The organism is Pseudomonas sp. GW460-LB5, assembly GCF_059423245.1.
In genome coordinates this window covers 56,416-109,909 of the sequence record NZ_JBWKXT010000011.1, presented here as the reverse complement: position 1 = coordinate 109,909, position 53,494 = coordinate 56,416, and the positions used below count along the sequence as shown (strand labels likewise).

The following is a 53,494-nucleotide window of genomic DNA, read 5'->3' as shown; positions in this document are numbered from 1 at the left end:
TCACCACGCCCTGTTCGTTGGTCATCAGCGCGTAGCGGGTGCGGCCGACAGGCAGCTTGGCAAAGCCGAAGGTGTAGACGCGCTCCAGCAGTTCTGCGGCGTCTGGGCCGCGCACGTCCAGGCCGCCCAAGGTAGACACGTCGATCAGGCCGACTTTTTCGCGCACATGGCGGGCTTCTTCCTGCATGCAGCGCTCACGTTCCTCGGGCTTGCCGTAGTAGGCCGGGCGTTGCCAGGTGCCGGCAGGCATCATTTTCGCCCCGGCTTGCAAGTGGCGGCGGTGCATTGGCGTTTGCCGGTAAGGGTCGAAGGCACGGCCGGCGACATGCGCCAGCTTTTCTGCCTGGAACGGTGGGCGGGCAGTAGTCACCCCGGTCTCGCTGATGCTGCGGCCGGTCGCCTGCGCTACCAGGCGTGCGGTGGGCAGCGCCGAGTGGCGGCCTTGGGACGGGCCCATGCCGACCGTGGAAAAGCGCTTGACCAACTGCACGTCGCGATAGCCGCTGCGGGTGGCGTTGACGATGTCGCGCACCTGCAGGTCTTCGTCGAAGTCGACGAAATCCTTGCCCTTGGGGTGCGCAAAGATTGGCCAGGGGAAATTGACCTTGGCTTCGGCGCTGAACACCGATTGTGGTGGCGCTTGCAGGCCCAGCGCTGCCACTGCATCGGCAGCCCCGCGCGTGGCATCGGCCAGCACGTTGGTCAGCGCGTGACGGCCGTTCACCGAGCCGGCGATGCCCAACCCGGCTGGCAGGTCGCTGATGGTGAACTCGTCGCGGTTGACGTCATAGGCCAACTTGCCACCGGCCTGGCACAGCAGTTGGTATACCGGCATGTAGCCCGCCGACATGCACAGCAGGTCGCAAGCCAGGCGCAGGCCATGAGGGCCGACCTTGCCCTGGCCGGTGATCGGGCGAATGTCCACGCCGTTGACATGACGCATACCCGCTTCGTGCAGTGCTTCGTACACCGTGCTGCCCAGGTACACGGGGATATCGCGGCGCTTCAGTTCGGCGGCCAGTGCGGCATCGGCCGGCGCAGCGCGCATATCGACCACTGCGGCCACGGCCACGCCTTGCTCCTGCAAGTCGAGGGCGGCCAGATAGCCGTCATCGTGGCCGGTGAGGATCACCGCGCGCTGGCCGGGCTTGACCGCATACAGCTTCATCAGCCGCTGGGCAGCGCTGGTCAGCATCACGCCCGGCAGGTCGTTATTGCGAAACACCACCGGCTGGTCGAACGAACCGGCTGCCACCAGGCAACGGCTGGCACGCACCTTGTACAAGCGTGCGTGCTGGATCACTGGCAAGTAGTTGTCGGTGAACCAGCCGTTGCAGGTGGCATCCAGCAGTACCTGGATGTTCGGGTGGACCTCGATGGCGGCCAACAGCTCCTGGCGCAGGCTGGCGGCGCGGGTGCCGGCGATGTCGAAGCGGGCGTAGGTGAGCGAGCCGCCCAGTACCGGCTGTTGTTCGATGAGCAGCACCTTGGCCCCGGCATTGGCCGCGTCCAGCGCGGCGCGCAGGCCGGCGGGGCCGCCGCCGATGACCGCCACATCGACGAACAGATAGGCTTTGTCGTAGTACTGCGGCTTGAAGCCAAGGTCGAGCACGCCCAGGCCGGCCTTTTTGCGAATCAGCGGTTCCCACACTTTCCACATGCCCTTGGGCTTGTAGAACGAGCGGTAGTAGAAGCCCACCGGCATGAAGCGTGAAAACTTGCCCAGACAGGCGTCGCGGTCATGCTCCAGGCTGCCGTTGAAGTTCTGCCCTGTGACCACCTGGCCCTCGCATGCGGCCTCCAGGTCGGCCAGCACGTTGGGTTCGTCAGGCAACTGCACCAGGGTGTTGGCATCCTGCCCGGCCATGCTCAGCGGGCCGCGTGGGCGATGGTATTTGAACGAACGCGACAGCAGCCAGCGGCCGTTACCGAGCAGGGCGCTGGCAATGGTGTCACCGGCAAAGCCCTGGCAGGCCTGGCCATCGAACTGGAAGCGCAGGGGCCGCTCGCGGTCGATCAGCAGGCCCATGGGCGCAGGGAGGCGGGTGTGGCTGTTCATCCGGCGATCTCCGGTGTGGCAACGGGGGTGAAATCGACACGGCGGTCGAACAGTGCTTTCGGGTCGAAGGTGCGCAGCACCTGGTCACTCACCGTGTGGCGCTCGGCCAGAAACCAGTAGCTGGAGGCGTTGTGCAGCCACCACTCGGTCACCACCCCGGCCAGGTTGTCGCTGTTGAACACGTAGTCTGCCCACTCGGCATCGCTGCAGCGGGCCGGGTCGGGCATGTGCTTGAATTCGCCGCCGTAGGTGAACTCGCTGATGTTGCGCGGGCCGTTCAAGGGGCAGGTCAGGATCTTCATTGTCGTTGCTCCTAGTGGCTGGCCGCAGTGGCGCCCATTTCGTTGACTTGCTGGAAGCGGCTGAAGCGCTCCAGGGCGAAGGGGGCGATCATTTCGGGCACTTTGCCGCCGCTGGCCACCAGCTCGGCCATGGTCTTTCCGCAAATTGGCGTGGCCTTGAAGCCCCAGGTGCCCCAGCCGGCGTCCAGGTAGTAGTTGTGCACCGGCGACAGGCCCATGATCGGGCTGTAGTCCGGGGTCATGTCGGTCATCCCGGCCCACTGGCGCATCAGCTTGGCGTTGGCCATGAACGGGAACATCTCGATGGCGTGGGCCAGCAGGCTTTCCTTGAGATCCAGTGTGGAGCGCGTGTTGTACAGCGGGTAGGGGTCGGAGCCGCCGCCAAAGACGATCTCGCCACGGCTGGTCTGCTGCACATAACAGTGCAGTGCCGACGAACTGACCAGCGGATCGAGGAACGGCTTGAACGGCTGCGTGACCATGGCCTGGAGCGGGTAGGTGTGAATCGGCGCACGTATGCCAGCCTTGGCCATCAGCAGCGAACTGGCGCCGGCCACGGCCTGGACCACGCAGCCGCACTGTACGGTGCCACGGTTGGTCTTGACCGCTTCGATGCGGCCATTGCGAATCAGCAGGTCCTGCACTTCGGTCAGCGGGTGGATTTCCACGCCACGCTTGGCTGCCTGCTTGGCGTAGCCCCAGGCGACTGCGTCATGGCGCGCGGTGGCGCCGTCGATGTGCCAAAGGCCAGCGAGCACCGGCAGGTGGCCGGGGTCGAGGTTAAGGCTGGGCACCAGTTCACGAATCTGCTGGCGGTCGATCATTTCGGTGCGCCCGCCGAAGTGCTTGTTGACTTCGGCCCGCTGGCGGAAGGCGCGCACGGTGGCATCGGTGTGCGCCAGGGTGAGCTGGCCGCGCTCGGAATACATGATGTTGAAGTCGAACTCGTTCGACAGGTTCTGGAACATGCGCACCGATTCTGCGTAAAAGCGCACACCTTCGCTGGTGAGGTAGTTGGAGCGGATAACCGCGGTGTTGCGTGCGGTATTGCCACCGCCCAGGTAGGCCTTTTCCAGCACAGCGACGTTGGTCACGCCATGGTACCTGGCGAGGTAGTAGGCGATGGCCAGGCCATGGCCGCCGGCGCCAATGATCACCACGTCATAGCGTGGCTTGAGTTCGCACGGTGGCGGCAGGTCGACCTCCACCGGGTAGTCGGCACTCAGGCCGTATTTCAGCAGGGCGAAAGGCATCAGGTGCGCTCCTGGTGGGCGGCCTGTTGTTGCAGGTCGAGGGCGAGCAGGGTGTTTTTCATCAGGTAGGCGATGGTCATCGGGCCGACGCCGCCGGGCACCGGAGTAATGCCGGCGACCTGGGGCAGGGCAGCGGCGAAGTCGACATCACCGACCAGGCGGCTGTGGCCGCCGTCATCGACGCGGTTGATGCCGACGTCGATCACCACCGCGCCGGGCTTGAGCCAGTCGGCACCGATCAGCCGTGGCTGGCCCACTGCCGCCACCAGGATGTCGGCCTGGCGGCAAAGCGCTGGCAGGTCGCGGCTGTGCGAGTGCACCACGGTCACCGTACAGTCGGCCTGCAGCAGCAGGGCAGCCATGGGTTTGCCGACAATGTTCGAGCGGCCGACCACCACCGCATGCTTGCCGCGCAGCTCGCCACAGGCGTCGCGCAGCAGGCGCATGCAAGCGCTGGGGGTGCACGGGGTGAGCACATCGCGGCCTTGGGCCAGGCCACCAACGTTCTCGCTGTGGAAGCCGTCCACGTCCTTGAACGGGCTGATGGCTTGCAATACACGGTGCTCGTCGATGTGCCCGGGCAACGGCAGTTGCACGAGGATGCCGTTTACCTCCGGGTCGCGGTTCAGGCGGTCGATCAAGGTCAGCAGGTGGGCCTGGGTGGTGTCGGCGTGCAGGCGATGTTCCAGCGAGCGGATGCCCACCTCTTCGGCGCGCAGCACTTTGTTGCGTACGTACACGTGGCTGGCGGCATCGGCGCCCACCAGCACCACGGCCAGGCCGGGTTGCACGCCGCCCTGGCGCAGTTCCAGCACCTGCTCGCGCACTTCGGCCAGCACCCGCGCGGCGGTGGCCTTGCCGTCGATCAGCTTGACGCTGAGAAGGGCGCTCATTTGAAGATCACCGTGCGGTCGTGGTTAAGGAACACCCGGTGTTCCAGGTGGTATTTCACGGCGCGGGACAGGGCGATGGTCTCGGTGTCGCGGCCGATGGCCACCAGATCGTCCGGTGCGTAGGCGTGGTCCACGCGCTGCACTTCCTGCTCGATGATCGGGCCCTCGTCCAGGTCGCTGGTCACGTAGTGGGCGGTGGCGCCGATCAGTTTGACCCCGCGCTGATAGGCCTGGTGGTAGGGCTTGGCACCTTTGAAACCGGGCAGGAACGAGTGATGGATGTTGATCGCCCGCCCCGACAGCTGCCGGCACAGGTCATCGGAGAGGATTTGCATGTAGCGCGCCAGCACCACCAGTTCGGTGCCAGTGTCCTCGACGATGCGCAGCAGCGCGGCTTCCTGTTCGGCCTTGGTGTCTTTGGTCACCGGCAGGTAGACGAAGCGGATACCCTGGCGCTCGGCCATCGGGCGCAGGTCCAGGTGGTTGGAGACCACAGCGGTAATGTGCATGTCCAGCTCGCCCTTGGCGTGGCGGTACAGCAGGTCGGACAGGCAGTGGTCGAACTTGCTCACCATCAGCAGCACGCGCATCGGCCGGGCGCTACTGTGCAGGCTCCACTGCATGCCGAAGCGCTGGGCCACGTCGGTAAAGCCTGCCTCCAGTTGCGGCGTATCACCACGGATACCGGTGTTGAAGCGAAACACCGCGCGCATGAAGAAGCGCCCATTGTCCTCGTCGTCGAACTGCGCCATCTCGCTGATGTAGCAACCGTGCTCGGCCAGGTAGGTGGTCACTGCGGCGACGATGCCGGACACGGCCGGGCAACTGACGCGCAGGATGAAGTGATCGGGAGCGGGGTGCATGTCGGGTAGGCCTCGTGATGGAGTGGGGCAGGTCGGGCACAAGGGCAAAAAAAGCTTCGCAAGGGGCAAAGTGGTGTTTCTTCGTGGGAATATAAATTTCCTTTTGGCGATTTATAGGCGAAATGAGGGCTAGCGGTCTAGCGGTTTGTGAAATTTTTTATCCTGACAGGAAAGTTTTTTCGAGGCCTTTGCCGGGCTATGCTTGCTCCATGACACCACCCCCTCTGCGCCAACCTTGCCCTCCTGGTGCCTGCGACTGCGGCCGTGAACACTTGGTCGATCACCCGCAGGCGGCCCAGCGCATCCTCCTGCTGACCCGACAGGAAGAAAAGCGCCTGCTTGAACGCCTGGAAAACCTCAAGGACTTCGAGGACCTGCAACGCCTGCAGCAACGCCTGTACGAAAACCTCGGCATCCGCGTGCACATTGCCCCCGGCTACAACGAAGTGCGGACCATGCGCGGTATCGTCATTGAACTGGATGACCAGCCGGGTCTGTGCCGCAAGACCCGGCAGTCGATCCCGGCGGCAATTCGCCGCGGGCTGGAGCGCAACCCGCAGGTAGCCTTCCGTCTGCTCGATACCCACGACCTGCTGCGTGATGCCTGACCTTTGATTTGTGCACCGCTCCCACATGGGGCGCGCCAGTTGCTCTAATTTTTTCACCGCGTGCTACGTCTACTTGAAAGCCCCCTGCACCAGGCGTGCAGCGGCACTCATCATTCAAGGAGACAGGCAATGACTTCCGTTTTCGACCGCGACGATATCCAGTTCCAGGTAGTGGTCAACCACGAAGAGCAATACTCGATCTGGCCAGATTACAAAGCCATCCCCAACGGCTGGCGTGCCGTCGGCAAGAGCGGCTTGAAGAAGGAATGCCTGGCCTACATCGACGAGGTGTGGACCGACATGCGCCCGCTGAGCCTGCGTCAGAAAATGGCCGAAGCCGCCCAGTGACCGCGCTGAACCTGCTGTGCCTGCCGTACTCCGGGGCCAGCGCCATGGTCTACAACCGCTGGCGGCGCAAACTGCCCGCCTGGTTGCAAGTGCGCCCGGTGGAGCTGCCCGGGCGCGGCGCACGCATGGCCGAGCCGCTGCACACCGACATGCAAGTGCTGGCCCGGCAACTGGCCAGCGAGCAGCGCCTGGCGACGAGCGCCCCTTATGCGTTGCTCGGCCACAGCCTGGGTGCATTGCTGGCCTTCGAGCTGGCGCATGAGCTGCAGGCGCTGGGCTGCCCCGCGCCATTGGCCCTGTTTGCCTGCGGTACGGCGGCACCCTCCCGGCGCGAAGACTACGACGGCAAGAACTGGCGCGAGCCCAAGAGCGACGCCGAGCTGATCCGCGAGTTGCGTGAACTCCAGGGTACCCCTGAGGAAGTGCTGGCCAACGCCGAGTTGATGAGCCTGACCCTGCCTACCCTGCGCGCCGATTTTCTGCTTTGCGGCACTTACGCCTACCGCCAGCGGGCGGCGTTGCAGTGCCCGCTGCACGTGCTGGGCGGGGCGGATGACCGGGCCAGCGACGAGCAATTGCAGGCCTGGCGCCAGGAAACCCAAGCCGAGTTCTCGCTGCAGATGTTTCCCGGTGGCCACTTCTTCATCCATGAGCAGGAGGACCACGTGCTTGGCGCGCTCACGGCTTCACTGGAACCGCTTCGGCTTTCTGCCTGATTGACGTCACCGCTTGCCTGGGGGAGGCTAGGCCTTTTCCCAGGCAAGGGGCGGACAATGCTGATCGATCCACACAAGGCCACGCTGCTGGTCGTCGACATCCAGGAAAAACTCATCGACGCCATGAGCGACCCTGAGGGTACTCGGGCACGGGCACGCTGGTTGTTGGCGGCGACCGCCGAGCTGGAGCTTCCGACGGTGATTTCCGAACAGTATCCCAAGGGCCTGGGGCATACCTTGGCGCCACTGCTGGCCGCAGCACCGGCAGCCGAAGTGGTGGAGAAAAGCCATTTTTCCTGTGTGGCTGCCGGTTGCCTGCCGGCGAGCCTGATGGCGCGTGAGCAGGTGATCGTGTGTGGTATGGAAACCCATGTCTGCGTGCTGCAGACGGTGCTTGGCCTGCTGGCCTTGGGCAAGCAAGTGTTCGTGGTCGAGGATGCCTGCGACAGCCGTACCGCTGCCAGCAAGGCGGCGGGCCTGGCGCGCATGCGTGAGGCCGGGGCGCAGGTGGTGACCCGCGAGATGGTGTTGTTCGAATTGATGGGCAGCGCCGGCCACCCGCTGTTTCGCCACATCAGCAAAACCTACCTGGTCGGTGAACAGCCCTGAACGGCCGGTTACTGGCTGCCGGGTTGATGGCGCTGGCGCTGCTGCAAGGCTGTGCCGGGCGCCGTGAAGAAGCGCCCGAGGCGGACCCGGCCAAAGTCCGCGCCCAGCTGTTGCGGTTGCTGCCTGCGCAGGCCAAGGACCGCGAAGGCTGGGCCAAGGACATCCAAGTGGCGTTCGAGGCCCAGCGTATTACGCCGAGCAAAAGCAATTTGTGCGCTGTATTGGCGGTGACCGAGCAGGAATCCACGTTCACTGCCGACCCGCAGGTGCCCAACCTGGGGCGTATCGCCCGCGAGGAAATCGACCGCCGTGCCGGGCGCTTGCATATCCCCAGGCTACTGGTTGACGGTGCGCTCAAGGCGCCCTCCGGTAACGGCCAGAGCTACCAGCAGCGTTTGCAGGCGGTGCGCAGCGAGAAGCAACTGAGCGAGCTTTACGACGAGGTCATCGCCCGTGTACCGCTGGGCAAGACCTTGCTGGACGGGCTGAACCCGGTGCGCACCGGCGGGCCGATGCAGGTCAGCATCGACTTCGCCGAAAAGCATGCGCAGGCGTATCCCTACAGCCATGACGGCACGATTCGCCAGGAGGTGTTCACGCGGCGCGGCGGCATGTACTTCGGCATCGCCCACCTGTTGGGCTACCCCGCCAGTTACGAACGCCAGCTCTACCGTTTTGCCGATTTCAACGCGGGCTGGTACGCCAGCCGCAACGCGGCGTTCCAGGCCGCATTGGGCAAGGCGACCGGCGTGCCGCTTGCCTTGGACGGCGACCTGATTGCACCGGGGGCGATCATGCCAGGTGCCACCGAGCAAGCCGCAAGAAAGCTGGGGGCGAAGCTGGGGCTGCGTAACCCGCAGATTCGCAGCCAGCTGGAAGAGGGCGACAGCCTGGCGTTCGAGGACAGCAAGTTGTACAGCGGGGTGTTTGCCCTGGCAGATGCCAAGGCCGGTAAACCTGTGCCGCGGGCGGTATTGCCGGGGATCGAACTGAAGAGCCCCAAGATCACCCGCAAGTTGACCACGGCGTGGTTTGCCGGGCGGGTGGACGAGCGCTATCAGCGGTGCATGAAGCGTTAACTTTTCAGCTGACGCGATCCATTGTGGGAGCGACCTTGCGTCGCGAAAGGGCCGCATAGCGGCCCCAGGGTTTCTGCGTTGATACAAAAATTGCGGGGCTGCTGTGCAGCCCTTTCGCGACGCAAGGCCGCTCCCACATTGACCACATCGGCCTGCTCGATCAGCTTTCGCCCAATGCCCCAACCACCTGGTCGACACTGGTCTTGAGCCCTGCAAACGCATCGTCAGGGTCACTCTCCACCACCACCAGCTTCGCCCCGGCGGCCTTGATCGCTTCGGCTACTGCGGCCTCCGGCTGGCGGTGGTCCAGCACCAGTGCTACATCCTGCGCTTTGAGGTTCTCCTCCAGCGCCTTGAGCGCGGCAGCATCCCATTCGGTCGGCAGCGGTTGCTCCACCACATCCAGGTTCAACCCGCTGGCCAGGTAACCCAACCGCTCGGACAGGCTCACCACCGTCAGGTTGTCGACCTTGGCCAGGCGTGTCTGGCTGCTGGCAGAAAGCTCCAGCAGCTGGCGCTTGAGCCCCGCCAGGTTGCCCTGGATCTTCGCTTTGTCACCCGGGGCCAGGCGCTCCAGGTCATTGGCCACCACATCGGCCATACGCCCGAGGTTGGTCGGGTTGAGCCAAGGGTAGGCGCCATAGGCATCATCACCGGAGACTGCAATCCCTGGCAGCGCACCATCCACCGGCCGTGCGGCATCGATTTCGACGATGCGGATGTTGCTGCGCCGGGCCATCGGGTACAGCGGGTCGTCACGCCAGATCGAACGCACACCGATTACCGCGTCGGCCTGTTGTGCGGCTTTTTCCAGGCTGGCGCCACCGCGCCCGCTGAAGTACGACGGCTGCCGGCTGGCCGGCAGGTTGGCCGGCGCCGCACGTTTTAGCTGTACCGCAGTGCCGTCGAGCAGGGCGCTGGCCAGGCTGTGGGTGACGGGCAGGGTGGTCAGCACTTGTGTGGCAAAAGACAGCGACGGCAGGCCGGCCAGGGCCAGCGCCAGGGTCAGGCGTTTCAGGTTCATGCCGGGTTTCCTTGCAGGCGAGGGACAAGGGCGCGGGCCAGGGCGGCCAGGGCAAAGCAGATGCCCGCGACCAGGATAATGGCGGCGCCTGACGGTACTGGCAGGTCGAACACGATCGGAAGCAGGATGCCAAACAGGGTGCTGACAGTGGCAATCACCACCGACAGGAAGAAAAAGCCCTTGAGCGACTGGCTGACAAGGCGAGCGGCGGCAGCGGGAATGACCAGCAGCGCGCCGACCAGGATGGCCCCGATCACCTTCACGGCGGCCACGGTCACCAAAGTCACCAGCACCACGAACAGGTAGTCCAGGGTTTTCACCGCTACCCCGCGCACAGCTGCCAGCTGTGGGTTGAAGCTGGCCAGCATGATGCGGTTGTACAGCGGCAGCGCCAAAGCCAGCACCAGGACCGCGACGATGCCCAACACCACCAGGTCCTGGCCGCTGACGGTCAGCACCGAGCCGAACAGCACGTTCTCGAGGATGTGCACGTTGATCTTGCCCGCCAGCATCAACAGCAGGCTGGCGCCCAGCGCCAGCGACACCGACAGGAACACGCCAATCAGGGTGTCCGGCGACAGCCCGGTACGGTTGCGCAGGAAATTGAGCAGGATGCCGAACAGCAGGCAGTAGCCGAACAGGCTGCCGTAAGGGCCGGTGTAGGGCTCGCCCAGCAGGATACCGATGGCCACCCCGGTCAGCGCGGCATGGCCCACTGCCTCGGAGAAGAAAGCGAAGCGCTTGACCACCACCAGGGTGCCCAGGCCGCCCAGCACCGGGCCGATCATCAGGCCGGCCAACAGGGCGTTGACCACGAAACCGTAGGCCAGCGCCTCGGGCAGGTAACCAGCGGTGGCCCAGTCCTGGACCAGTTGGCGAAATGCTTCAAAACTCATGGGGCAAGGCTCTCGCTACGCGGGTGAACAGAGAACAGGCCGAGCAGGCGCTCCGGGGTCAGGGCCTGGGCGGGGGGGGCGTCGAACAGCACCTTGCGGCTCAGGCCGGTTACCCGGTCAGCAAGGCGCAGCACCGCTTCCAGGTCGTGCTCGATCCACAGCACGGTGGTGCCCGCCTGGCGCCAGCCCTTGAGCAACTGCTCGAACACCTGGATACCGGCTTCATCGAGTGCCGACATGGGTTCGTCCAGCACCAGCAACTGCGGCTCGGGGATCAAGCCCTGGGCCAGCAGCACGCGCTGGCGCTCGCCCCCGGACAGCGCACCCATGCGCCGCTTGCGTTTGTCTAGCATGCCGACCTGCGCCAAGGCGGCGTCTATGGCCGGTTGCACCCGCCGCGACAGGCCGAGAAAGGCGGGGCGGCGCTGGCACATGGCCGCCATGAAGTCGTCCACGGTCATCGGCAGGCCGCGGTCGAACTCCAGGGCCTGCGGCACATAGCCGATCACCTCGCGTGCGCTTGGCCAATGCAGGGTCAACTGGCCCTGATGCGGCATCTGCCCGAGCAGGGTCTTGATCAGCGAGCTCTTGCCGCCGCCATTGGGGCCGACGATGGCATGCACGCTGCCGGCAGCCACAGTGAAAGCGACCTGTTCAAGGATGCGTGTGCGGCCTAGCGTCAGGTCGATGCCAGCGAACTCGATGCGTGGCCCGCAGGCCGTCACCAGGTTGGCGGCGGCGGTCATGCGCGGTTCTCCTGAATGGCGCGGACCACGGTGTCGAGGTTGCGCTTCATTTCCACTTCGTACTTGTCCTTGGTGTATTCGCCATAAGAGATGTGCGTCAGCGGGTACAGGCGCACACCAGATTCACGCTGGATGGTTTCGACATAGGCCGACGGGAAGTCCATTTCCGAGAAGATCACCTTCACGTCCAGGGCTTTGAGCTGGTCGATGGTCTTTTTCAACTGGGCCGGGCTGGGTTCGATGCCGTGGGCCGGTTCGACCACGGCGGTCACCTCCAGGCCGAAGTCGCGGACCAGGTAATCGTAGGCGGCGTGGATGGTGGCCACCCGGAAGGTGGCGCTGGGGGCCTCGGTGACCTTGGCCAGGGCATCGGCACGCAGGGCGCGCAGGCGCTTGGCGTAGGCGCGGGCGTTTTGCGTGTAGAGCTTGGCGTTGTCCGGGTCGAGCTTGCCCAGTTCGCGGGCGATGTTGTTGACCTGGGCGATGGTGGTGCTGATCGACAGGAAGGTGTGTGGGTTGACCACCTTGCCGGCGCCGCGGGCGGCAATACCGGTGGCCGCCAGCAACGGAACGTTCTGGTTGGCCTCGATGGTATTGATGCCGGGCTTTTCGCTGGCGGCGATCATGCGGTCGGCGAAGTCGTCGTGGCCCACGCCGTTGAGCACCACCACGTCCAGGGTGCCGATGCGCCTGATGTCCTCGGCCCGTGGCTCGTAGGCGTGGGGGTTGAAGCCCGCTGGAATCAGCGGCACCACTTCGGCCTTGTCGCCGACGATGTTGGTCACGTAGCTGTAGTAGGGGTGCAGGGTGATGCCGATGCGCAGCGGCTTGCCGTTATCGGCCAGGGCCGTTGCCGGCAGGGCAAGCGCCAGGAGCAGGGCGAGGGCGGAGCGGAACATGGGGAAGTCCTTGGGTTCAGTGACGGTGTTCGCGGGTAACCCCGGCGTCGTAGTGGCTGACCACCTGCTGCCAGCCAGCGGCAATCAGTGCCGCCTGGCCGAGGTCGTCCGGGGGCGTGGCGGCGCTGTCGCGGCGCAGCCAGACATCGGCCTGGCCAGTGCTCTCGGCCGGCAGGATCAGCAGCAGGCTGCCGGCGATTTCAGGGGCCTGGCTGCGGCCCAGGTAGGCGCCGGGCTCCAGCCATGACCAGTGGTGGCCGCCACGGCTCTGGCTGCCTGCGTCGACCACGAAGGGCGGCAGGCCTTCTTCGGCCAGGGCCTGCACGCTAGGCACGGCAGCGTTTTCTTCACGCAGCAGCTGGATCTCGTCGAAGGCCACCCGCAGGTCGGTGTACAGGCCTTGCTCGGCGGCGGTGAGGTCGCGACGGGCGTCGATCTGGTGGCTGGCGATGGTCTGTTCGTCTTCGCGCTCGCCACGCAGCAGCACCACGCTGGCGGCGAGCAGCACGATCAGCAGGCTGATCAGCAGCACGTACAGGGTTTCGTGCCCGGCGCCGGCCGGGCGAATCACTTGGGCGCGGCTCATGGCTGGCCAATATCGGCGTAGTCGACTTCCACGACATGCCCTGGGCCGGCATCAAACAGCACGTAGAACTCGCCGTCCGGGCGCTTGAAGGTGAGTGTCGAGTCGTCGCCAAGCTTGCCGCCGACCAGCACCTGTTCGTCATAACCGATCACATCCAGGGTCACCCCGGGGGCACCGCTACCGTCCGAAAAACCGCCGGTGCACTTGACCTGGCCGCCGGCCGTTTCTTCGCATTCGCACATCGGGTTATGCGCCAGGGCGGGGCCGGCGGCCAGTACCAGCAAGGGCAGGGCGAGGGTTCGCATCAGCTGTTTCATTTCTTGCCTCCTTGTTTTTCGAGCCAGGCCACGGTGGCTGGCGATGCTTTGGCCAGGGGGACCGACGCCTGGTGCATGCTGCCGTCCCAGCCTTCCAGGGTGATCCAGATCTGTGCGTCAGGCTTGGTGCGGGGCGGGATGGGCAGGTTGGTGCCCATGCGATAAGGCGCACCAAAGAAGATCGTGCCGGCGGCACGCAGGCTGCGCGGTTTGCCAATGCGCAGGTAAACGGCCTTGACGTCATTGATGCAGGCCTTGCACAGCGCTGCGTTGAAGGATTTGAAATCGCCAGCGGGGCCGTCCGGGCGTGGTGCTTCGTCACGCAGTTCAGCCAAATCCAGGGTGTAGGGGCCTGCCTGGATACCGGTGATCACGTTGGCACCCAGCCCGGCGTCGCCACGGAACAGCTTTGCGTCGTTGAAATACTTGGGCATGAAGCCCAGCGGTACCAGGATCAGCAGGATGTTCAGGTGAAAACGCCACTTCAGCCACCACTGCTTCAGTGGGCTGGCGGGTACGGCCTGGGCGTGGCTCATGATTGGGTCTCCAGGGAGGTCTGGGCGCGTTCGGTACGGGGTGCGCGTTCGCTGCGCTTGAGGGCGGCGGCGGTGGCCTGCGCGGTGCGCTTGGTCCAGATCAGCAAACCGCTGAACACCATCAGGGTGAGTATCAGCCCGAAGAAGAACCAGATCAGCTTGATCGGCAGGCCGCCGAAGTCGCCGGTGTGCAAGGGGCGCATGGACTCGGTGACGAACTCCAGCGTGGAGCGGTCGCTGAGCAGGAACTGGCTGTCGACTTTGCGCGTGTAAGGATTGACTTCGGCGCTTTGGAACATCAGCGGATACCAGCCGCGCCCGCCCATTGAAACATGGCTGTAAGCGGTAGACGGCAACGAAACGAAGGTGATATCCAGGCCGGGAATGGCCAGGCCGGCGATGCGTGCCGCCTCATCGAGGTCAATGCGCGGGGCAGGGCTGCCATCTGGTGTTTGCGGCACTTCTTCGCGGGCGATCACCGGCACGATGGGCCGGCTGGAAATGGTGATGTGGTTGTCGAACAGGATTGCCTGGATCAGGAACCAGGTACCGGTGATGGAAATGACCGCGATGAACCAGATCGACCAGACGCCCGCCAGGCGATGCAGGTCGCCCCAGAAGATGCGCGAACCATGCCCCGTGCGTACCGGTTTGAAGAAGCCCTTCCAGAACTTCTTGTACACCACCAGCCCGGTTACCAGCGATGCCAGCATGGGCAAGCCAAGGATCGACACCAGGTACCAGCCCCAGCTGAAGCCGTTGGTGAACGGCACCAGCCACCAGCCGTGCAGGGCGCGGGTGAAGGCTTCGAAGTTGAAGTCGGGGGACTTGCCCTGGATGGCACCGGTGTACGGGTTGACGTACAGCGTCGGGCTGGTGCCGTCGGGGAAGGTGACATCGGCCGTGAGGGCAAAGTGCGAGCCGTCGGGCTGTATGAGCGAGTCCACGACCATGTCCGGTTCGGCTTTGTGCAGGGCGTCCAGCACTTGCTGGAAGCTAAGGCGCTCGGCGTCGGCATCGGGTTTGCTGGCGCGCACATCGGGGTTGGCGAGCCAGACGATTTCCTGGCTGACCACGGCGAGCATGCCGGTAAAGCAGACAATCAGCACAAAGAACCAGATCGGCAGGGCGAGCCAGCTATGGACCAGGAACCACAGCCTGGATTTGGATTTTTTCGGTGATTTGGCCATCAGACGGTCTTCTGCATTGGGTGGTCGAGCGTGTGCCCAACCAAAGAGGGCTGTACTGATAAGGACGAATGAGAATTGAAAACCTGCCGTTTTAAATGCAAGCAAATGTTTCTAAGCGCAAAGCCGGCCTGTGCGCGAGGCGTCAGGCCGGCTTTGAAGGCATGCAGCAGCGGGGTCAGGCGTGGGTCATGGCCACGGCCGGTTGCGGTTTGCCGTGCAACTGCGCCAGGTCCTGGTACAGCGCCCGGCCAATTTCCGCAGCGCGGGCCGGCAGCACCGAGAGCAGGGTGTCGCTCAGGCCGTGGCTGTTCTCGCAGAACCCTTGCAAGTAAACCGACGCCTGCAGGTCGGGGCTTGCCAGTACGCGGTAGTTGCGGTCAACACTGAAATCGTCCAGGTAACCGGCAAGCGGTGCCAGCAGGTCACGGTGCGAGCGGCGCTCGTAGCCGGTGGCGAGGATCACGGCGTCGTAGCGGTGGGTTTGCTGCTGGCCGGTGGCAAGGTCGCGCAGGGTCAGTTCCAGGCCGTCGCGGGTGGCCACCACGGCTTCGACCTGGCGGCGGCACAGCACGTTGTGACGGTGCTGGTGGGCGACCTTCTGCCGGTACAGGATGCCGTAGATGCGCTCGATCAGGTTAAGGTCGACCACCGAGTAGTTGGTGTTGTGGTATTCGCCCAGCAGTTTGCTGCGCTGGTCGGCCGGTTCGTTGTAGACCAGGTCGGTGTAGTCCGGTGAGAAGATTTCGTTGACGAACGGGCTGTCGTCGGCGGGTTTGAGGGCCGACCCACGCAGGATCATGTCGACCTTGACCGACGGGTAGCTGTCGTTCAGATCAATGAACGCCTCGGCGGCGCTTTGCCCCGACCCGATCACCGCGATGCGCATGGGTTTGCCGGCGGTGCACGGCAGCTTGTTGAGGCTGCTCAGGTATTGGGAGTGATGGAAAACCCGCGGGTCGTCCTTGAAGGCACCAAACTTTTCCGGGATTTTTGGCGTGCCGCCGCTGCCGACCACCACCGAGCGGGTGCGGCGGCTGTATTCGCGGCCTTGGGCGTCGCGCGAGACCAGGCGCAGGTGCTCGACCCGGCCGGCATTCACCTCTGGTTCGATGCGCAGCACTTCCTGGCCATATACCGCCTGGGTGGCGAAATGGTCGGCGGCCCAGCGCAGGTAGTCGTTGTACTCCAGGCGGCAGGGGTAGAAGGTGCCGAGGTTGATGAAGTCGGCCAGGCGCTGCTTCTGGTGCAGGTAGTTGACGAAGCTGTAGGGGCTGGTGGGGTTGCGCAACGACACCAGGTCCTTGAGGAACGAAATCTGCAGCTCGCTCTGGGTGGCAAGGGTTTCGCCGTGCCAGCGGTAGTCCTGCTGCTTGTCGATGAACAGCGCGTCGAGGGCATGGCCCTGGGACTCGGCGAGTTCTTCCAGGGCAATGGCCAAGGCCAGGTTGGAAGGGCCGAAGCCCACGCCGATCAGATCTTTGATGGTTTCCTGCTGTGAGGACTGGCTCATGGCTGCGATTCCCTGAATGGTCGAAATTGGACGCCCGCCGGCGCTCCGGCTCCTGCGCAAGTACATGTGTTGGAACGAGCCAGTCGCGGGGGAATTTAAGCGGGCTAAAGAACTGCCAGGGATGGCCGATAGGGTGGTTACGGCAAGGACCTATCTTTCAGCCAGGGAATCGAGATGAGCGCAATTACGGCTAGCAACCTCATGATCAATGGCGTTTCAGCGCAGACGCTGAGCGCCAACGCAGCCAACGAACGCGAACAGGCAAAGCAGGCCGGTGAGGCGCTGGGCCCCTTGAGCATCAGTAGCGACAGCATGAAAGTTTCAGCGGGTAGCCAGGCGCAACCTGCGGACAGTGAAGACAGTGGTGAGTCAGAGGCCGTCTCCGAGCTGCGTCAGCTGATCAAGGATCTGCAGAAGCAACTGGTCGAGGAGCAGAAGCAGTTGGCTGCGCTGCAGAACAGCAAGATGGATGAAGCGGCCAAGGCCGCTGCGGTGGGCGCCAAGCAGGCAAGCATTGCCACTATCAACGGCCAGATCATGGCAGCCACGGCACAGCTGCTGGAGCTGTTGCAGCAAGAGGGTGGCAGCAGCTCGGGCGGGATGGTCAGCGCCACGGCCTGACTGCCTGGTGCAACGCCTGCAGGAGCGGCCTTGCGTCGCGATGGGCCGCTCCTGCACAGGTTCTGTGCAGCCCCAGGGGCATGCGGTTATTCGGCCGCTACACGCCCCTTGTTCTGCCGCTCGGTCTTGTACTGCATGGCCACTGCCGGTGCCGGCTTGGCGGCCCCGGTCTCCAGCCACTGACGCATGCGGCTGGCATCGGCAAAGTGGGTGTACTTGCCGAAGGCGTCGAGGATGACCATGGCCACCGGACGGTTATCCATGCGGGTCAGCAGCACCAGGCAGTGCCCTGCTTCGTTGGTGAAGCCGGTCTTGGTCAGCTTGATGTCCCAGTTGCTCTTGTTCACCAGGTGGTCGGTGTTACGGAAGCCCAGGGTGTAGTTGGGCTTGCGGAAGGCCACAGTCTTCTCACGCGTGGTCGACAGCTCGCTCAGCATCGGGTATTTGCGCGAGGCCATCAGCAGTTTGGCCAGGTCGCGTGCGGTGGACACGTTCTGCGTCGACAGGCCGGTCGGCTCAACGTAGCGGGTATGCGCCATGCCCAGGCTGCGGGCCTTGGCATTCATCGCCTTGATGAACGCCGGGTAGCCGCCGGGGTAGGCGTTGGCCAGGCTGTTGGCCGCACGGTTTTCCGACGACATGAGGGTGATCAGCAGGGTCTCGCGGCGATCGAGTTGGCTGCCCAGGCGTACGCGGGAATACACGCCTTTCATTTCCGGGTTGTTGGCAATGGTCATGGTGAGCATTTCATCCATGGGCAGCTTGGCATCCAGTACCACCATCGCCGTCATCAGCTTGGTGACCGAGGCGATCGGCACCACGCGGTCGGCGTGGCTCGAATACAACTCCTGGTTGGTATTCAGGTCGATCAGCAAGGCGCTGCCTGAAGCCAGATGCAACTTGGACGGATCTCGTTGGGCTTGGGCCGGGGGTTGTGCAGCAGCAGTCGACGGAAGGGTCGCGGTACCTGTGAGCAACAGCAGCAGGCTGAGGATGGACAGGGATTTTTTCACGTTGAGGCTCACTAAAAGTTGGTATGTCGTTGGCTGTGCAAGGGTTTTCCCCCTAAAACCGATGCATTCTGGAGTATGGCTGAATTGCTGTCGAATGCCTTATGACTAAAGGGCGCAAGGTGAACGAAATTTAATCCTGCGCCGATGCTGTACCCATTACGTTCTTTTCCAGTTTCGCCAGTTCCGCCCAATCGTTGGCAGAATTCAACCACTTAGCGTAGGTCGAGAGAAGCACCTGCACCGAGTGCCCAAGCTGCCCAGCAATAAACGCTGGATTCATCCCCGACATGAGGCACATCGTGGCATATGTGTGCCGGCAATTGTACTGAGGCCTGTGCCTGAGCCCCTTTGCCTCTAGCGCCTGGTTGAAGTGCCTGCCGCCGGTTTCGGGCACGGTGATGTGTGGTGATGAGCCAGAAGGCTGGAAGATGAATGGCGACTTCGTCGAGACGCGAATATCGCCGCTGTCGCCCGAGGCGAGGTAGCCACCCGCGCCGCCATTGTGCTCTCCGAGCTGCTCTCACGGGCTGATGAACGAGCGGGAGAGTTGGCGCAGGCTTATGACCGGGCACGCATAGCCGGTCATCAGTGCGAAGCGTCCTATGACGCACTCGGGCGAAAATAACCATCTGAGACTTCAGCCTCTCAAGATATTGAGAAATGCGACGTACCTGGCGATAATGGCGAATTAATCTCATACACTTGCAATGGACTGCGCGCGTGGAAAAATTCTACGGAATACAATATTTGAGAGGCATTGCAGCTGGGCTGGTTATCATCTACCATTCCATGGTGATGATTGCTGTAGCACCATACTTCGATAACCCGGTGGGTGATTTTGGTGTAGATATATTCTTTGTTATATCCGGGTTCGTAATGTGGGTAACCACAGAGGGTAAGAATAAAGGTATAAGAGAGTTCTGGGTTTCGCGGATATTGAGAGTGGCGCCGTTATACTGGGTGTTCACCTGTGTGCTTGTCGCTGCCGCGCTATTAATGCCAAGCTTGTTTTTCAACTCCCGCGCAGTCGATCCAGTATTCCTGCTTAAGTCACTGTTTTTCATTCCCGCCCTAAACCCAGATGTGGGTGATGTCACGCCTGTATACACCATTGGGTGGACCCTCACATATGAGATGTTCTTTTACGCGATATTCGGTCTCTCCTTAGTATTGCAAAACCTAAGAATGAGACTTTTGTTCTTGGCTGCAGTTATAGTTGCACTTGCTATTGTTGGGTCTGCTTTGGCTCCAGAAGGGCCATTGGGCAAAACCTACACAAGCCCGATCATCATTGAATTTCTGCTTGGCGTCTTGCTAGGGGTCACCAGGCAGCGCTGGGTGGGTATCGGTTTTTTGCCGACAAGTCTATTGGTTGGGGCTAGTAGTGTGGCGCTGGTATTAGCTGATTTCACCCTATTCACTCGGCCTTTAGTATATGGCGTCCCGGCGTTTTTCTTAGTCGCAGGATTTATCTCGATTGAGAAGTACATTCGGTCAAATATCAATAGGGTCGCTCTGTTGTTTGGGGAGGCATCTTATTCACTGTATTTGTCGCATCCAATTTCTCAACGAATCTGGTATGTGCTATTTGTAACGACGTTTGGGCAGATAACCAGCCTTGCGATGGCAGTCTGGTACGCGGTAGGCGCTGTGACTGCTGGGCTGCTAGGCGGAATTGTATGCTACCTTCTTGTAGAGAAATATCTGCTGACGCTGGCAAAAATTATTTCACGCTCGTCCCTTAAGGCCGGCACGGCTATTGAAGTGCAGCGCTAGCGTGATCACACCATTAGGCTGCTTGCTGGTTTTTTCTTTGAAGCAGCCTAATCTTGGCTCTGGAGGTTTCACGCTTGAATGGGGCTTCAACGTTGGTTACTTACCAAACCTTTCCATATCATTCCTGCTTGGAGCTTAGGCATGGATGAGCGGACTTTCATCGGGATGGTTGAGGCCGGCGAGCCGCTGATTCAGAAGGCGATCGACGCCATGCGCTGTTACCACCAGACGCAGGATCATGGCGCGCCTGCAGAGGAGATCGAGCGCCTGCGCCTGCTGGCTGAGTCGCTCTTCCAGGCGGTCTCCGATTACAAGCTCCACGTCGTGGCCAAGGCCCGGGGCAAGGATCTGCCGCCGCTCCACTCAGCTGGCTTTATCAACTCAGCTCCCTGTTTGCGTACATTCCTCACGACTGAGCCCAACCGATACCACTCGAACACGTCGGATAGCCCCTCGTCCAAAGTTGAGGGTTATTTGCTCGGCATGTGTGTTCGATGTAGTCAGGTTAGGCACGCTCCAGCAAGACTGGGAAAAGTACGCCGGATGTCGACCATGCTGTTGGAAATATTGGCTGTAAAGACCCCACCCTACGGAGGGGTGGGGCTCTACCTTTACGATAAATACAGCTTTTTAGCTGAGGCGCGCAGTTCTGGTGAGGCGGATTTAAGATATTTCTCCAAATTGAGAGGTCGTTTTGCTTCGCGCTCTTTCTGAACCTGTTCAATAATGGCGTTGCGATATTCTTGTGGGATTCCGATCAACTTAAGAGATTGATCGATTTGGAGATTGCTTGGGATGTTGCTGTAGTCAAGCAGGGACGTCTGTGCGTAATAGGCAATAGCATTTGTTGCTATATCTGAGATGCCTGAGCTTTCGAAATTGTAGGTCCACAGGCAATAGTCAATGCGTACGGGAACGTATGTTTCTTCGATGCCTTTATCTGGATCTGCTGCATGTCCATCGAGTGCGATTAAATAGAGCTTTTTGTTGCTTGATGCACCTGATGAGTTACCAATTAATGTGTCTAGTGCAGTACCTATCAAGCCGGTTAAGGCATCGCGCCATTTAGCTTCCGGACTATGTAATAGACTGTCGACAGCATTCTTGATGCCTGCCGACGGTCCAGAAGATGACATTACATGAGTCCCCTCGTCCTGCATAATGTAGAGGCCTGGAGGGATCTGGGTGGGCGATCCAGACTTAGCGTCAGACTTAGATTTGGCAATGTCGTCTTCAACGAGTCGTTTTATTTCTGAAAGTTTTGTTTGAGCGAGTACATCTAACATCTGCAAAGAAGCTTTCACTTCTTTAGCTTTTTCGTCAGCGTGATTCTCTAAAGCCCTAATAGCGTTTTGAACAATTCCCATTGTTAGCTCCTTGCTTACGTTATCCCTGGGGAGAGCTCTTGAAAAAAATCAAGAATCAAAATATCTAGCACAAAACTGGAAATCTGCCAGCTGCAGCCCGAAAGCACTTTCGAAAAATGTGGGCTAATGGGTCCTAACCTTGTGCTTGGAACGTAGCCGCCTGGTGACGAGAGGGGCTGGAAGGCCCGTAAATACGGGCCTCCGTAACTTTCTAGAACCCGCCAAAATCCAAAAAACACCTCTGGAGTATGGCTGAATTGCTGTCGAATGCCTTATGACTAAAGGGCGCAAGTTGAACGAAATTTAATCCTGCGCCGCGTGAAAGGCGTATCAGGATGCGATCAGGTAGGCCGCCAGGCCCTTGGCAATTCGCCACGGCTTCCAGATTGAAAGGTGATCGAACAGTCGGCTGTAGTTGCCCGCCAGCCCTGCAACCGCAAGGTAGACAAACCACTTTCGCAGCACCCTGGAGAACTTTCTTTTGATGAGTCGCAACAATCGGCACACCTTGAACCATGGCCCTGTCGCAAAAACGAAAAAGCCCAACATGGTGTTGGGCCTCAGCGCCACTCCTCAACGCAGGAATGACAGGAGGGGGAAATTTACGGCACGGCCATATGATACCGCAAGCCTTTTAGAGCCCCTGTTTCATGGGCGGGGCTGCTCTCTAGCCTTCGGGAAGCGTAATGCCGCACACGAACTCACTCGAGCCAAGGCGATGTGAACCGTACTCCACAACATAACCAGCGCCGAGGCGCGCTGCCTCCACCTGGGCTGTCTTCTGGTCGGCATAGACGTCGACAAAATGCCATGGATGCTTGTCCCGAAGCACACCCCAGCCGAGCACCCAGCCCTCCTTGTCGGGGTCTGGAGGCAGGTTTTTCGCCAGGCTGCGTATAACCATCAATCTGCTCGCAATATGGGGAACTGCTCTGCGGGATTGCGTGACTCGGCGTTCATCAACCCGCACGCAGTCGCAGCCTCGGATTTGTTGATATAGCCGCGCTTGAGTCGTTGTTTCTCCTGGTTGTCATAGATATCGAAGCCGCCCGAAGCGGTCGCGGCGTAGAACCGGTTGCCGATGCGGAAGGATTCACCTTCCACTGGCACAGCAGGAACGATAACGAATCTTGGTTGCATGTTTCGCGCCTCCCCAGGCAGAGAGGTAATTATTAGTCTGAGAGCGGGCAGGCAACAATATGACTCATCGAGACTAATCACTGGCGTGGCGTGTCACGCGCGTCAACCATGCGCTTTTGGTCAGTTGGCATCCCGATGCAATCTGTGATGGGGCGGGGCATCGGGATGCTTTGCCGGCTAATGTCGCTCAGCGATGAATCAGCGAGAGTTCGCTGATGATGCAGACCGAGCCGTCGTCGGCCGGTGTTGCGTCGGTATAGTCAACCTGGTTGTAGATGCCGCCGTGGAACTCGAACAGCTGCGAAGACCAGGTGCTGTCGAGCTGTAGATCGCCGGACGTGCCGGATACCCCGTTGCATTTGGCTGTTACATTGACCACGCCTGCAGACGTGGTGTGGAGGCTCACGTCGAACCTGCCACCCAGCGGCACACCTTTGAGTACTGTCGAGTTTACCGGGTCGGTCTGGTTGTAGGTCCGCCGAAACCCCAGAGTAATGTTGCCTTTGTTCCAGAACACCTTCACCGGCGGGCTGTCATCCCCGCGCACGTGCATCTGGGCGATCACCACCTTTTGCGCCGCGTTGACCTTGGTCAGCGTCATGGTCTGGCGATTCCAGTGGTCCTGGGCGCTTCCCAGTGTCCAGTCTTCTGTTTCTGTCCATTCGCAGCGGGTCCTGTGGGTACTTTTGCTCGAAGCGCCCTTGGTGGGGGCTGAAAGCTGGATTGACCCATCGCTGAGGACCTTCACCACACTCGGGAACCGGGCGATCGCTTCAGCACCGCTGAGTTCGAGTGCTACAGGGTTGCTTGGGGAGACCGCCACCGGGGTGGCGATGGTGAGATCGTTGATGTCTACGGTCATGGTAACTCCTGACGAAAAGGGCCTGAATGACGAAGCGTTCCAGCAGCTTTGCGGTGGCTGGCGCAACGAAATTAGCCTTGGGCTAAATTCAAGTCAATAGCCATTGGCTAAATAAATTTCGCTATAGGCAAAATTGCCTGGAGGCGAAATTTTCCGGTGGCAGGGGTTTACGGTGGATTTGGCGGTGAGATAAGCTTTCCCTGAATACTGTACAAACATACAGATATCAGGATGAGAATATGTTCAAGCACGTGAACGCAGTCCCCCGGCAGTGCCAGGGAATGACCGGAGTAGAGCGGCTTAGCCTGCGGGTGTCGTCGATGATCAACCACCCGCTGGCGCAGACGCAGCGCTGGGTGGTTGTGCACCGGCTGGATACCGACGGTGATGCGGAATGGGACGAGGTGATGGGCCTGCTGCTGGAGACGCCCGAGTTGAACCTTACCTTCACCGATGACCAGAGCGTGACGGTGCGCTGGGCGCGCACCAGCGTGCAAGCACGTGACGACTTCAGCGTCGAGCAGTACAACGAGGAGGTGATGGAGGAGGCGCCGCCATTTTGAGCCTCAGCAAACGCCCGCCTTAAGAGGCGGGCTTCGTTTTACACAAGGTGGGCATTCCACACCAGTAGGACCCTGGCCTGGATGTAGGTCTCTTCTCGGCGGATCATGCGGTCCTTGTGCCGCGAATTGTCGGAGATCATCTCGAAATGGTCCTCATCAGCAATCTGCAGTCGCTTGATGTAAATATGGTCGCCCCAGGAGAAAAAGTAGATGCCATCGCCGACGAACTCGCGGATGCTGACATCGACGATCAGCGGGTCGCGGTGCTTGATGGTCGGCTCCATCGACTGGCCCCAGCCCGTTACCATCTTCAGGTGATGGTGCTCCGTGAACGTCACACCCAGTTCGCGCAGATGGCTGGGGCTGACGCGGACGTCTGTGAACATCTCGGGGTAGTCGTGAGGGATCTGGCCACCGCCCATGGCAGCCCGCACATCGTAGTGAGCAATCCACACTTCGTCGCCGACCAAGCCAGGGCGAACACGGTCAGCCTTTAGCAGCGTGGCATTCTGCGGTTCTTCTGCAGCGGCCAGCAACCTTTGGCGGGTTTCTTCAGGGATGCCTCTGCCGCTTCTGGCAAGCATCTGCTTGACCAGGTCGGCTGCCGAAAGTTTACCGTCGCCGGCTTCGACCGAAGGCTGCCCAGGGTCGCCTGCCGACAGTGCGTCGAACCAACCCCGAGGCAAACCTTCGATGCCCTCGATTCGGCGGGCCACGTCATCGCCCAGGTTTTTCACGGTCTTGTCGGAAAGGATCTGGCTGAGGTGTGCAGGCGCCATCCCCCAGCGTTCTGCGCAGGATCCCTTTCTCTGGCTGCCGATGAGCTTGACCAGGTTGTGCTTGCGAATGTCGTAGATGTCCATAGGGCGAAGCATGCCAGTGTTTAGCTTGCTGCTAAATGTGCGCATAGCTAAATTTCTCTTGTGGCAAAGTTAGCTGTAGGCTAAATTAAATTCACCAGCAAGGGAAGCCAGCGAGACATTTTTCTCCGGGGCTCATGGCATCATCATCTGTAATGAGGTTCACATGGATCCGACCGACTTCGGCCCGGGCACAGTCACTTGGCTGAGCGGCACGGGCACTGTGTTACTGGGTGCAGGTCTGTGGCTGCGCAAGTGGTTATCCAGGGATGCAACCGAGCGTGCGATGGACAGTGCAGATATTGCAGTCATCCGCCGACTGACCGACCTGCTGGACATTGAGCGCGATGCCCGCAGAGAGGCAGAGGCCAAAGCCGACCAGTTCGCCAGGGAACGCAACGAGCTGGTGATAAGCGTCGGCCGGCTACAGGGCAAAGTCCTGGCACTGACCAGCCAGTTGGCTATGGCTACAAAAAACACTGGCCCGAAAAAACTGTAGGAGCGAGCTTGCTCGCGATGCGCCCCCCACACAGTAACGGCCAGGCGTTTCGGCAAAAAAAAGCCCGCCAGATCGGCGGGCCATAAAGGGCGTAGGGAGCAACGCACAACAAATTCGGGTCAGGCGACCAGGGTGCCTGGTTGCAACTGTTCAACCAAGGCCTGCGCCGCAGCAAGGGTCGGCATCGGGCCGCTTACGGCTTCGCCGTTGCGCACCAGGTACCAGCATGCCAGCCGGCCCTGTTCACGCAGTGAAGTGGGAACGGCGCTGCCGACAACGGACATGATCTGGATAGTGGCCATGTGGACCTCCTGTGAAACATGGCCCTACCATACGCAGCAGCCTGGGCACTTTGAAATCAACTTCCTCGATAGTGGTCATTAGTTCTATCAACCATTACCAGCGTGGCGGTCCGTAATACACCGGTGGCGGGCCGTAGTAGGTGCGGTAGCCCGGGGGCGGTGGTGCCGGTGCGTAGTACGGCTGGTAGTACACCGGTTGCGGCGGCGGTTGCACGTACACCGGCGGCGGCCCGTAATAGACCGGCTGGCGTTCAACGTACACAGTACGGTCACGCCCGCCATAAACCGTTGCCCCGACCACGGCGCCGACCACTGCCGCACCCAGGACCGGGCCCGGTCCATACCAGCCACCGCCGCCATGGCCACCGTGAGCAGCAGCGGGCCCGCTGATGGCCAAGGCACCGACCAGCAGGGCGATTCCGGGAATGTGACGGATCATGGAGCACCTCGCAGAGAAAGCCCACGTTCGGGGGCCTTGATAATATGACTCCAGTCTCTGTCAGCTGAGCACAGGGGAACGGTAAAGGTTGTGTAAGGGACGACCAGTGGTCGCCTCTGTTACGCTGCACAAACGTTTCAGTTCTGACACAGGAGCAGGTTATGTCGACAACTCCCAGTAGGGATACCGTGCTGTGCATCTCCTTGGCCGGCCGCCCCGGCACCTTTGGCGTGCGTTTTCACAACCACCTGTACCAGCAGCTGGGCCTGGACTTTTACTACAAGGCCATGCGCACCGATGACCTGCCGGCGGCGGTGGCGGGTATCCGCGCCTTGGGTATCCGCGGCTGCGGCGTGTCCATGCCGTACAAGGAGGCCTGTATGGCGCTGGTCGATGAAATCGACCCGTCGGCGGCGGCCATCGAGTCGGTCAATACCTTGGTCAATACCGGTGGCCACCTGAAGGCCTACAACACCGATTACCTGGCCGTGCGCCAATTGCTGGCGCAGCATCAGGTCGATCCGGGCACCGCCTTTGCCCTGCGTGGCAGTGGTGGCATGGCCAAGGCCGTGGCCAGCGCCCTGCGTGATGCAGGCTTTGCCGAAGGCATCATCGTTGCGCGCAACGAGCAGGCCGGTCGGCAACTGGCAGATGTGTGTGGTTATCGCTGGCTGGCTGAGTTGGGCGACATCTGCCCGCCGATGCTGGTGAACGTGACGCCGATCGGTATGGCTGGCGGGCCGGAGGCAGAGGTGCTGGCGTTTTCTGAGCATGCCATAGCGGCGGCCGAGCGGGTGTTCGATGTGGTGGCGATGCCGGCGCAGACGCCGTTGATTCGCCGGGCGCAGGCGTTGGGCAAGCCGGTGATTACCGGGCTGGAGGTCATTGCGCTGCAAGCGCTGGAGCAGTTTGTGCTGTACACGGGTATCAGGCCGACGCGGGCGCAGGTGGATGCCGCAGTGGCTTACGCCCGGGAGGGCTAGTTACTCCTGTGCTGGCCCCTTCGCGGCTAAAGCCGCTCCCACAGGTACAGCAAAGCATCTGAAATCTGTGGATTACCTGTGGGAGCGGCTTTAGCCGCGAAGGGGCCAGTACAAACCTTGGAAGGGTCAGAACACCTTGTGCCCGTCATCCAGCTGCTGGTCGACCAGTGCGCGGCCGTGGGCCAGCGACACATGCTGCGCGTTCTCCAGGTCGGAGAAAAACTTCATCGGCATCGACATGCGCTTGCTGGTGTGCCCGTCGGGCGCGGTAATCAGGCAGCCGGCGGCGTAGGGCAGGGGGGAGTCGGGGTGGGGCATCACGCTGGCGGTGATGGTGTGCTCGCGGTATTCACAGTGAAGAGATTGCATCGTCCTTACCTCGCTGTGGCATGTGAAGCCGTTACCTTCATATACCACAGCAAGGGGCCGGGAGTTCCCGGCCCGACGAGCGAACAGCGATGAATGCTTAGCCTTTGAGCTCGGTCGGCTGGATCACTTCTACCCAGTAACCGTCCGGGTCCTTGACGAAGGCCAGGTGGTTCATGCGCCCGTCCTGCAGGCGTTTCTGGAACGGCACATCCAGTGCTTCAAAGCGCGCACAGGCGGCGCGCACGTCCGGCACCGAAATGCAGATGTGGCCAAACCCGCGCGGGTCGGTATTGCCGTTGTGGTAGGCAAACTCAGCATCGTTTTCGGTGCCGTGGTTGTGGGTCAGCTCCAGTACGCCAGGGATCGACTTCATCCACTGGTGGCGTGCAGCGTCATCAGCGGGAATCTGCGCCGGGTCGACCAGGGCAAGGAAGTACAGGCTGAAGGCGGCTTCAGGGAAGTCACGCTTGTCCACCACGCGGAAACCCAGTACCCGGGTGTAGAAGTCTAGCGACTTCTCGATATCCTTGACGCGCAACATGGTGTGGTTGAAGACGAAGTGGGCGGTAGCGGCATCCGGTTGGGCGGTGACGCCAGGCAGGGTGTGCAGATCGTGCAGGCTCATGGGAACTCCTGAGACGGGGCCGGGCGCAGGGCACCGGCAAAACAGACAGGCTGGCCATGATACGGAAGTGCGCCGATTGCGCAAATGAAAGCGCCCTGCACGGGGCAGGGCGCTGGAATTAGAGGCCCGCATGTGCGGGCGCGTGGGGTCGCTAGTCCTTTAGCTGTCTCGATATTGAGCCAGCCCTTGTGAAAAAAGTGTGAAGTGTGCGTTGACGTTTCATCAGCGTACCCAACTTTCCACCGTGGCGCCCCCATACTGTTCTTTCCAGGCCTTGAGGCCGCGGTGGTTGCCGCCCTTGGTCTCGATCCGCTCGCCGGTGTGCGGGTTTTGATAAACCTTTACCACGCGTGGGCGGCGCTGTTGCTTGGGCGCTGGGCCGCTAGTCTTGGCTACCGCCTTGGGATCGAGGATGGCGATGATATCGCGCAGGCTCTTGTCATAGCTTTTCATCAGGCCGACTAGTTTCTGCTCGAATTCGATTTCGCGTTTGAGGCCGGCATCCTTTTTCAATGCCTCCAGTTGCGCCATCTGCTCCTGGAGCGCTTTTTCGGCAGCACGAAACTCTGCAAGTCTGGACACTGTAATCACTCCTGTACGTCGGTGGTGGCAGGGCGTGACGAACATTAAAACTACATAAAACGCCAGCCACGCAGGTGGGGTCTGCTGTTCGCTGATAGTGAGTGTAGACATTCATCGGGACTGGGTAAACAGCAAACTTTTGTAAGTAAGGCGGGAACTTTCCTAGTTTTGCGCGCGGTATTTCACGGTTTTTTTGCCGTTCCCCAGCGGTTCGTCTAGACCATGGTCCAATGGCGCGCGCCAGCGCCGTTGCGCGATCATTTCAGATGATGGCCGTTGATTGTTCGGCCTTGTCGCAGTGCCGTGGCCAGTTCGTGCCGCAGTGTGTGTCCCGCCTTTGATTCTGGATGTGTCTTCGCATGTTTGCCCCTTTCCCCCTCGCCCCTGGGCGCCGTGTTGCCGGCCTGTTCCTCTTGTGTGCCGGCGTCAACGCCCAGGCCACCGGATTTCTTGAAGACAGCAGTGCCAAGGTCGAAGCACGCAATGTTTATTTCAACCGGGATTTTCGTGATGGCCAAAGCGGTTCCAGCCAAGGCGCTTCCAAGCGGGAAGAATGGGCGCAAGGTTTCATCCTTAATGTGCAGTCGGGTTATACCCAAGGGCCGGTCGGTTTTGGCGTAGATGCGCTGGGCATGTTCGGCTTCAAACTGGACTCGAGTCCGGCAGACAGTAACAGTGGCCTGCTTCCTTCTTCCGGTCATGACCCGCGGCACTCGGTTGACCAATATGCAAAGATGGGGCTGGCGGCCAAGGTCAAGGTGTCCAAGAGCGTGCTCAAATACGGCTCGATGATGCCTGATGTGCCATTGCTCAAATACAACGACGGCCGCTTGCTGCCCACCCTGTTCCATGGCGCCATGCTCACTTCTGAAGAAGTGCGCGACTTGAAGTTCACCCTGGCCCGCCTGGACAAATACACCGCGCGGGATTCCACTGACCGCCAGGACATCCGCGTGCACTGCAAGAACAAGCGCTATGCCTGCGATATCGAAGCTGACCACTTTGACCTGGCCGGTGTCGACTACCGCTTCAACGAGCGAATCAGCGCCCAGTACCAGGTGGCCAAGCTGGAAAATATTTACCGCCAGCACTTCCTCGGCCTGGTGGCCAGCCAGCCGTTGGCGTTGGGCAGCCTGTCGGCCGACCTGCGCCTGATCAAGAGTGATGACATTGGCAATGCCCGCGCCGGTGCAATCGACCATCGCGCCTTCAGCGGCATGCTCGGCTACAGCCTGGGTGGCCACAAGATCAGTGCCGGCTGGCAGCGGATGTATGGCGACAGCGCCATGCCGTACCTGGATGGCAGCAACCCGTATCTGGTCAACTATGCTCAGGTCAACGATTTCGCCGCCGCTCAGGAGCGTTCCTGGCAGGTGCGTTATGACTATGACTTCAAGGCGCTGGGTGTGCCCGGCCTGACCTTCTTCACCCGCTACATCAATGGCGACAATATCAAGGTGCCGGGCAGCAGGGCCGAAGGCAAGGAATGGGAACGCGACACCGAGTTCAAGTACCAGGTGCAAAGTGGCACTTTCAAGGATGTCAGCGTGCGCCTGCGTAATTCCACTTACCGTAGCAATTATGAAAAGTGGGCGCGTGACATGGATGAAACACGGGTGATTGTCAGCTACAACTTCTCGGTTTTCTAAGCGGGCGTTTTGCCAAATACTGGTAGCCGCCTGACAATGGCGGCTGGTTCCCGCAAAGGGCAAAGCAATGAAAGACCTGTTGTTGATCGGGATCGGTGCGGGTGACCCGCGCCAGGTCACTTATGAAGCAGTCGATGCACTGCGCCGCGCCTGCGTGTTTTTCGTGCTCGACAAGGGCAGCGACAAGGATGAGCTGGTACGCCTGCGCAAGGCCATTGTGCAGCGCTACCGCCCCGAGGGTGGCTATCGCCTGGTGCAGGTCGCCGACCCCCTGCGCGATGGCCAGGCAGATGACTACCTGGGGGCGGTGCAGGACTGGCACCGGCAGCGTGCTGCGCTGTATGCCCAGCTGATCGAGCAGGAGATTGGCGACGGGGAAACCGGCGCCTTTCTGCTGTGGGGCGAGCCGACCCTTTACGACAGTACCCTGCGGATTCTCGATCTGGTCCGCGAGCGCGGCGTGGCGCTGCGCTTGCAGATCATTCCAGGCATCAGCAGTGTACAGGCGCTGGCGGCGCGTCATCAGGTGCCCCTCAACCGCATCGGCGAGCCGCTGACCGTGCTGCCAGGGCGGCGCCTGGCCGGGCATGGGCCCATCGACAACGTGGTGGTGATGCTCGATGGGCAGTGCGCGTTTGCTCAGCTCGATGATCCGGGGTTGGTGATCTACTGGGGCGCTTGCCTGGGTACCGAGGATGAAGTGCTGATTGCCGGGCCGTTGCAGGAGGTGAAGGCGCGGATACTGGAAGTGCGTGAACAGGAGAGGCGGCGTAAGGGGTGGATCATGGATACTTATTTGTTGCGCAGGGAGCTGTGAGTTGTGTGCCCTGTGCCGGCCTCTTCGCGGGTCAACCCGCTCCCACAAAACCGTCACAGCGTTCGAAACCCTGCGGTCTTTGTGCGAGTGGGCAAGCCCGCGAAGCAGGCGACACCAATTTCACGGGTGACCCAGAATGGCCACCACCTTGTCCCGCAACTGGTCGATGCTGAACGGCTTGCCGATCAGGTGCATGCCCTCGGGCACATTGATGCTGTCGGCATAACCACTGGCGAACAGCACGGGCAGCAGTGGCCGCAACTCGCGCGCTTTGCCTGCCAGCACATCGCCACGCATGTCCGGCAAACCCACATCGGTCATCATCAGTTCCAGCGGCTGGCTTGGGTTTGCGAGCACCTGCAGGGCGGCTTCGCCGTCTTCAGCCTCAATGACCGTGTAGCCCAACTCGTCGAGCACTTCGACCATCAGCATGCGTACGATGTCGTCGTCTTCGACTACAAGAAGATGCATGGTTCGGATCCTGTACAAATGAATGTCTTTTATCTGTGCGCCAAGTGACAACAGAAGTTCCCGAGGATACCGATCCCTGCAATCAGATGGAACGATTGGCGCACACCGCCTTCAAATACTGGCTAAATGCCCTGCCAGACCCGTCAAAGCTGGTTAGACTCGCTTATCAGGACGGCGCAGTGGCAGATAACAACAACGGTTGATCCGCCACTCTTTCCAATGGACTTTTTTTGCTCGGGCGTTTTCTCATGATTCAAGCAGCCTCGATAGACCAGCGAAGCTTTCGCAAGCTGTTGAGCCGCAACATCGGCCTCCCCCTGGGGGTGGGCCTGCTGGGGGCCGTAGCCTTCGTTGCGGTGATCAACTACCTGCTTTCGGCCATGCAGTGGGTCGAACACACCGATCGGGTCATCGGCAATGCCAACGAAGCGGTCAAGCTGTCGATCGACATGGAAACCGGCATGCGCGGTTTCCTGATCACCGGTGACGAGCGTTTCCTTGACCCCTACGAGGTGGCCAAGCCACGTATTCTCGGCAGCCTGCAAAGCCTGCGGGGCATGGTGGAGGACAACCCGCAGCAGGTCGACCGTATCGACCGGTTGATTGCTTTGCAGCAGGCCTGGAACGACTTCGGCAACGAGATGATTAACCTGCGCCGTAGCCAGGGCGATTACCAGGCCTCGATCGGCAACGGCCGGGGCAAGCGCATCACCGATGAAATCCGCAAGGAATTCGATGGCCTGATCAGCACCGAACAGCAACTGCGCATGGCCCGTAACGAAAAGGTCAGCTCTGTCACTGTGACGGCGATCTCGGCCTTCGTGCTGTTCATCGTCGGCCTCAGCGCCTTGCTGGCTTACCTGGGCCGTCGAGACCTGGTGGCGCTGTCGACCAGCTATGATGAGAACCTTCAGGCCCAGCAACGCTCGGCTCAGCGCCTGGAGCAGCAGGCTTGGTTGCGCAACGGCCAGACCCAGCTGGCTCAGCAGGTGCTCGGGCAACTGACCTTGCCCATGCTTGGTGACAACATCCTGCGCTTCTTTGCTTCTTATCTGGGCAGTGTAGTGGGCGCCGTGTATGTGCGCGATGAGCATGGCCGCCTGGTCCGGGTGGCCTGTTATGGCCTGGGCGCCGAAGAGCAGGCGCGCGAGCAGATCAGGCTGGACCACGACGGCCTGTTGGCTCAGGCCGTGCGTGAAGGCCGCCTGTTGCGCCTGGACAACCTGCCGGAAGACTTCTATCGCCTCAGTTCCGGCCTGGGCAACGGCTTGCCGCGCAGTGCGCTGCTGATGCCGGCCACCGAGGACGGTCAGATCAACGGGGTGATCGAGCTGGGCTTCCTGCGCCCCCTGCAGGAGCGCGATGAAGAGCTGCTGGAACGGGTCGGCGGCAACCTGGGCATGTCGATCGAGAGTGCCCGTTATCGTCAGCGGCTGCAGGAAGTGCTGGCCGAAACCCAGCAGCTGAATGAAGAGCTGCAGGTGCAGCAGGAAGAGCTCAAGACTGCCAACGAAGAGCTCGAAGAGCAGTCACGGGTGCTCAAGGAGTCCCAGGCCCACCTGGAGACCCAACAGGCTGAGCTTGAGCAGACCAACGAGCAGTTGTCGGAACGCACCGATGCGCTGGACCGCAAGAACGAAGAGCTGGGCCGGGCACAGCTGGAGCTGCAGGCCCGCGCCGACGACTTGCAGCGATCGAGCAAGTACAAGTCCGAATTCCTCGCCAACATGTCCCATGAGCTGCGCACGCCGCTCAACAGCTCGTTGATCCTGGCCAAACTGCTGGCAGAAAACGGTGAGGGCAACCTCAGCGAGGAGCAAGTCAAGTTCGCCGAATCCATCTACTCGGCAGGCAACGACCTGCTCAACCTGATCAACGACATTCTCGACATTGCCAAGGTTGAGGCCGGCAAGCTTGAAGTGCGCCCCGAGACCACCCAGGTCGAGCGCCTGGCCGAAGGCTTGCGCGGCATGTTCCAGCCGCTTGCCGGCCACAAAGGCCTGGCCTTCGACGTCAAGATCGAGCCGCAGGTGCCGGCCACGCTGTTCACGGATCGTCAGCGCCTGGAGCAGATCCTCAAGAATCTGCTGTCCAACGCCATCAAGTTCACTGAGCGTGGCCAGGTCAGCATGAACGTCAGCTACCAGCCTGGCAGCGGTATTGTGTTCGCCGTGCGTGACAGCGGTATCGGTATTGCTGCCGATCAGCACCAGGCGATCTTTGGCGCCTTCCACCAGGTCGATGGCACCAGCAACCGCCGCTATGGTGGCACTGGCCTGGGTCTGTCGATCTCCCGGGACCTGGCGCATCTGCTCGGTGGCCAGATCAATGTCGAGAGCAGCCCAGGCCAAGGCAGTGTGTTCAGCCTGATTTTGCCGGAACGCTATGCCGCCGATGCCGAAGACATCGAGCCGCAAAGCCTGCGCCCCGCCGTCGACGCGTTGCCGCCAGCACCGCAAGTGCCGGTGGCCGCTGCCGCCATGCGCCTGGTACCGACCTTTGCCGACGACCGCGAGCATGCCCCCTTCGATTCCCGTTGCATTCTGGTGATCGAAGACGAGCCAAACTTTGCCCGCATTCTGTTCGACCTTGCGCACGAACTGGGCTACAGCTGCCTGGTGGCCCATGGCGCCGACGAAGGCTTCGAGCTGGCGGCCCAATACATACCGGATGCGATCTTGCTGGACATGCGCCTGCCCGACCACTCGGGGCTGACCGTGCTGCAGCGGCTCAAGGAGCAGGCCGGCACCCGCCATATCCCGGTGCACATCATTTCGGTGGAAGACCGCGTCGAGGCAGCCATGCACATGGGGGCGGTGGGGTATGCGGTAAAACCCACCAGTCGTGAGGAGCTCAAGGAAGTTTTCGCGCGCCTGGAAGCCAAGCTGACGCAAAAGCTCAAGCATATCCTGCTGGTGGAGGACGACGACCTGCAGCGCGAGAGCATCGCCCGGCTGATTGGCGACGACGACGTCGAGATCACTGCCGTGGCCATGGCTCAGGATGCCTTGGCGCTGTTGCGCGAGAACATCTACGACTGCATGATCATCGACCTCAAGCTGCCGGACATGCTCGGCAACGAGCTGCTCAAGCGCATGACCGCCGAGGATATCCGTTCCTTCCCACCGGTGATCGTGTACACCGGGCGCAACCTGACCCGCGAAGAAGAAGCCGATCTACTCAAGTACTCGCGGTCGATCATCATCAAGGGCGCGCGTTCGCCGGAGCGCCTGCTCGATGAAGTGACGTTGTTCCTGCACAAGGTAGAATCGCAGCTGTCCAACGAACGCCAGCGCATGCTCAAGACCGCCCGCAGCCGCGACAAGGTGTTCGAGGGGCGCAAGGTGCTGCTGGTGGACGACGATGTGCGTAATATCTTTGCCCTGACCAGTGCCCTGGAGCACAAGGGCGCCATCGTCGAGATTGGCCGTAACGGCCGCGAGGCCATCGAGCGCCTGGAGCAGCATGATGACATCGACCTGGTGCTGATGGACGTGATGATGCCTGAAATGGACGGCTTCGAGGCCACCCGGTTGATCCGCCAGCAAGCGCGCTGGCGCAAACTGCCGATCATCGCCGTGACCGCCAAGGCCATGAAGGATGACCAGCAGCGTTGCCTGCAGGCCGGCGCCAATGATTACCTGGCCAAACCGATTGACCTGGACCGTTTGTTCTCGTTGATTCGTGTATGGCTGCCGCAACTGGAGCGAATTTGACTAGCGAACGTAACACCGACATCGAAATCCGCTTGCTGATCGAGGCCATCTATCTCAAGTACAGCTACGATTTCCGCAACTATTCCGGCGCCTCGATCAAGCGCCGGATCCTGCATGCGCTGCGCCAGTTTGATTGCCTCACGGTGTCGGCGCTGCAGGAGCGCGTGCTGCACGACCCCGGCATGTTCATGCAGTTGCTGCAGTACCTGACGATCCCCGTCAGCGAGATGTTCCGCGACCCTGACCACTTCCTTGCCGTGCGCAACGAAGTGGTGCCGCTGCTGCGTACCTGGCCTTCGATCAAGGTATGGATCGCGGGCTGCAGCACGGGGGAGGAGGTGTATTCCATGGCCATCCTGTTGCGTGAGGAAGGGCTGCTTGAGCGCACCATCATCTACGCCACCGACATCAACCCGCATTCGCTGGACAGGGCCAAGCAGGGGATCTACTCGATGCAAAGCATGCGCGAGTACGAAGAAAACTACCGGCTGGCCGGCGGCCGTCGTGACTTTAGCGAGTACTACACAGCGGCCTATGGCAACGCCATCATGGACAGCAGCCTGCGCGATAACGTGACCTTCGCCGACCACAGCCTGGCCACCGACAGCGTGTTCTCCGAGACCCAACTGGTGTCGTGCCGCAATGTGCTGATCTACTTCAACAAAGAGCTGCAGGACCGCGCCCTCGGGCTGTTCCATGAGTCGCTCTGCCATCGGGGTTTCCTGGTGCTGGGCAGCAAGGAGTCGGTGGATTTTTCGGCCTACAGCGATCGTTTCGAGCCGCTGGTCAAGCCCGAACGGATCTTCCGTAAATCATGAACGGCGTACGCGCAGTGGTGATCGGCGCCTCGGCGGGCGGTGTGGCGGCATTGTTCGAGGTGCTTGGCGCGTTGCCGCCAGCGTTCGCCATACCTGTGCTTTGCGTGCTGCACCTGCCGGACGACCGCCACAGCCAACTGGCCGAAGTGCTGCAGCGTCGCTTGCATCGCCCGGTATGCGAGGCCGCTGACAAGGCGCAGATCAGCAGCGGGCGGATCTACGTGGCGGGGCCGGGTTACCACCTGTCGGTGGAGCACGACCTCACGCTGTCGCTGAGCCAGGAAGACCCCGTGCATTTCTCCCGTCCAGCGATCGATTTCCTGTTCATCTCGGCGGCCGATGCCTATGGCGAGGGCCTGCTTGGCGTGCTGCTCACCGGTGCCAACGAAGACGGCGCCAGAGGGCTTTCCTATATCAAGAACAACGGGGGCCGCACGATCGTCCAGGACCCTCGCGACGCACAGGTCTCCCTGATGCCGGAGGCCGCCCTGGCCCTGCATCAGCCCGACCATATCCTTACTCTGAGTGGTATCGGGCAGCTGCTCGCGACCTTGGAATACAGCGCATGCTAAGCCACACCATCGCCAAACTGCTGATCGTCGACGACCTGCCGGAAAACCTTCTGGCGCTCGATGCCCTTATCCAGGGCGAAGACCGCGAAGTGCACCAGGCCCAGTCTGCCGAAGCTGCGTTGTCGTTGCTGCTTGAGCACGAGTTCGCGCTGGCCATCCTCGATGTGCAGATGCCGGGCATGAACGGTTTCGAACTTGCCGAGCTGATGCGCGGCACCGACAAGACCAAGAATATCCCGATCGTTTTCGTCAGCGCGGCGGGCCGCGAGATGAATTATGCCTTCAAAGGCTACGAGAGCGGGGCCGTGGACTTTCTGCACAAACCGCTCGACACCCTGGCAGTGAAAAGCAAAGTCTCGGTGTTTGTTGACCTGTTCCGCCAGCGCAAGGTGCTTGGCCGGCAATTGGAAGCCCTGGAGCACAGCCGCCAGGAGCAGGAACTGCTGCTCAGCCAGTTACAGGTGGCGCGAGGTGAGCTTGAGCATGCAGTGCGCATGCGTGACGACTTCATGTCGATCGTCTCACATGAGGTGCGCACACCGCTCAATGGCCTGATCCTGGAAACCCAGTTGCGCAAGATGCACCTGGCACGGGGCAACCTGGAAGCCTTCAGCGCCGACAAGCTGCAAGCCATGGTCGAACGCGACGAGCGGCAGATCAACAGTCTGATCCGGTTGGTCGAGGACATGCTTGATGTGTCACGCATCCGCACCGGTAAATTGTCGCTACGCCCCAGGCTGTTCGATCTCGGTCAACTGGTGCGTGGGTTGGTGGAAAACTTCACCGCGCAAGCCATGGCGCTGGACACCCACATCGAACTGCAGCGCTGTGAAGCATTGAAGGGTGAGTGGGACGAATTCCGGATTGAACAAGTAGTGGCCAACCTGTTGTCCAATGCAATGCGTTACGGCGAGCGCAAGCCGGTGGAGGTACGGGTGTTCGAGCAAGCGGGGATGGCCTGGGTGCAGGTTCAGGATCACGGCATTGGGATAAGCGCGGCCAACCAGCAGCGCATTTTCCAGCAGTTCGAACGGGTCGCTGCCCTGCAAGCCAGCGGGGGCTTGGGGCTGGGGTTGTACATATCCGAGCAGATCGTGCAAGCGCATGGTGGACGGATACACGTTGAAAGCGAGGAAGGCAAGGGCGCCACATTCACCCTGCAATTGCCGCTGGCAACATTCAAAGAACAAAACGACCAGGCGCGGGCAACCTCTGCGTAAGCTTGGGGTCTGATGGCCAACTGTAAGAATTTCAAGGCGTTAACATGAGTGAAGATGCACAAGATGTGGTGTTGGTCGTCGAGGACGAACCGGCGATTCGCATGATTTTGCGCGATTACCTGGCGGGTGAGGGGTACCACGTGCTGGTTGCCGAAGATGGCGAGCAGGCGTTTGCGATCCTGGCCAGCAAACCGCACCTGGACCTGATGGTGACGGACTTCCGTTTGCCGGGTGGTATCTCCGGCGTGGAGATTGCCGAGCCCGCGGTGAAATTGCGACCAGACCTGAAGGTGATCTTCATCAGTGGCTACCCGGCCGAGATCCTCGAGTCTGGCAGCCCGATCACCCGCAAGGCACCGATCCTGGCCAAGCCGTTTGACCTGGATACCCTGCACGAGCAGATCCAGAGACTTTTGCGTTAAAGCGGGTGGCCCAAATCGCCGGCAAGCCAGCGCCCACAGGTACGCTACAGATCTCAAGGCCTGTGCAGTCCTTGTGGGCGCTGGCTTGCCGGCGATAGCGCCAGTACAGGCTATCGCAGGGTCCGCTCTATACCGCCTGCCAACATGCTCTCCATCAGCCCCAGCCCCTGTTCCTCGGGCAATGCCTTCAACATCCCCGGCAACTGGTTCAGCAGCGTCGCCACCACATGCGCCGTCGCCACCAAGGCTTGCCCCTGCAACGTTGCCTGTGGCGCGATCAACCTCAGCAACCCCGCCTCGTAACGTTTGCGCAACAAGGCCAGGCGCGCCTGCTGGTCATCGCTCAAACAGCACAAGTCGCGCTCCGCCAGCCGAAACTGCATCGGCCGCTCGGCATGCAATTGCCAGTGCGCTGCAATCAGGCAGCCCAGTGCCGAGGCCCCGCGCGCCATGGCTCGACGCCCCTGATCCAGAGTGGCCTGCAGTTCTTCGTACAACTCCTCGATCAAGTCGTACAACAGGTCCTGCTTGCTGGGAAAGTGATGGTACAGCGAGCCCGCAGTCAGCCCCACATGGGCCGCCAGTTCGCGCATGCTGACCTGGCCAAAGCCCTTTTCGGCAAACAGCGCCATGGCCCGGTCACGTCGCTCTTCAAAATTGGCACAGCGCATTGCGGCATTGACCGGAGGCATGGCGACTCGTCCTCAGTAGGTGAAGAAACCGCGACCGCTCTTGCGCCCCAGCCAGCCGGCCGCGACCATTTCCTTCAGCAGCGGGGCAGGGCGGTATTTGCTGTCGTTGAAGCCCTCATGGAAGGCTTCCATGATCGCCAGCAGGGTATCCAGGCCGATCAGGTCGGCCAGTGCCAGCGGGCCGATTGGCTGGTTGCAGCCCAGGCGCATGCCGGTGTCGATGTCCTCGGCACTGGCCAGGCCTTCCTGGCGCACGAAGATGGCCTCGTTGATCATTGGCACCAGAATGCGGTTGACCACAAAGCCTGGGCGGTTGCCCGCGGTGATCGGGGTCTTGCCGACCTTTTCGGTCACCACCAGCGCCTGGGCGTAGGTGCTGTCGCTGGTCTGCAGGCCGCGAATGATCTCCACCAGCGCCATCATTGGTACCGGGTTGAAGAAGTGCACACCAATGAAGCGCTCGGGGTGCTCGATGCTGGCGGCCAGCTGAGTCACCGACAGCGACGAAGTGTTGGTGGCGATGAGGCAGTCGGCAGCGACGTTGGCGGCCACTTGCTGCAGGATGCGCTGCTTGAGCTGCAGGCTTTCGGTGGCGGCCTCGATCACCAGCTGCGCGCCGCTGAGCTGGGCGTAGTCGGTGCTGGTGCGGATGCGCGTTTTCGCCGCCGCGGCCTTGTCCGCATCCAGGGTGCCTTTGCTGACCTGGCGTTCGAGGTTTTTGCTCAAGGTGGCCACGCCGCGCTCCAGCGCCGCGTCGGAAACATCCACCAGCAGCACCTGGTAGCCGGCGACGGCGCACACCTGGGCAATGCCGTTGCCCATGGTGCCGGCGCCGATCACGGCGATCTGTTCAATGCTCATGTGTCAGGCTCCCTCAGACGCGCTCGAAGACTACGGCGATGCCTTGGCCGCCACCGATGCACATGGTCGCCAGGGCGTAGCGGCCCTGGATGCGCTGCAGCTCATGGATGGCCTTGGTGGCGATGATCGCGCCAGTGGCACCCACCGGGTGGCCCAGGGAAATGCCCGAACCATTGGGGTTGACCTTCTCCGGGTCGAAGCCCAGTTCGCGGGCCACGGCGCAGGCTTGGGCGGCGAAGGCTTCGTTGGACTCGATCACGTCCAGGTCCTGTAGCTTCAGGCCGGTCTTTTCCAGCACCTTGCGGGTGGCCGGGATCGGGCCCAGGCCCATAAGTTCCGGCTCGACACCGGCGTGGGCATAGCCCACCAGACGCGCCAGCGGCTTCAGGCCCAGGCGACGCACGGCGTCACCGCTGGCCAGCACCAGGCCGGCCGCGCCATCGTTGATGCCGCTGGCGTTGCCGGCAGTCACGGTGCCGTCCTTCTTGAACACGGTCTTCATGCCGGCCAGTTGCTCGGCGGTGACGTCGCCCCGTACGTGCTCGTCCACGGCGAACTGTACGGTGCCTTTGCGGGTTTTCAGCTCCACCGGGACGATCTGGCTGTCGAAACGGCCTTCGGCGATGGCGCGGGCGGCGCGGCGCTGGCTGGTCAGGGCCAGCTCATCCTGCATCTCGCGGGTAATGCCGTGTTTGGCGGCGACGTTTTCTGCGGTGATGCCCATGTGGAAGTGTTCGAAGGGGTCCTGCAGCACGCCTACGGTGTAGTCGATGCCTTGCAGGTCGCCCATGCGCGCGCCCCAGCGTGCCTGCGGCAGCAGGTACGGGCCACGGCTCATGGATTCGGCACCGGCGGCCACGGCTACATCGGCATCGCCGAGCAGCAGGCACTGGGTGGCAGAGACGATGGCCTGCAGGCCCGAGCCGCACAGGCGGTTGACGTTGAAGGCAGGGGTTTCCTTGGGAATGCCGGCGTTCATTGCGGCAACCCGCGACAGGTAGGCATCGCGCGGTTCGGTGGGGATCACGGTGCCCATGACCACATGGCCAACCTGCTCGGCGGCCACGCCCGAGCGCTCGATGGCGGCGCGGGTAATGGTAGTGGCCAGGTCGGCCAGGGGCAGGTCCTTGAGCGAGCCTCCAAAACCACCGATGGCGGAACGCACGGCACTGACGACATAGATTTCTGGGCTGCTCATAGAGGCTCCGTAAGCTTAGGCATGGCGGGAGCGGGCCAGGCTCTGCGAGAATGGCCGGCGGTCCCGGAGTGGGATCGAGTCTAGGCAAAGGCTCTGTTGCAGCCTATGCCGGATCTGTTCAAACAACCTGGCACTTTTTGCCACTCAGCATAGACAGCGAAAACCACCATGCGCGATAGCGATTCGGTCGCCGTGTACTTTCTCAATGCCATGCTCCACGCCCTGCGCAATAGCCCGGCCGAGCGCGATGCGCAGCTGCGCGCGGTGGGCATCGACCCCCAGCTGCTTGAGCAGTCACAGGCCCGCGTACCGGCCAAGGCCTTCGCCGAGCTGTGGCTGACACAGATACAGCGCCTGGACGACGAGTTCTTCCGCCTCGACAGCCATGGCATGCCGCTGGGCAGCTTCGCCCTGATTTGCCGGGGCCTGATCCTTGAGCCGAACCTGGAAAAGGCCTTGCGCCAGTGCATGGCTGGCTTCGGCCTGTTCCTGCGCGACCTGCGCGGCAGCCTGACCGTACGCGGTGGGCGCGCGCTGATCAGCGTGCAGTCGAGCATTGCCGACCCGTTGACCCAGGTGTACGCCGAGGAAACCTACCTGGTGCTGATGATCGGCATGTTGTGCTGGCTGGCCGGGCGGCGGATCGCCATAGACCGCACCGAGCTGGCCGTCTCGCGCCCGGCCCAGGAAGACGACCTGCTGTTGTGGGGGCCGGACCTGCGCCTGGGCAGCGGCCGTACCGAAGTGGAATTCGACAGCGCCTACCTGCGTCTGCCAGTGGTGCAGGACCTGGCGACCCTGAAAACCTTTCTGCGCAGTGCACCGCAGGGGTTGGTGATCCGCTTTCGCAACCAGAACGGGCTGGTGGCGGAGGTGTACCGCCATTTGCGCGCCCGGCACTATGGGCAGTGGCCGACCTTGGCGGCGCTGGCGCAGCTGCAGGGGATCAGTGCCAGTACGTTCCGTCGGCAGCTGGAGCGGGAAGGGCGGTCGTACCAGCAGATCAAGGATGAGGTGCGCCGGGCGATGGCCTTCGAGCGGTTGCGCGAGGGGGTGTTGAGCATTGCCGAGATAGCCGAGCAGGCCGGGTTCCAGGAGCCGAGTGCGTTTCACCGGGCGTTCAAGAAGTGGACCGGGCAGAGCCCCGGCAGCTATAGGGCGCGGTTGGCCGGGCGTTAGTTGTTCCCTGTACCGGCGATAGGGCCGGTACGGCGATCATTGAATGATCAGGCCGGCACCATGGCAAACCCGACCCCGAAGCGGTTCCAGGCGTTGATGGTGGCAATCGCCAGGGTCAGGTTGACCACCTCGGCCGGCTCGAAGTGTTCCTGCAGGGCTTCATATTGCCCCTGTGGCGCGCCCTGCTCAGGCAGGCGGGTAAGGCTTTCGACCCAGGCCAGCGCCGCACGTTCGCGCGGGGTGAAGTAGGCGGTTTCGCGCCACACGCTCAAGGTCTGCAAGCGTGCTTCGGTCTCACCTGCCTTGCGTGCATCGTTGGCGTGCAGGTTGACGCAGTAGGCGCAGCCGTTGACCTGCGAAGCCCGCAGACGTACCAGCTCCAACAGGGAACTCTCCAGGCCGCTCTTGGCCAGGGCCTGCTCCAGGCCGATCATGGCTTTGTAGGCTTCCGGGGCGTGCTTGGCCCATTCGATACGGTTGTGCATGGCTGTCTCCAAAGGGTGCTGGATGGGAATGGCACTACTGTAGCGCTGCCGATTGGCCTCCCCGATAGCCAATTGCGCACATAAGCGGGAGGCCAATCGCCCATTCAGGTGGCCACTGACAAGCATCCAATCTCTTCATTTCTGCCAGCCCTGCCAAGCCGGGATAATGCCTGGGTCCTGTTACCCGAGAACCGATGCGCAATGAGAGCTGCTTTGAACCTGTTGCTGGTGATCCTGCTGGCGCTGAACCTGCGGCCGATCCTGACCAGTATCGGCCCGTTACTCGAACCCATGCGCGCCAGCACCGGGCTGGGCTACCAGCAGGCTGCCTTGCTGACGGCGTTGCCGGTACTGTGCATGGGCCTGGTGCCGTTGCTGCAGCCATGGTTGCGACGCTGGATCAGCGAGCATGGCGGCATGCTCGGTGGCCTGGCTGCAATCGCCCTGGCCTGCCTGTGGCGCCTGCAACTGGACAGCGCCTGGGCGCTGATTGCCAGTGCCGTGGTCGCCGGTCTGGGGGTGGCGGTGGTGCAGGGCATGATGCCTGGCCTGGTCAACCGCTGGTTCCCCAGCCGCCTGGCGGGGGCGATGGGGCTGTACTCGGCAGCGTTGATGAGCGGTGGCGGCATGGCTGCCGTGCTTGGCCCCCATATCAGCGACCATTTCGGCCACTGGCAGGTCGGCCTGGGCCTTTGGGCGATCCCGGCGCTGTTGGCGCTGGTGGCATGGGCGGTATGGCGGCCACGGCAGGGGGCGCCAACGCTGGCCGGCACTGCTGGCGGGCACTGGTTCGGCACGCGCCGGGCCTGGTTGCTGGCCCTGTATTTCGGCCTGATCAACGGCGGCTACACCAGCATGGTGGCGTGGCTGCCGGCGTACCATCTCGAGCACGGCGGCAGTGCTCAGGGCGGTGCAGACCTGGTGGGCCTGATGACGGTCTTCCAGGTGGCCGGTGCACTGGGGTTGCCGCTGTTGCTGCGGCGTTGGACTGACCGCCGTCCAGGCTTGTGGTTGGCTCTGGCGATCCAGCTGGCCGGTTTTCTCGGCCTGCTGCTGGCACCCACGCAGGCGCCGGGGCTGTGGGTCGCGATGATCGGTTTTGGCCTGGGCGCCTGCTTCAGCCAATGCCTGACCCTGACCCTGGAGCACTTGAAGACGCCCGCCGAGGCCGGCAGCCTGGCCGCTTTCGTGCAGGGCATCGGTTTCATCATCACCGGTACAGTGCCGTATATCACCGGCTGGCTGCGTGACGTGAGTGGTGACTTCCAGGCGTCGTGGACGCTGCTCACTGTGACCGTGGTGGCCATGTTGCTGGTAACCCGCTGGTTCAGTCCGCGTGGCTATGCCGCAGCCATCGCGCGCCCCGCCGCGCCAGGCAAGGCTGCGCCGGTCAGCTGAGGCGTTGCAGGGTATCGCGCACCCGGTCCAGCGCCGGGTCAATGTCCAGCAGCTCGATGGCGCCGAAGCCCAGCAATAACCCCGGACGTACCGGCGCTTCGCTGAAGAATGGCGCCAGCGAGTACAGGCCGACCTCTACCTTGCGCGCGAGGTTGGCCAGCAGTTCGACATCGACCCCGGGATTGGCCAGTGCACTGAGGTGGAAGCCGGCGCTGGCAGGGATGGCGCTGAGCCATGGCGACAGGTCGCCACCCAGGCGCGCCAGGATGCGCTCGCGACGGGCGCTGTAGACCTCGTGGCAGCGGCGGATATGCTTGTTCAGGTGGCCTTCGCCCAAAAAACGCGCCAGCGCCCACTGCAGCAAAGTCGGGCTGTGCCAGTCGCTGAGGTGCTTGGCCACGCAAGCGGCCTGCAGTACGGCAGGCGGCAGTACGGCATAGCCCAGCCGCAGTTCTTGCAGCAAGGTCTTGGAAAAGGTCCCGACATAGGCCACCAGCCCATGCCGGTCCAGGCGCTGGAGTGCGTCCGAGGCTGGCCCGTGGTAGCGGAACTCGCAGTCGTAGTCGTCTTCGATGATCAGTGCACCCAGTTCCGCGGCCCTTGCCAGCAGGGCGTGTCGGCGTGGCTCGCTCATCGGCATACCCAGCGGGAACTGGTGCGAGGGCGTTACGTAGATCAGCCGGGTGCCATCGGCGATCTGCTCCACGCACAGGCCTTCATCATCCACCGGCACGGACTGCAGGCGTGCGCCAAGGGCCAGGAACAGTTGCCGTGCCGGCGGGTAGCCGGGGTCTTCCATGGCCACCTGACAGCCTGGCTCGACCAGTACCCGGGCGATCAGGTCCAGCGCTTGCTGGGCACCGTTGCACACCAGCAGATCGGCTGCGCTGCAGTGCACGCCGCGGGCGTAGGCGATGTGGTGGGCAATGGCCTCGCGCAGCTCTGGCAGGCCCTGGGCCTGGAACTGCCGCTCGGGGTGGCGCTGGCTGCGGCGCAGCGCGTAATTCAGGCAGCTGCGCCATTGGTCGAACGGGAACTGCGACTTGCTCGATGCACCGCCGACAAAGTCATAGCGCGAGGGCGTTTGCAGCTGGCGTTGAGCGAGCACGGTGGCGCGCTGCTGCCAGCGTTCAAGGGATGCAGCGCCGGCCAGGGGAATGCTGGCTGATTCATTGCTGCGCAGTGGTTGGCGCGGGGTGATGAACGTGCCGCGGCCGACCACGCCGCTGAGCAGGTTGTCGTAGGTCAGCCGTGAGTAAGCCTCGGCCACGGTCTTGCGCGATACGCCCAGTTGTGCTGCCAGCAGGCGGGTGGGTGGCAGTTGGGTGCCGGCGGCCAGGTGGCCGCTGTCGATACCGGCGCGCAATTGCTGGTAAAGCTGCTCGGCCAGGCCTTTGCGGCCCTCCAGGCGAATGTGCAGTTCCATGGGCGGGTCCGGAGCGGGGGAGTGCTCAGGATAGCGGATTGGGCAGGAAGGCTCCCACAGGTATCGCGTGCACCCCAGGCTTGACGCGACCCCTGTGAGAGCTGGCTTGCCGGCGATGGGCTGCAAAGCAGCCCCAAAAAGCTCAGAACCGGGCGGCGCTGACAGTGATGTAGCCTTTTTCCGCCAGCGCGATGCGTATTACTGTCTCATCCTCTGCCGCGTTGCGGTTGCGCCTGATGCGCACGCCTTCTACCGTCGAAGCCTTCATATACTCTGAAATGGCCCGCCCGTTCGCGTCGAAGAACACCTCGCTGGCCAGCAACTCGATGCGTTCGATCAATTGCCGGGAATGCTCATCGGTGGCGCAGAAGAACATGACCCCCGACAGGTGTGGGTCTTCATCGGGGTTACTCATGTCATGGGCCAGCATTTCGCGCAGGCTGCTGCGCAGTTCGGCGATGGGGCGGGCGTACAGGTGCATGCGGAGCCTCCTCTGGAGCGCAGCGTTGCTTGATCCAGCCCCGATCTTGTTTTCTGCGGGCGGCGGTAGCAAGTAAGACACTTCCGAGAACCCTGTGGGAAATGTCTGAAGCTGCCGGAATACCACCCTTGACTGGCAGCAGGCGGGTGCCTGCGGCACAATTCGTCCCCACCCGATCGCGCCACAAGGCCGCTCCTGGAGTGACCGCGCAGCCTGGGCTAGCGTTGAACTTCCTGCTTGAAGCGCAACCGCCAGCCATGTAGCAACGGCTCGGTATAGCCGCTGGGCTGCTCGCGCCCTTTGAACACCAGGTCCCGCGCAGCTCGGAAGGCATACGATGTTTCGAAACCGGTGGCCATCGGCCGGTATGCCGGGTCCCCGGCATTCTGCTGGTCGACCACCTGGGCCATGCGTTGCAACGTCGCCTCGACCTGCTCGGCCCCGACTACCCCATGGTGCAGCCAGTTGGCAATGTGCTGCGCTGAAATGCGCAAGGTGGCGCGGTCCTCCATCAGGCCCACATCGTGAATGTCCGGCACCTTGGAGCAGCCGACCCCTTGCTCGACCCAGCGCGCCACGTAACCGAGGATGCCTTGGCAGTTGTTGTCCAGCTCAGCCTGGATATCAGCGGCGCTCCACGGCCGTTCGGGGCTGACCGGAATGCTCAGCAGGTCATGCAGCAATGCGCCACGCAGGGCCCCCAGGTCTACCTGTTCCAGCGTCTGCTGCACGGCAGCTACGTCTACCTGGTGGTAGTGCAGCGCATGCAGGGTGGCGGCAGTGGGCGACGGCACCCAGGCGGTGTTGGCACCGGCCTTTGGCTGGGCAACTTTCTGTTCCAGCATGGCCGCCATCAGGTCGGGCATGGCCCACATGCCCTTGCCGATCTGTGCCTTGCCGCGCAGGCCACAAGCCAGCCCGACCAGCACGTTGCTGCGTTCGTAGGCCTGGATCCAGGCGCTGCCTTTCATGTCGCCCTTGCGCAGCATGGCGCCGGCTTCCATGGCGCTGTGCATTTCGTCACCGGTGCGGTCGAGGAAGCCGGTATTGATGAACACCACCCGGGATGCCGCGCTGGCGATACAGGCCTTGAGGTTGACGCTGGTGCGCCGCTCCTCGTCCATGATGCCCATCTTCAGGGTCTGTGCCGGCAGGCCCAGCAGGGCTTCGACGCGGCCGAACAACTGGTCGGCGAAGGCCACTTCGGCCGGCCCGTGCATCTTCGGTTTGACGATGTACAGGCTGCCTTCGCGGGAATTGCCGCGGTGCTTGAGGTCGTGCAGGCCGATCAGGCTGGTAATCACGGCATCGAGGATACCTTCGGGAATTTCACGGCCATCACGGTCGTGGATGGCCGGGTTGGTCATCAGGTGGCCGACGTTGCGGATGAACAGCAGCGAGCGGCCCGGTAGTGTCAGGGGGAGGCCGTCTATACCGTGGTAATGGCGGTCTGCAGCCAGGGTGCGGTTGAAGGTTTTGCTGCCTTTGCTCACCTGTTCGCTCAGGTCACCCTTCATCAGGCCGAGCCAGTTGCGGTAGACGTGGACTTTGTCGTCGGCATCCACGGCCGCTACCGAGTCTTCGCAGTCGATGATGGTGGTCAGTGCGGCTTCCAGGGCGATGTCCTTGACTCCGGCCAGGTCCTGCTGGCCGATCGCACTGGTCGGGTCGATCTGGATTTCGAAATGCAGCTGGTGGTGCTGCAACAGGATCGCCGTGGGTGTGTTCGGCTCTCCCTGGTAACCCCGCAGTTGTGCGCGATTGTGCAATACGGCCTGGCGGCCGTCGGCCAGGGTGACCCGTAGCGTGCCCTGGTCGATCACGTAGGCAGTGACGTCGCTGTGTGAAGCGCCGTCGAGTGGGGCGCTAGCGTCGAGGAACTGCCGGCCATAGGCAATTACCTTGGTGCCGCGCGCCGGGTTGTAGCCTTGGCCGCGTTCGGCGCCCGCGGTTTCGGCGATGGCATCGGTGCCGTACAGCGCATCGTACAGCGAACCCCAGCGGGCGTTGGCGGCGTTGAGGGCGTAGCGGGCGTTGCTCAGCGGCACGACCAGCTGCGGGCCGGCTTGCAAGGCGATTTCACGGTCAACGTTGGCGGTGCTGATCTGCACGTTTTCGGGAGCGTCGACCAGGTAGCCGATGCCTTGCAGAAAGTGCTGGTAGGCGGCCATGTCGCGGATCGGGCCAGGGTGTTGGCGGTGCCAGTTGTCCAGCTCGGTTTGCAGGCGCTGGCGTTCGGCGAGCAGGGCGCGGTTTTGCGGGGCGAGGTCGTGGACCAAGGTGCTGAAGCCTTGCCAGAAAGTGTTGGCTTCGATGCCGGTGCCGGGGAGGACTTCGTCTTCGATGAAGTGCTGGAGGGTGGGGGCGATCTGGAGTTCGTTTGGCATTGTCTGTTCGCTCGATGTTCTGTCTTCGGGAATTCAGTCACCTGTGCTGGCTTCTTCGCGGGCAAGCCCGCGAAGAAGCCAGCACAGGATCTACAGGGCTGCAGCTCCAGCCTTGGCCACCTGGGCATCCTGTTCGGATTTGACCCCGGACACACCAATGGCACCCACCACCTGGCCATCCACCCGCAGTGGCACGCCACCTTCCAGGCTGGTCAGCAGCGGTGCGGTGACGAATGCAGTGCGGCCCCCATTGACCATTTCCTCGTAATCCCGGGTTTCCTTGCGCCCCAGCGCGGAGGTGCGGGCTTTCTCCACGGCTATGTAGGCACTGGCTGGCGCACAGCCATCCAGGCGCTCCAGGGCCAAGGGGTGGCCACCGTCGTCGACCACGGCGATGGTCACGTTCCAATGCTGGGCCAGGGCTTCCTGGCGGGCGGCGGCCAGCACACGGGCGACGTCGGCCTGGCCGATCACGAACTTGCTATGCATGGGGGTTCTCCGGGTTCAAGGCGGCTTCGACGATTTCGATCCAGTGCCGTACCGGCGTGCGCCCGGCCCCGTCGAGGTGGGCCTGGCAGCCGATGTTGGCGGTAGCGATGACTTGCGGTTTGCCGCTTTCCAGTGCGTTGAGGCGGTTGTCACGCAGTTGCAGTGACAGCGCTGGCTGGGTCAGCGAATAGGTGCCAGCCGAGCCGCAACACAGGTGGCCGTCCGGTACCGAGGTCAGGGTAAAGCCCAGGCGCGTCAGCAGCGCCTCTACCGCACCCCCCAGTTTCAGGGCGTGTTGCAGCGTGCAGGGGCAGTGGAAGGCCAGGCGTTGCTCGGCGCACAGGCCCAGTTGCTCGACCGGCTCATCGCGCAGTACTTCTACCAGGTCGCGGGACAGGGCGCTGACCCTGGCCGCTTTGGCTGCGTAGCGGGTGTCGTGTTCCAGCAGGTGACCATAGTCGCGCACGAACGCGCCGCAGCCGCTGGCGGTTTGCACGATGGCCTGGGCACCTGCTTCGATGGCCGGCCACCAGGCGTCGATATTGCGCCGCGCACGTTGCAGGCCTTGCTCCTGGGCATTGAGGTGGTAGTCCACCGCGCCACAGCAGCCGGCCTGGTGGATGGGTTGCACGCTAATCCCCAGGCGATCGAGCAGGCGCGTCGCAGCGGCATTGGTATTGGGTGACAAGGCCGGCTGCACGCAGCCTTCCAGCATCAGCACCTGGCGTGCGTGGCGCGGCGCGGGGCGCTCGCCGGGTGCCGTGATGTGCGCCGGCAGTTTGCGCTTGAGCGTGGCCGGCAACAGTGGGCGCAGGGCCTGGCCGCTGCGGGTCAGGGCCTTGAACAGCGCCGGGCGCGGCACTACCGCACGCAGGCCCTGGCGCAGCAGGCGCTGACCGAGCGCGCGCGGTACTTGTTGGTCGACGACGGCGCGACCGATGTCCAGCAGGTCGTGGTATCTGACCCCGGATGGGCAGGTGGTTTCGCAGTTGCGGCAACTCAGGCAGCGGTCCAGGTGCTGTTGGGTGCTGGCGGTGACCGGCTCGCCTTCGAGTACCTGCTTGATCAGGTAGATGCGCCCGCGCGGGCCGTCCAGTTCATCGCCCAGCAACTGGTAGGTAGGGCAGGTGGCGGTGCAAAACCCACAATGCACGCAGGAACGCAGGATGCTTTCGGCCTCGTCGGCGCGGGCCAGCCGGCGGCTTGTTTCGCTCAGGTTGGTTTGCATGGTCTGGCCTCACAGGTCCGGGTACAGGCGGCCAGGGTTGAACACCCCCTGGGGGTCGAGTTGCTGCTTGAGGGCACGGTGGTAACGCATCAGTGCGGCGGGCAGGGGCGGGCTGCTGGCTGCCCCGGGGGCGTAGCAGGTGGCGTGGCCGCCCACCTTGGCGACATGGTCGCGAATCGCCTGCGCCGGTGCACTGGACTTCAGCCAGCGCTGGGCACCCCCCCAGTCGATCAACTGCTGGCCGGGCAGTTGCAGCTCGCCGGTGGCGTTGGGCAGCGACAAACGCCATAGCGGCGCAGGGTCACTGAAGAACGCCAGGCGCTGTTCGCGCAGGTCGCTCCAGAAACCGCTGTCGAGCATTTCGCCGCCCAGCCGCTGGCGGGCCGACTGCACCGAGCCTTCACCGCCTTCCAGGCGCAGGAACAGGGCGTCACCGTCATGGCAGGCCGCGCTGATCGGCAGCGGCTGCTGGCCCCATTCGGCCAGCTCGGCCAGTGCCTGGTGGCAGCCCATCGGCAGGCGCAGGCTCAGGCATTCGCGCGGCCGAGGCAGCACTTTCAAGGAAATTTCAGTCAACAGCCCCAGGCAACCGAAGCTACCCGCCATCAGCCGTGATACATCGTAACCGGCCACATTCTTCATCACCTCGCCACCAAAGCGCAGCAGCTTGCCGTGGCCGGTGATTACCCGCGTGCCGAGCACGTAGTCACGTACCGACCCGGCCCACGGCCGCCTGGGGCCGGACAGGCCCGCCGCGACCATGCCGCCCAGGGTGGCCTCGGGGCCCAGGTGCGGCGGTTCGCAGGGCAGCATCTGGCCGGCCTCGTGCAGGGCCGCTTCGATCTCGCGCAGCGGTGTGCCCGCACGGGCGGTGAGCACCAGTTCGGTGGGGTCGTAGCTGACGATGCCACGGTGGCTGCGGGTGTCGACAACTTCGCCGGCCACCGGGCTGCCGAGCATGGCCTTGCTGTTGCTGCCCTGGATACGTAGTGGCGTGCCGTGGTTCAAGGCCTGGGTGACCTGCTGTAGCAGGGCCTGGCTGATGTCGCGGTCCATGCTCATCAGAAACGCTCCAGGTCAGGGAAGGGCAGTTGCCCGTGGTGCACATGCATGGCGCCGAACTCGGCGCAGCGGTGCAGGGTGGGGATGTTCTTGCCGGGGTTCAGCAGGCCCTGCGGGTCGAAGGCGGCCTTGACCGCGTGGAACAGGGTGATTTCGTCGCTGTTGAACTGGGCGCACATCTGGTTGATTTTTTCGCGGCCTACGCCGTGCTCGCCGGTAATGCTGCCGCCCACCGCCACGCACAGTTCGAGGATCTTGCCGCCGATGGCTTCGGCCCGCTCCAGCTCCCCGGGCAGGTTGGCATCGAACAGGATCAGCGGGTGCATGTTGCCGTCGCCGGCGTGGAACACGTTGGCCACGCGCAGGCCGTATTCGCGGGACAGGTCACTGATGCCCTTGAGTACCCGCGGCAGTTCGCGGCGCGGGATGGTGCCGTCCATGCAGTAGTAGTCCGGGGAAATGCGCCCCACCGCCGGGAAGGCGTTCTTGCGCCCGGCCCAGAAGCGCACGCGTTCGGCCTCATCGCAGGCCAGCCGCACCTCGCGGGCGCCGGCTTGCGTCAGCACCGCGGCCACCCGTTCGCAGTCGTCGTGCACATCGGCCTCCACGCCGTCCAGTTCGCATAACAGGATGGCCGCCGCGTCCACCGGGTAGCCGGCGTGGATGAAGTCTTCGGCGGCGCGGATTGCCAGGTTGTCCATCATCTCCAGGCCGCCTGGAATGATGCCGGCGGCGATGATGTCAGCCACTGCCCGGCCAGCGTCCTCGACGCTGTCGAAACTGGCCAGCAGCACCCGTGCCACCTGAGGCTTGGGCAGCAGTTTCACGGTCACTTCGGTGACAATGCCGAGCATGCCTTCAGAGCCGGTGAACAGTGCCAGCAGGTCGAAGCCGGGGCTGTCCAGGGCATCGCTACCCAAGGTCAGGTGTTCACCTTCGACCGTGAGAATGTCCACCTTCAGCAGGTTATGCACGGTCAGGCCGTATTTGAGGCAGTGCACGCCACCTGCGTTCTCGGCGACGTTGCCACCAATGGAGCAGGCGATTTGCGAGGACGGGTCTGGCGCGTAGTACATACCATGAGGTGCGGCGGCCTGGGAGATGGCCAGGTTGCGTACGCCGGGTTGCACACGGGCGTAGCGGCCCTGTGGGTTGACCTCAAGGATGCGGTTGAAACGTGCCATCACCAGCAGGATCCCCTTGGTCAGCGGCAGGGCACCCCCCGACAGGCCGGTACCGGCGCCACGCGCTACCACCGGTACGCCGCGTTGGTGGCAGAGCTTGAGCAGCGTCTGCACCTGCTCCAGGCGCTCGGGCAGCACCACCAGCAGCGGCACCGTGCGATAGGCCGACAGCCCATCGCATTCGTAGGGTTTCAGGTCTTCTTCGCGGTGCAGGATATCGAGGTCCGGCAGGGCGCTGTGCAGTGCCTGCAGCAGGGCTGCCTGGTCCACGGCGGGTAGCGCGCCATCGACGCGTTCGTCGTACAGGATATTCATCGGCTCACTCGGCAACGGTTTTTGTTGTTGTTGGCAAAGCGGTCACGGTTGCAGCCTGCGCGTGCCAGCGCCTGGGGTCGAGCATGGCGGGCACTGGTCCTACCAGTTTTTCGCCGTGGTACTGGTTATTAATGGGTTTACCCGGCTAGATTTGGATAGATGGGCTAACTGGTCCTACCAGCAGGAGGGTGCACAATGGTTATTGACGGCAAAGCCAAGGTCGCCGACCAGGTGGCCGAGCGGGTCGAGCGGCTGATCGTCGACGGCGTGCTGAAGGTGGGCCAGGCCCTGCCATCGGAGCGGCGGCTGGTAGAGAAGCTGGGTTGTTCACGTTCGGCCCTGCGTGAAGGGCTACGCATTTTGCGCGGGCGCGGCATCATCGACACCGAGCAGGGGCGAGGCTCGTTCGTTGCTGACCTGACGGGGCAGGTGGGTGCCACCCCATTGATGCACCTGTTTAGTTCGCAGCCACGCACGCTGTTCGACTTGCTGGAGGTACGGGCTTTGCTGGAGGCCGAGTCGGCGCGGCTGGCAGCGTTGCGTGCCACCGAGGTCGACCGCTTGCTGATTCGCCGGCGTTATGAAGAAATGCTGGCTGCCCACGAGTCGGCCCAGGCGCTGGACGCCCGTGAGCATGCCCGCCGTGACCATGCCTTCCATCGGGCGATCAGCGAGGCGTCACATAACCCGGTGCTGGTGCATACCCTGCAATCGCTCAGTGATCTGACCTTGAGCACCGTGTTTGCTTCGGTCAACAACCTGTACTGCCGGCCGGCGCAGAAACGCCAGATTGATCGGCAGCATGCGCGGTTGTATCAGGCGGTGATGGAGCAATTGCCGGAGCAGGCGCAGCGGGCTGCGCGTGAGCATATCAACGGGATACGCGACAGTTTGCGGGAGATCGAGCAGGAAGAGCAGCGCCTGGTCAGGGCGACCATGCGCATGGATGGTTGGGGGTGATGCTGCCTGTGCCGGCCCTTTCGCTGGCT

General features: G+C 62.5%; 59 protein-coding genes and 2 pseudogenes (1 of these 61 cut by a window edge). 22 read left to right on the top strand and 39 right to left on the bottom strand.

Annotated elements, in window-relative coordinates; translation table 11 throughout:
• The 5 genes in view from AC07XM_RS09640 to purU are tightly spaced (at most 11 nt apart) and all read right to left on the bottom strand, a layout consistent with a single transcriptional unit that may run on beyond the window.
• Nucleotides 1–2,059, bottom strand: partial view of an FAD-dependent oxidoreductase gene (locus AC07XM_RS09640; RefSeq protein ID WP_102689042.1) — the 5' portion only. Its footprint begins 845 nt before the window's first position; 2,059 of the gene's 2,904 nt are visible here — the first part of the coding sequence; the start codon lies at nucleotides 2,057–2,059; the stop codon falls past the left edge of the window.
• Nucleotides 2,056–2,361 carry a sarcosine oxidase subunit delta gene (locus AC07XM_RS09635; RefSeq protein ID WP_016487667.1) on the bottom strand — a complete coding sequence of 102 codons (306 nt, stop codon included), beginning with the start codon at nucleotides 2,359–2,361 and terminating at the stop codon, nucleotides 2,056–2,058. Before AC07XM_RS09635 ends, AC07XM_RS09640 begins: the two co-directional genes overlap by 4 nt.
• Before the next feature lie 11 nt (nucleotides 2,362–2,372).
• A complete protein-coding gene (locus AC07XM_RS09630; protein ID WP_016487666.1) occupies nucleotides 2,373–3,614 on the bottom strand; it encodes an FAD-dependent oxidoreductase in 1,242 nt (413 codons plus the stop codon).
• The gene (gene folD, locus AC07XM_RS09625) at nucleotides 3,614–4,507 is read right to left on the bottom strand and encodes a bifunctional methylenetetrahydrofolate dehydrogenase/methenyltetrahydrofolate cyclohydrolase FolD (protein ID WP_102689041.1); all 894 of its coding nucleotides are present in this window, start codon (nucleotides 4,505–4,507) and stop codon (nucleotides 3,614–3,616) included. Before folD ends, AC07XM_RS09630 begins: the two co-directional genes overlap by 1 nt.
• The gene (purU, locus tag AC07XM_RS09620; protein ID WP_016487664.1) at nucleotides 4,504–5,370 is read right to left on the bottom strand and encodes a formyltetrahydrofolate deformylase; all 867 of its coding nucleotides are present in this window, start codon (nucleotides 5,368–5,370) and stop codon (nucleotides 4,504–4,506) included. The genes folD and purU overlap by 4 nt, the downstream gene beginning before the upstream one ends.
• Before the next feature lie 209 nt (nucleotides 5,371–5,579).
• Here purU and AC07XM_RS09615 point away from each other — a divergent pair, with 209 nt between their 5' ends.
• From AC07XM_RS09615 to AC07XM_RS09595, 5 genes are all read left to right on the top strand, one after another.
• Entirely contained in the window at nucleotides 5,580–5,978 is a 399-nt protein-coding gene (locus AC07XM_RS09615; RefSeq protein ID WP_016487663.1) for a hypothetical protein, read from the top strand.
• A 129-nt stretch (nucleotides 5,979–6,107) separates the two neighbouring features.
• Nucleotides 6,108–6,326 (top strand): MbtH family protein, encoded by a 219-nt coding sequence (locus AC07XM_RS09610; protein ID WP_016487662.1) that lies wholly within the window; start codon nucleotides 6,108–6,110, stop codon nucleotides 6,324–6,326.
• Nucleotides 6,323–7,042, top strand: a complete 720-nt coding sequence (locus tag AC07XM_RS09605; protein WP_016487661.1) for a thioesterase II family protein — start codon at nucleotides 6,323–6,325, stop codon at nucleotides 7,040–7,042. The genes AC07XM_RS09610 and AC07XM_RS09605 overlap by 4 nt, the downstream gene beginning before the upstream one ends.
• A gap of 57 nt (nucleotides 7,043–7,099) precedes the next feature.
• Nucleotides 7,100–7,651, top strand: coding sequence for a hydrolase (locus AC07XM_RS09600; protein ID WP_016487660.1), 552 nt, complete (start codon nucleotides 7,100–7,102; stop codon nucleotides 7,649–7,651).
• 26 nt (nucleotides 7,652–7,677) lie between these two features.
• Nucleotides 7,678–8,730, top strand: coding sequence for a DUF1615 domain-containing protein (locus AC07XM_RS09595; RefSeq protein ID WP_023048682.1), 1,053 nt, complete (start codon nucleotides 7,678–7,680; stop codon nucleotides 8,728–8,730).
• Between the two features lie 160 nt (nucleotides 8,731–8,890).
• On the opposite strand, the gene AC07XM_RS09590 is transcribed toward AC07XM_RS09595, so the two are convergent.
• The 9 genes from AC07XM_RS09590 to AC07XM_RS09550 all read right to left on the bottom strand — a co-directional run bounded on the left by AC07XM_RS09590 (nucleotide 8,891) and on the right by AC07XM_RS09550 (nucleotide 16,434).
• Nucleotides 8,891–9,754, bottom strand: a complete 864-nt coding sequence (locus AC07XM_RS09590; RefSeq protein WP_096426225.1) for a metal ABC transporter solute-binding protein, Zn/Mn family — start codon at nucleotides 9,752–9,754, stop codon at nucleotides 8,891–8,893.
• Nucleotides 9,751–10,650 carry a metal ABC transporter permease gene (locus AC07XM_RS09585; RefSeq protein WP_016487657.1) on the bottom strand — a complete coding sequence of 300 codons (900 nt, stop codon included), beginning with the start codon at nucleotides 10,648–10,650 and terminating at the stop codon, nucleotides 9,751–9,753. Before AC07XM_RS09585 ends, AC07XM_RS09590 begins: the two co-directional genes overlap by 4 nt.
• On the bottom strand, nucleotides 10,647–11,396 hold the full coding sequence (locus AC07XM_RS09580) for a metal ABC transporter ATP-binding protein (protein ID WP_016487656.1): 750 nt from the start codon (nucleotides 11,394–11,396) through the stop codon (nucleotides 10,647–10,649). The genes AC07XM_RS09585 and AC07XM_RS09580 overlap by 4 nt, the downstream gene beginning before the upstream one ends.
• Complete coding sequence (locus tag AC07XM_RS09575) at nucleotides 11,393–12,295, bottom strand: metal ABC transporter substrate-binding protein (protein WP_016487655.1); 903 nt, start codon at nucleotides 12,293–12,295, stop codon at nucleotides 11,393–11,395. The genes AC07XM_RS09580 and AC07XM_RS09575 overlap by 4 nt, the downstream gene beginning before the upstream one ends.
• A 16-nt stretch (nucleotides 12,296–12,311) precedes the next feature.
• On the bottom strand, nucleotides 12,312–12,881 hold the full coding sequence (locus tag AC07XM_RS09570; protein ID WP_096426224.1) for a DUF6162 family protein: 570 nt from the start codon (nucleotides 12,879–12,881) through the stop codon (nucleotides 12,312–12,314).
• Nucleotides 12,878–13,198, bottom strand: coding sequence for a hypothetical protein (locus tag AC07XM_RS09565; RefSeq protein WP_016487653.1), 321 nt, complete (start codon nucleotides 13,196–13,198; stop codon nucleotides 12,878–12,880). Before AC07XM_RS09565 ends, AC07XM_RS09570 begins: the two co-directional genes overlap by 4 nt.
• The gene (locus tag AC07XM_RS09560; protein WP_016487652.1) at nucleotides 13,195–13,734 is read right to left on the bottom strand and encodes a PA2404 family protein; all 540 of its coding nucleotides are present in this window, start codon (nucleotides 13,732–13,734) and stop codon (nucleotides 13,195–13,197) included. The genes AC07XM_RS09565 and AC07XM_RS09560 overlap by 4 nt, the downstream gene beginning before the upstream one ends.
• Nucleotides 13,731–14,924 (bottom strand): PepSY-associated TM helix domain-containing protein, encoded by a 1,194-nt coding sequence (locus AC07XM_RS09555; RefSeq protein ID WP_016487651.1) that lies wholly within the window; start codon nucleotides 14,922–14,924, stop codon nucleotides 13,731–13,733. The genes AC07XM_RS09560 and AC07XM_RS09555 overlap by 4 nt, the downstream gene beginning before the upstream one ends.
• Nucleotides 14,925–15,099: 175 nt before the next feature.
• Nucleotides 15,100–16,434, bottom strand: a complete 1,335-nt coding sequence (locus AC07XM_RS09550) for a lysine N(6)-hydroxylase/L-ornithine N(5)-oxygenase family protein (protein WP_016487650.1) — start codon at nucleotides 16,432–16,434, stop codon at nucleotides 15,100–15,102.
• Between the two features lie 174 nt (nucleotides 16,435–16,608).
• Here AC07XM_RS09550 and AC07XM_RS09545 point away from each other — a divergent pair, with 174 nt between their 5' ends.
• Nucleotides 16,609–17,055, top strand: coding sequence for a hypothetical protein (locus AC07XM_RS09545; RefSeq protein WP_016487649.1), 447 nt, complete (start codon nucleotides 16,609–16,611; stop codon nucleotides 17,053–17,055).
• Nucleotides 17,056–17,141: 86 nt separating this feature from the next.
• Here the strand turns inward: AC07XM_RS09545 and pbpG are convergent, their stop codons facing one another.
• Both pbpG and AC07XM_RS09535 read right to left on the bottom strand, forming a co-directional pair.
• A complete protein-coding gene (pbpG, locus tag AC07XM_RS09540; protein WP_016487648.1) occupies nucleotides 17,142–18,068 on the bottom strand; it encodes a D-alanyl-D-alanine endopeptidase in 927 nt (308 codons plus the stop codon).
• A 130-nt stretch (nucleotides 18,069–18,198) separates the two neighbouring features.
• Nucleotides 18,199–18,357 (bottom strand): hypothetical protein, encoded by a 159-nt coding sequence (locus AC07XM_RS09535; RefSeq protein ID WP_016487647.1) that lies wholly within the window; start codon nucleotides 18,355–18,357, stop codon nucleotides 18,199–18,201.
• Nucleotides 18,358–18,528: 171 nt separating this feature from the next.
• Here AC07XM_RS09535 and AC07XM_RS09530 point away from each other — a divergent pair.
• The 3 genes and pseudogenes from AC07XM_RS09530 to AC07XM_RS09520 form a co-directional block, all read left to right on the top strand.
• Nucleotides 18,529–18,693 (top strand): annotated as a pseudogene (locus AC07XM_RS09530) (DUF2514 family protein); the annotation flags it as partial.
• 95 nt (nucleotides 18,694–18,788) lie between these two features.
• The gene (locus tag AC07XM_RS09525) at nucleotides 18,789–19,844 is read left to right on the top strand and encodes an acyltransferase family protein (RefSeq protein WP_102689040.1); all 1,056 of its coding nucleotides are present in this window, start codon (nucleotides 18,789–18,791) and stop codon (nucleotides 19,842–19,844) included.
• Nucleotides 19,845–19,985: 141 nt separating this feature from the next.
• Nucleotides 19,986–20,207 (top strand): annotated as a pseudogene (locus AC07XM_RS09520) (hypothetical protein); the annotation flags it as partial.
• A 248-nt stretch (nucleotides 20,208–20,455) separates the two neighbouring features.
• Here the strand turns inward: AC07XM_RS09520 and AC07XM_RS09515 are convergent.
• The 5 genes from AC07XM_RS09515 to AC07XM_RS09495 all read right to left on the bottom strand — a co-directional run bounded on the left by AC07XM_RS09515 (nucleotide 20,456) and on the right by AC07XM_RS09495 (nucleotide 23,213).
• The gene (locus AC07XM_RS09515) at nucleotides 20,456–21,211 is read right to left on the bottom strand and encodes a hypothetical protein (protein WP_143499755.1); all 756 of its coding nucleotides are present in this window, start codon (nucleotides 21,209–21,211) and stop codon (nucleotides 20,456–20,458) included.
• A gap of 330 nt (nucleotides 21,212–21,541) precedes the next feature.
• Complete coding sequence (locus AC07XM_RS09510; RefSeq protein WP_156343155.1) at nucleotides 21,542–21,709, bottom strand: hypothetical protein; 168 nt, start codon at nucleotides 21,707–21,709, stop codon at nucleotides 21,542–21,544.
• Nucleotides 21,710–21,878: 169 nt separating this feature from the next.
• Nucleotides 21,879–22,115, bottom strand: coding sequence for a hypothetical protein (locus AC07XM_RS09505; protein ID WP_016487643.1), 237 nt, complete (start codon nucleotides 22,113–22,115; stop codon nucleotides 21,879–21,881).
• Nucleotides 22,115–22,351, bottom strand: coding sequence for a hypothetical protein (locus tag AC07XM_RS09500; protein ID WP_016487642.1), 237 nt, complete (start codon nucleotides 22,349–22,351; stop codon nucleotides 22,115–22,117). The genes AC07XM_RS09505 and AC07XM_RS09500 overlap by 1 nt, the downstream gene beginning before the upstream one ends.
• A 187-nt stretch (nucleotides 22,352–22,538) precedes the next feature.
• Nucleotides 22,539–23,213 (bottom strand): polysaccharide lyase family 7 protein, encoded by a 675-nt coding sequence (locus AC07XM_RS09495; RefSeq protein ID WP_023048808.1) that lies wholly within the window; start codon nucleotides 23,211–23,213, stop codon nucleotides 22,539–22,541.
• A gap of 239 nt (nucleotides 23,214–23,452) precedes the next feature.
• Here AC07XM_RS09495 and AC07XM_RS09490 point away from each other — a divergent pair, with 239 nt between their 5' ends.
• Entirely contained in the window at nucleotides 23,453–23,776 is a 324-nt protein-coding gene (locus AC07XM_RS09490; protein WP_102689039.1) for a DUF1654 domain-containing protein, read from the top strand.
• A 38-nt stretch (nucleotides 23,777–23,814) separates the two neighbouring features.
• Here AC07XM_RS09490 and AC07XM_RS09485 read toward each other — a convergent pair whose 3' ends face one another.
• A complete protein-coding gene (locus AC07XM_RS09485) occupies nucleotides 23,815–24,639 on the bottom strand; it encodes a S24 family peptidase (protein ID WP_016487639.1) in 825 nt (274 codons plus the stop codon).
• A 163-nt stretch (nucleotides 24,640–24,802) separates the two neighbouring features.
• On the opposite strand from AC07XM_RS09485, the gene AC07XM_RS09480 reads away from it, so the two are divergent.
• Nucleotides 24,803–25,135: a chemotaxis protein gene (locus AC07XM_RS09480; RefSeq protein ID WP_023048806.1), complete on the top strand. Its 333-nt coding sequence runs from the start codon at nucleotides 24,803–24,805 to the stop codon at nucleotides 25,133–25,135.
• Nucleotides 25,136–25,254: 119 nt separating this feature from the next.
• On the opposite strand, the gene AC07XM_RS09475 is transcribed toward AC07XM_RS09480, so the two are convergent.
• Both AC07XM_RS09475 and AC07XM_RS09470 read right to left on the bottom strand, forming a co-directional pair.
• Complete coding sequence (locus AC07XM_RS09475; RefSeq protein WP_016487637.1) at nucleotides 25,255–25,437, bottom strand: hypothetical protein; 183 nt, start codon at nucleotides 25,435–25,437, stop codon at nucleotides 25,255–25,257.
• A gap of 94 nt (nucleotides 25,438–25,531) precedes the next feature.
• Nucleotides 25,532–25,876 (bottom strand): hypothetical protein, encoded by a 345-nt coding sequence (locus tag AC07XM_RS09470; protein WP_016487636.1) that lies wholly within the window; start codon nucleotides 25,874–25,876, stop codon nucleotides 25,532–25,534.
• Between the two features lie 161 nt (nucleotides 25,877–26,037).
• Between AC07XM_RS09470 and AC07XM_RS09465 the strand changes: the two genes are divergently transcribed.
• On the top strand, nucleotides 26,038–26,859 hold the full coding sequence (locus AC07XM_RS09465; protein ID WP_016487635.1) for a shikimate 5-dehydrogenase: 822 nt from the start codon (nucleotides 26,038–26,040) through the stop codon (nucleotides 26,857–26,859).
• Between the two features lie 126 nt (nucleotides 26,860–26,985).
• Here the strand turns inward: AC07XM_RS09465 and AC07XM_RS09460 are convergent, their stop codons facing one another.
• The 3 genes from AC07XM_RS09460 to AC07XM_RS09450 form a co-directional block, all read right to left on the bottom strand.
• Entirely contained in the window at nucleotides 26,986–27,228 is a 243-nt protein-coding gene (locus AC07XM_RS09460) for a hypothetical protein (RefSeq protein WP_016487634.1), read from the bottom strand.
• 97 nt (nucleotides 27,229–27,325) lie between these two features.
• Nucleotides 27,326–27,853, bottom strand: coding sequence for a lactoylglutathione lyase (gene gloA / locus AC07XM_RS09455; protein ID WP_023048589.1), 528 nt, complete (start codon nucleotides 27,851–27,853; stop codon nucleotides 27,326–27,328).
• 222 nt (nucleotides 27,854–28,075) lie between these two features.
• The gene (locus tag AC07XM_RS09450; RefSeq protein WP_016487632.1) at nucleotides 28,076–28,435 is read right to left on the bottom strand and encodes a histone-like nucleoid-structuring protein, MvaT/MvaU family; all 360 of its coding nucleotides are present in this window, start codon (nucleotides 28,433–28,435) and stop codon (nucleotides 28,076–28,078) included.
• Nucleotides 28,436–28,794: 359 nt separating this feature from the next.
• Here AC07XM_RS09450 and AC07XM_RS09445 point away from each other — a divergent pair, with 359 nt between their 5' ends.
• Both AC07XM_RS09445 and cobF read left to right on the top strand, forming a co-directional pair.
• Nucleotides 28,795–30,084: an OprD family porin gene (locus AC07XM_RS09445; RefSeq protein ID WP_016487631.1), complete on the top strand. Its 1,290-nt coding sequence runs from the start codon at nucleotides 28,795–28,797 to the stop codon at nucleotides 30,082–30,084.
• Nucleotides 30,085–30,151: 67 nt separating this feature from the next.
• On the top strand, nucleotides 30,152–30,901 hold the full coding sequence (cobF, locus tag AC07XM_RS09440; protein WP_016487630.1) for a precorrin-6A synthase (deacetylating): 750 nt from the start codon (nucleotides 30,152–30,154) through the stop codon (nucleotides 30,899–30,901).
• A 120-nt stretch (nucleotides 30,902–31,021) separates the two neighbouring features.
• On the opposite strand, the gene AC07XM_RS09435 is transcribed toward cobF, so the two are convergent.
• A complete protein-coding gene (locus AC07XM_RS09435) occupies nucleotides 31,022–31,372 on the bottom strand; it encodes a response regulator (protein WP_016487629.1) in 351 nt (116 codons plus the stop codon).
• Nucleotides 31,373–31,620: 248 nt separating this feature from the next.
• On the opposite strand from AC07XM_RS09435, the gene AC07XM_RS09430 reads away from it, so the two are divergent.
• From AC07XM_RS09430 to AC07XM_RS09410, 5 genes are read left to right on the top strand one after another with little or no spacing between them, the layout of a single operon-like run.
• Nucleotides 31,621–35,088: a response regulator gene (locus AC07XM_RS09430; protein WP_102689038.1), complete on the top strand. Its 3,468-nt coding sequence runs from the start codon at nucleotides 31,621–31,623 to the stop codon at nucleotides 35,086–35,088.
• Nucleotides 35,085–35,906 carry a CheR family methyltransferase gene (locus AC07XM_RS09425; RefSeq protein WP_016487627.1) on the top strand — a complete coding sequence of 274 codons (822 nt, stop codon included), beginning with the start codon at nucleotides 35,085–35,087 and terminating at the stop codon, nucleotides 35,904–35,906. The genes AC07XM_RS09430 and AC07XM_RS09425 overlap by 4 nt, the downstream gene beginning before the upstream one ends.
• On the top strand, nucleotides 35,903–36,478 hold the full coding sequence (locus AC07XM_RS09420; protein ID WP_016487626.1) for a chemotaxis protein CheB: 576 nt from the start codon (nucleotides 35,903–35,905) through the stop codon (nucleotides 36,476–36,478). The genes AC07XM_RS09425 and AC07XM_RS09420 overlap by 4 nt, the downstream gene beginning before the upstream one ends.
• The gene (locus AC07XM_RS09415) at nucleotides 36,472–37,698 is read left to right on the top strand and encodes a hybrid sensor histidine kinase/response regulator (RefSeq protein ID WP_016487625.1); all 1,227 of its coding nucleotides are present in this window, start codon (nucleotides 36,472–36,474) and stop codon (nucleotides 37,696–37,698) included. Before AC07XM_RS09420 ends, AC07XM_RS09415 begins: the two co-directional genes overlap by 7 nt.
• A gap of 44 nt (nucleotides 37,699–37,742) precedes the next feature.
• On the top strand, nucleotides 37,743–38,120 hold the full coding sequence (locus AC07XM_RS09410) for a response regulator (RefSeq protein WP_016487624.1): 378 nt from the start codon (nucleotides 37,743–37,745) through the stop codon (nucleotides 38,118–38,120).
• 110 nt (nucleotides 38,121–38,230) lie between these two features.
• Here the strand turns inward: AC07XM_RS09410 and AC07XM_RS09405 are convergent, their stop codons facing one another.
• Genes AC07XM_RS09405 through AC07XM_RS09395 form a run of 3 tightly spaced genes read right to left on the bottom strand, consistent with a single transcriptional unit; the run spans nucleotide 38,231 to nucleotide 40,871 of the window.
• Nucleotides 38,231–38,812 (bottom strand): TetR/AcrR family transcriptional regulator, encoded by a 582-nt coding sequence (locus tag AC07XM_RS09405; RefSeq protein WP_016487623.1) that lies wholly within the window; start codon nucleotides 38,810–38,812, stop codon nucleotides 38,231–38,233.
• Between the two features lie 12 nt (nucleotides 38,813–38,824).
• On the bottom strand, nucleotides 38,825–39,673 hold the full coding sequence (locus AC07XM_RS09400; protein WP_060517319.1) for a 3-hydroxybutyryl-CoA dehydrogenase: 849 nt from the start codon (nucleotides 39,671–39,673) through the stop codon (nucleotides 38,825–38,827).
• 13 nt (nucleotides 39,674–39,686) lie between these two features.
• Entirely contained in the window at nucleotides 39,687–40,871 is a 1,185-nt protein-coding gene (locus AC07XM_RS09395; RefSeq protein ID WP_016487621.1) for an acetyl-CoA C-acyltransferase family protein, read from the bottom strand.
• A gap of 168 nt (nucleotides 40,872–41,039) precedes the next feature.
• Here AC07XM_RS09395 and AC07XM_RS09390 point away from each other — a divergent pair, with 168 nt between their 5' ends.
• Entirely contained in the window at nucleotides 41,040–42,050 is a 1,011-nt protein-coding gene (locus tag AC07XM_RS09390) for an AraC family transcriptional regulator (RefSeq protein ID WP_060517320.1), read from the top strand.
• 47 nt (nucleotides 42,051–42,097) lie between these two features.
• Here AC07XM_RS09390 and AC07XM_RS09385 read toward each other — a convergent pair whose 3' ends face one another.
• The gene (locus AC07XM_RS09385; RefSeq protein WP_102689037.1) at nucleotides 42,098–42,535 is read right to left on the bottom strand and encodes a carboxymuconolactone decarboxylase family protein; all 438 of its coding nucleotides are present in this window, start codon (nucleotides 42,533–42,535) and stop codon (nucleotides 42,098–42,100) included.
• Nucleotides 42,536–42,736: 201 nt separating this feature from the next.
• Between AC07XM_RS09385 and AC07XM_RS09380 the strand changes: the two genes are divergently transcribed.
• A complete protein-coding gene (locus AC07XM_RS09380) occupies nucleotides 42,737–43,933 on the top strand; it encodes a cyanate transporter (RefSeq protein WP_102689036.1) in 1,197 nt (398 codons plus the stop codon).
• Here the strand turns inward: AC07XM_RS09380 and pdxR are convergent.
• From pdxR to glcD, 7 genes are all read right to left on the bottom strand, one after another.
• Nucleotides 43,926–45,359 carry a MocR-like pyridoxine biosynthesis transcription factor PdxR gene (gene pdxR / locus AC07XM_RS09375; RefSeq protein ID WP_023048416.1) on the bottom strand — a complete coding sequence of 478 codons (1,434 nt, stop codon included), beginning with the start codon at nucleotides 45,357–45,359 and terminating at the stop codon, nucleotides 43,926–43,928. The genes AC07XM_RS09380 and pdxR overlap by 8 nt on opposite strands.
• 142 nt (nucleotides 45,360–45,501) lie before the next feature.
• The gene (locus tag AC07XM_RS09370; protein ID WP_016487616.1) at nucleotides 45,502–45,840 is read right to left on the bottom strand and encodes a hypothetical protein; all 339 of its coding nucleotides are present in this window, start codon (nucleotides 45,838–45,840) and stop codon (nucleotides 45,502–45,504) included.
• Nucleotides 45,841–46,058: 218 nt separating this feature from the next.
• On the bottom strand, nucleotides 46,059–48,227 hold the full coding sequence (locus tag AC07XM_RS09365) for a malate synthase G (RefSeq protein WP_102689035.1): 2,169 nt from the start codon (nucleotides 48,225–48,227) through the stop codon (nucleotides 46,059–46,061).
• 90 nt (nucleotides 48,228–48,317) lie between these two features.
• On the bottom strand, nucleotides 48,318–48,716 hold the full coding sequence (locus tag AC07XM_RS09360) for a heme-binding protein (RefSeq protein ID WP_016487614.1): 399 nt from the start codon (nucleotides 48,714–48,716) through the stop codon (nucleotides 48,318–48,320).
• Nucleotides 48,709–49,944, bottom strand: a complete 1,236-nt coding sequence (glcF, locus tag AC07XM_RS09355) for a glycolate oxidase subunit GlcF (protein ID WP_096426217.1) — start codon at nucleotides 49,942–49,944, stop codon at nucleotides 48,709–48,711. The genes AC07XM_RS09360 and glcF overlap by 8 nt, the downstream gene beginning before the upstream one ends.
• A gap of 9 nt (nucleotides 49,945–49,953) precedes the next feature.
• Nucleotides 49,954–51,006, bottom strand: coding sequence for a glycolate oxidase subunit GlcE (gene glcE, locus AC07XM_RS09350; protein ID WP_016487612.1), 1,053 nt, complete (start codon nucleotides 51,004–51,006; stop codon nucleotides 49,954–49,956).
• On the bottom strand, nucleotides 51,006–52,505 hold the full coding sequence (gene glcD / locus AC07XM_RS09345; protein WP_016487611.1) for a glycolate oxidase subunit GlcD: 1,500 nt from the start codon (nucleotides 52,503–52,505) through the stop codon (nucleotides 51,006–51,008). The genes glcE and glcD overlap by 1 nt, the downstream gene beginning before the upstream one ends.
• A gap of 195 nt (nucleotides 52,506–52,700) precedes the next feature.
• Between glcD and glcC the strand changes: the two genes are divergently transcribed.
• A complete protein-coding gene (gene glcC, locus AC07XM_RS09340; protein WP_060517330.1) occupies nucleotides 52,701–53,465 on the top strand; it encodes a transcriptional regulator GlcC in 765 nt (254 codons plus the stop codon).
• Nucleotides 53,466–53,494: the final 29 nt, after the last annotated feature.

Coding starts and splice junctions, on each gene's coding strand:
- AC07XM_RS09385 (WP_102689037.1), bottom strand. CDS start 42,535: ATGCACAACCGTATCGAATGGGCCAAGCACGCCCCGGAAGCCTACAAA.
- AC07XM_RS09380 (WP_102689036.1), top strand. CDS start 42,737: ATGAGAGCTGCTTTGAACCTGTTGCTGGTGATCCTGCTGGCGCTGAAC.
- AC07XM_RS09555 (WP_016487651.1), bottom strand. CDS start 14,924: ATGGCCAAATCACCGAAAAAATCCAAATCCAGGCTGTGGTTCCTGGTC.
- AC07XM_RS09575 (WP_016487655.1), bottom strand. CDS start 12,295: ATGTTCCGCTCCGCCCTCGCCCTGCTCCTGGCGCTTGCCCTGCCGGCA.
- AC07XM_RS09390 (WP_060517320.1), top strand. CDS start 41,040: ATGCGCGATAGCGATTCGGTCGCCGTGTACTTTCTCAATGCCATGCTC.
- AC07XM_RS09635 (WP_016487667.1), bottom strand. CDS start 2,361: ATGAAGATCCTGACCTGCCCCTTGAACGGCCCGCGCAACATCAGCGAG.
- AC07XM_RS09570 (WP_096426224.1), bottom strand. CDS start 12,881: ATGAGCCGCGCCCAAGTGATTCGCCCGGCCGGCGCCGGGCACGAAACC.
- AC07XM_RS09435 (WP_016487629.1), bottom strand. CDS start 31,372: ATGCATCTTCTTGTAGTCGAAGACGACGACATCGTACGCATGCTGATG.
- AC07XM_RS09580 (WP_016487656.1), bottom strand. CDS start 11,396: ATGACCGCCGCCGCCAACCTGGTGACGGCCTGCGGGCCACGCATCGAG.
- AC07XM_RS09615 (WP_016487663.1), top strand. CDS start 5,580: ATGACACCACCCCCTCTGCGCCAACCTTGCCCTCCTGGTGCCTGCGAC.
- AC07XM_RS09405 (WP_016487623.1), bottom strand. CDS start 38,812: ATGCCTCCGGTCAATGCCGCAATGCGCTGTGCCAATTTTGAAGAGCGA.
- AC07XM_RS09500 (WP_016487642.1), bottom strand. CDS start 22,351: ATGCAACCAAGATTCGTTATCGTTCCTGCTGTGCCAGTGGAAGGTGAA.
- glcE (WP_016487612.1), bottom strand. CDS start 51,006: ATGAGCATGGACCGCGACATCAGCCAGGCCCTGCTACAGCAGGTCACC.
- AC07XM_RS09610 (WP_016487662.1), top strand. CDS start 6,108: ATGACTTCCGTTTTCGACCGCGACGATATCCAGTTCCAGGTAGTGGTC.
- AC07XM_RS09475 (WP_016487637.1), bottom strand. CDS start 25,437: ATGGCCACTATCCAGATCATGTCCGTTGTCGGCAGCGCCGTTCCCACT.
- AC07XM_RS09480 (WP_023048806.1), top strand. CDS start 24,803: ATGGATCCGACCGACTTCGGCCCGGGCACAGTCACTTGGCTGAGCGGC.
- glcC (WP_060517330.1), top strand. CDS start 52,701: ATGGTTATTGACGGCAAAGCCAAGGTCGCCGACCAGGTGGCCGAGCGG.
- AC07XM_RS09470 (WP_016487636.1), bottom strand. CDS start 25,876: ATGATCCGTCACATTCCCGGAATCGCCCTGCTGGTCGGTGCCTTGGCC.
- AC07XM_RS09400 (WP_060517319.1), bottom strand. CDS start 39,673: ATGAGCATTGAACAGATCGCCGTGATCGGCGCCGGCACCATGGGCAAC.
- AC07XM_RS09365 (WP_102689035.1), bottom strand. CDS start 48,227: ATGCCAAACGAACTCCAGATCGCCCCCACCCTCCAGCACTTCATCGAA.
- gloA (WP_023048589.1), bottom strand. CDS start 27,853: ATGAGCCTGCACGATCTGCACACCCTGCCTGGCGTCACCGCCCAACCG.
- AC07XM_RS09460 (WP_016487634.1), bottom strand. CDS start 27,228: ATGCAATCTCTTCACTGTGAATACCGCGAGCACACCATCACCGCCAGC.
- AC07XM_RS09515 (WP_143499755.1), bottom strand. CDS start 21,211: ATGGGAATTGTTCAAAACGCTATTAGGGCTTTAGAGAATCACGCTGAC.
- AC07XM_RS09360 (WP_016487614.1), bottom strand. CDS start 48,716: ATGCATAGCAAGTTCGTGATCGGCCAGGCCGACGTCGCCCGTGTGCTG.
- AC07XM_RS09595 (WP_023048682.1), top strand. CDS start 7,678: ATGGCGCTGGCGCTGCTGCAAGGCTGTGCCGGGCGCCGTGAAGAAGCG.
- AC07XM_RS09485 (WP_016487639.1), bottom strand. CDS start 24,639: ATGGACATCTACGACATTCGCAAGCACAACCTGGTCAAGCTCATCGGC.
- AC07XM_RS09420 (WP_016487626.1), top strand. CDS start 35,903: ATGAACGGCGTACGCGCAGTGGTGATCGGCGCCTCGGCGGGCGGTGTG.
- glcD (WP_016487611.1), bottom strand. CDS start 52,505: ATGAATATCCTGTACGACGAACGCGTCGATGGCGCGCTACCCGCCGTG.
- AC07XM_RS09430 (WP_102689038.1), top strand. CDS start 31,621: ATGATTCAAGCAGCCTCGATAGACCAGCGAAGCTTTCGCAAGCTGTTG.
- AC07XM_RS09600 (WP_016487660.1), top strand. CDS start 7,100: ATGCTGATCGATCCACACAAGGCCACGCTGCTGGTCGTCGACATCCAG.
- AC07XM_RS09445 (WP_016487631.1), top strand. CDS start 28,795: ATGTTTGCCCCTTTCCCCCTCGCCCCTGGGCGCCGTGTTGCCGGCCTG.
- pdxR (WP_023048416.1), bottom strand. CDS start 45,359: ATGGAACTGCACATTCGCCTGGAGGGCCGCAAAGGCCTGGCCGAGCAG.
- AC07XM_RS09590 (WP_096426225.1), bottom strand. CDS start 9,754: ATGAACCTGAAACGCCTGACCCTGGCGCTGGCCCTGGCCGGCCTGCCG.
- AC07XM_RS09370 (WP_016487616.1), bottom strand. CDS start 45,840: ATGCACCTGTACGCCCGCCCCATCGCCGAACTGCGCAGCAGCCTGCGC.
- glcF (WP_096426217.1), bottom strand. CDS start 49,944: ATGCAAACCAACCTGAGCGAAACAAGCCGCCGGCTGGCCCGCGCCGAC.
- AC07XM_RS09415 (WP_016487625.1), top strand. CDS start 36,472: ATGCTAAGCCACACCATCGCCAAACTGCTGATCGTCGACGACCTGCCG.
- AC07XM_RS09490 (WP_102689039.1), top strand. CDS start 23,453: ATGTTCAAGCACGTGAACGCAGTCCCCCGGCAGTGCCAGGGAATGACC.
- AC07XM_RS09560 (WP_016487652.1), bottom strand. CDS start 13,734: ATGAGCCACGCCCAGGCCGTACCCGCCAGCCCACTGAAGCAGTGGTGG.
- AC07XM_RS09565 (WP_016487653.1), bottom strand. CDS start 13,198: ATGAAACAGCTGATGCGAACCCTCGCCCTGCCCTTGCTGGTACTGGCC.
- AC07XM_RS09545 (WP_016487649.1), top strand. CDS start 16,609: ATGAGCGCAATTACGGCTAGCAACCTCATGATCAATGGCGTTTCAGCG.
- AC07XM_RS09505 (WP_016487643.1), bottom strand. CDS start 22,115: ATGGTTATACGCAGCCTGGCGAAAAACCTGCCTCCAGACCCCGACAAG.
- AC07XM_RS09535 (WP_016487647.1), bottom strand. CDS start 18,357: ATGTCGGGGATGAATCCAGCGTTTATTGCTGGGCAGCTTGGGCACTCG.
- AC07XM_RS09495 (WP_023048808.1), bottom strand. CDS start 23,213: ATGACCGTAGACATCAACGATCTCACCATCGCCACCCCGGTGGCGGTC.
- AC07XM_RS09630 (WP_016487666.1), bottom strand. CDS start 3,614: ATGCCTTTCGCCCTGCTGAAATACGGCCTGAGTGCCGACTACCCGGTG.
- AC07XM_RS09585 (WP_016487657.1), bottom strand. CDS start 10,650: ATGAGTTTTGAAGCATTTCGCCAACTGGTCCAGGACTGGGCCACCGCT.
- AC07XM_RS09410 (WP_016487624.1), top strand. CDS start 37,743: ATGAGTGAAGATGCACAAGATGTGGTGTTGGTCGTCGAGGACGAACCG.
- purU (WP_016487664.1), bottom strand. CDS start 5,370: ATGCACCCCGCTCCCGATCACTTCATCCTGCGCGTCAGTTGCCCGGCC.
- AC07XM_RS09395 (WP_016487621.1), bottom strand. CDS start 40,871: ATGAGCAGCCCAGAAATCTATGTCGTCAGTGCCGTGCGTTCCGCCATC.
- AC07XM_RS09465 (WP_016487635.1), top strand. CDS start 26,038: ATGTCGACAACTCCCAGTAGGGATACCGTGCTGTGCATCTCCTTGGCC.
- folD (WP_102689041.1), bottom strand. CDS start 4,507: ATGAGCGCCCTTCTCAGCGTCAAGCTGATCGACGGCAAGGCCACCGCC.
- cobF (WP_016487630.1), top strand. CDS start 30,152: ATGAAAGACCTGTTGTTGATCGGGATCGGTGCGGGTGACCCGCGCCAG.
- AC07XM_RS09550 (WP_016487650.1), bottom strand. CDS start 16,434: ATGAGCCAGTCCTCACAGCAGGAAACCATCAAAGATCTGATCGGCGTG.